49 protein-coding genes and 2 pseudogenes (2 of these 51 only partly in view) are annotated in these 56028 nt (G+C 63.2%); 20 read left to right on the forward strand and 31 right to left on the reverse strand.

Annotation, left to right across the window (positions count from 1 at the left end; genetic code table 11):
- From R6G97_RS00495 to R6G97_RS00505, 3 genes are all read left to right on the forward strand, one after another.
- Positions 1-1270 carry the final stretch of an EAL domain-containing protein gene (locus tag R6G97_RS00495; protein ID WP_043212606.1) on the forward strand. Its footprint begins 1424 nt before the window's first position, so 1270 of the gene's 2694 nt are visible here — the last part of the coding sequence; its start codon lies beyond the left edge, outside the window; it ends in the stop codon at positions 1268-1270.
- 144 nt (positions 1271-1414) lie between these two features.
- Positions 1415-2083 carry a peptide-methionine (S)-S-oxide reductase MsrA gene (msrA, locus tag R6G97_RS00500; protein ID WP_043212604.1) on the forward strand — a complete coding sequence of 223 codons (669 nt, stop codon included), beginning with the start codon at positions 1415-1417 and terminating at the stop codon, positions 2081-2083.
- A 9-nt stretch (positions 2084-2092) separates the two neighbouring features.
- Positions 2093-2716, forward strand: a complete 624-nt coding sequence (locus R6G97_RS00505) for a glutathione S-transferase (protein ID WP_317847691.1) — start codon at positions 2093-2095, stop codon at positions 2714-2716.
- 142 nt (positions 2717-2858) lie between these two features.
- Here R6G97_RS00505 and creD read toward each other — a convergent pair whose 3' ends face one another.
- From creD to rloA2, 4 genes are all read right to left on the reverse strand, one after another.
- Entirely contained in the window at positions 2859-4187 is a 1329-nt protein-coding gene (creD, locus tag R6G97_RS00510) for a cell envelope integrity protein CreD (protein WP_090346309.1), read from the reverse strand.
- 133 nt (positions 4188-4320) lie between these two features.
- A complete protein-coding gene (gene creC, locus R6G97_RS00515; RefSeq protein ID WP_090346312.1) occupies positions 4321-5754 on the reverse strand; it encodes a two-component system sensor histidine kinase CreC in 1434 nt (477 codons plus the stop codon).
- Positions 5754-6434 carry a two-component system response regulator CreB gene (gene creB, locus R6G97_RS00520; protein WP_182816644.1) on the reverse strand — a complete coding sequence of 227 codons (681 nt, stop codon included), beginning with the start codon at positions 6432-6434 and terminating at the stop codon, positions 5754-5756. The genes creC and creB overlap by 1 nt, the downstream gene beginning before the upstream one ends.
- Before the next feature lie 183 nt (positions 6435-6617).
- Positions 6618-7118 (reverse strand): retropepsin-like aspartic peptidase RloA2, encoded by a 501-nt coding sequence (gene rloA2, locus R6G97_RS00525; protein WP_043212593.1) that lies wholly within the window; start codon positions 7116-7118, stop codon positions 6618-6620.
- 182 nt (positions 7119-7300) lie between these two features.
- On the opposite strand from rloA2, the gene R6G97_RS00530 reads away from it, so the two are divergent.
- Together R6G97_RS00530 and R6G97_RS00535 are read left to right on the forward strand one after the other, a co-directional pair.
- Positions 7301-8188 carry an acyltransferase gene (locus R6G97_RS00530; protein WP_043212591.1) on the forward strand — a complete coding sequence of 296 codons (888 nt, stop codon included), beginning with the start codon at positions 7301-7303 and terminating at the stop codon, positions 8186-8188.
- Between the two features lie 184 nt (positions 8189-8372).
- On the forward strand, positions 8373-9734 hold the full coding sequence (locus R6G97_RS00535; RefSeq protein ID WP_317847692.1) for an APC family permease: 1362 nt from the start codon (positions 8373-8375) through the stop codon (positions 9732-9734).
- Between the two features lie 182 nt (positions 9735-9916).
- On the opposite strand, the gene R6G97_RS00540 is transcribed toward R6G97_RS00535, so the two are convergent.
- The 8 genes from R6G97_RS00540 to glyA all read right to left on the reverse strand — a co-directional run bounded on the left by R6G97_RS00540 (position 9917) and on the right by glyA (position 19630).
- Complete coding sequence (locus R6G97_RS00540; protein WP_317847693.1) at positions 9917-10498, reverse strand: DUF2780 domain-containing protein; 582 nt, start codon at positions 10496-10498, stop codon at positions 9917-9919.
- A 153-nt stretch (positions 10499-10651) separates the two neighbouring features.
- The gene (gene fdhA / locus R6G97_RS00545) at positions 10652-11851 is read right to left on the reverse strand and encodes a formaldehyde dehydrogenase, glutathione-independent (protein ID WP_043211122.1); all 1200 of its coding nucleotides are present in this window, start codon (positions 11849-11851) and stop codon (positions 10652-10654) included.
- Between the two features lie 250 nt (positions 11852-12101).
- Entirely contained in the window at positions 12102-12959 is an 858-nt protein-coding gene (gene purU / locus R6G97_RS00550) for a formyltetrahydrofolate deformylase (RefSeq protein WP_043211119.1), read from the reverse strand.
- A 14-nt stretch (positions 12960-12973) separates the two neighbouring features.
- Positions 12974-13606 carry a sarcosine oxidase subunit gamma gene (locus R6G97_RS00555; protein WP_043211110.1) on the reverse strand — a complete coding sequence of 211 codons (633 nt, stop codon included), beginning with the start codon at positions 13604-13606 and terminating at the stop codon, positions 12974-12976.
- 141 nt (positions 13607-13747) lie between these two features.
- Positions 13748-16765 (reverse strand): sarcosine oxidase subunit alpha, encoded by a 3018-nt coding sequence (locus R6G97_RS00560; protein ID WP_090346323.1) that lies wholly within the window; start codon positions 16763-16765, stop codon positions 13748-13750.
- Positions 16762-17094: a sarcosine oxidase subunit delta gene (locus R6G97_RS00565; protein ID WP_043211106.1), complete on the reverse strand. Its 333-nt coding sequence runs from the start codon at positions 17092-17094 to the stop codon at positions 16762-16764. The genes R6G97_RS00560 and R6G97_RS00565 overlap by 4 nt, the downstream gene beginning before the upstream one ends.
- 16 nt (positions 17095-17110) lie before the next feature.
- Positions 17111-18361, reverse strand: a complete 1251-nt coding sequence (locus tag R6G97_RS00570; RefSeq protein WP_043211104.1) for a sarcosine oxidase subunit beta family protein — start codon at positions 18359-18361, stop codon at positions 17111-17113.
- 15 nt (positions 18362-18376) lie between these two features.
- Complete coding sequence (gene glyA, locus R6G97_RS00575; RefSeq protein WP_043211101.1) at positions 18377-19630, reverse strand: serine hydroxymethyltransferase; 1254 nt, start codon at positions 19628-19630, stop codon at positions 18377-18379.
- Between the two features lie 324 nt (positions 19631-19954).
- Between glyA and R6G97_RS00580 the strand changes: the two genes are divergently transcribed.
- The gene (locus R6G97_RS00580; protein WP_317847694.1) at positions 19955-20995 is read left to right on the forward strand and encodes a threonine aldolase family protein; all 1041 of its coding nucleotides are present in this window, start codon (positions 19955-19957) and stop codon (positions 20993-20995) included.
- Positions 20996-21061: 66 nt separating this feature from the next.
- Here R6G97_RS00580 and R6G97_RS24845 read toward each other — a convergent pair whose 3' ends face one another.
- From R6G97_RS24845 to R6G97_RS00595, 4 genes and pseudogenes are all read right to left on the reverse strand, one after another.
- Positions 21062-21799, reverse strand: a complete 738-nt coding sequence (locus R6G97_RS24845; protein ID WP_371906664.1) for a methyl-accepting chemotaxis protein — start codon at positions 21797-21799, stop codon at positions 21062-21064.
- Between the two features lie 126 nt (positions 21800-21925).
- A pseudogene (locus tag R6G97_RS24850) lies at positions 21926-22999 on the reverse strand (HAMP domain-containing protein); the annotation flags it as partial.
- Positions 23000-23272: 273 nt separating this feature from the next.
- The gene (locus R6G97_RS00590) at positions 23273-23575 is read right to left on the reverse strand and encodes a cell division protein ZapA (RefSeq protein ID WP_043211094.1); all 303 of its coding nucleotides are present in this window, start codon (positions 23573-23575) and stop codon (positions 23273-23275) included.
- Entirely contained in the window at positions 23572-23802 is a 231-nt protein-coding gene (locus R6G97_RS00595; RefSeq protein WP_070090739.1) for a hypothetical protein, read from the reverse strand. The genes R6G97_RS00590 and R6G97_RS00595 overlap by 4 nt, the downstream gene beginning before the upstream one ends.
- 284 nt (positions 23803-24086) lie before the next feature.
- On the opposite strand from R6G97_RS00595, the pseudogene R6G97_RS24855 reads away from it, so the two are divergent.
- Positions 24087-24842 (forward strand): annotated as a pseudogene (locus R6G97_RS24855) (MCP four helix bundle domain-containing protein); the annotation flags it as partial.
- Entirely contained in the window at positions 24834-25697 is an 864-nt protein-coding gene (locus R6G97_RS24860) for a methyl-accepting chemotaxis protein (RefSeq protein WP_418789768.1), read from the forward strand. The pseudogene R6G97_RS24855 and the gene R6G97_RS24860, both read left to right, overlap by 9 nt.
- A gap of 104 nt (positions 25698-25801) precedes the next feature.
- Here the strand turns inward: R6G97_RS24860 and gbcB are convergent, their stop codons facing one another.
- Positions 25802-26905 (reverse strand): glycine-betaine demethylase subunit GbcB, encoded by a 1104-nt coding sequence (gene gbcB / locus R6G97_RS00605; RefSeq protein WP_043211132.1) that lies wholly within the window; start codon positions 26903-26905, stop codon positions 25802-25804.
- A 293-nt stretch (positions 26906-27198) separates the two neighbouring features.
- Between gbcB and gbcA the strand changes: the two genes are divergently transcribed.
- The gene (gbcA, locus tag R6G97_RS00610; RefSeq protein ID WP_043211087.1) at positions 27199-28491 is read left to right on the forward strand and encodes a glycine-betaine demethylase subunit GbcA; all 1293 of its coding nucleotides are present in this window, start codon (positions 27199-27201) and stop codon (positions 28489-28491) included.
- A gap of 758 nt (positions 28492-29249) precedes the next feature.
- Here gbcA and etfB read toward each other — a convergent pair.
- The 6 genes from etfB to R6G97_RS00640 all read right to left on the reverse strand — a co-directional run bounded on the left by etfB (position 29250) and on the right by R6G97_RS00640 (position 37055).
- Positions 29250-30020, reverse strand: a complete 771-nt coding sequence (gene etfB, locus R6G97_RS00615; protein WP_043211085.1) for an electron transfer flavoprotein subunit beta — start codon at positions 30018-30020, stop codon at positions 29250-29252.
- Positions 30021-30030: 10 nt separating this feature from the next.
- Complete coding sequence (etfA, locus tag R6G97_RS00620; RefSeq protein WP_043211083.1) at positions 30031-31263, reverse strand: electron transfer flavoprotein subunit alpha; 1233 nt, start codon at positions 31261-31263, stop codon at positions 30031-30033.
- Positions 31263-33215: a dimethylglycine demethylation protein DgcB gene (gene dgcB, locus R6G97_RS00625; RefSeq protein WP_090346333.1), complete on the reverse strand. Its 1953-nt coding sequence runs from the start codon at positions 33213-33215 to the stop codon at positions 31263-31265. Before dgcB ends, etfA begins: the two co-directional genes overlap by 1 nt.
- A 178-nt stretch (positions 33216-33393) precedes the next feature.
- The gene (gene dgcA, locus R6G97_RS00630; protein WP_043211079.1) at positions 33394-35454 is read right to left on the reverse strand and encodes a dimethylglycine demethylation protein DgcA; all 2061 of its coding nucleotides are present in this window, start codon (positions 35452-35454) and stop codon (positions 33394-33396) included.
- A gap of 15 nt (positions 35455-35469) precedes the next feature.
- Positions 35470-36000, reverse strand: a complete 531-nt coding sequence (locus R6G97_RS00635) for a DUF5943 domain-containing protein (protein ID WP_043211077.1) — start codon at positions 35998-36000, stop codon at positions 35470-35472.
- A 77-nt stretch (positions 36001-36077) separates the two neighbouring features.
- Positions 36078-37055, reverse strand: a complete 978-nt coding sequence (locus R6G97_RS00640; protein ID WP_043211075.1) for a dipeptidase — start codon at positions 37053-37055, stop codon at positions 36078-36080.
- 275 nt (positions 37056-37330) lie between these two features.
- Here R6G97_RS00640 and R6G97_RS00645 point away from each other — a divergent pair, with 275 nt between their 5' ends.
- Positions 37331-37732, forward strand: coding sequence for a lysozyme inhibitor LprI family protein (locus R6G97_RS00645; protein ID WP_317847696.1), 402 nt, complete (start codon positions 37331-37333; stop codon positions 37730-37732).
- A gap of 48 nt (positions 37733-37780) precedes the next feature.
- Here the strand turns inward: R6G97_RS00645 and R6G97_RS00650 are convergent, their stop codons facing one another.
- Positions 37781-38725 carry a GlxA family transcriptional regulator gene (locus tag R6G97_RS00650; RefSeq protein ID WP_090346336.1) on the reverse strand — a complete coding sequence of 315 codons (945 nt, stop codon included), beginning with the start codon at positions 38723-38725 and terminating at the stop codon, positions 37781-37783.
- Positions 38726-38871: 146 nt separating this feature from the next.
- Between R6G97_RS00650 and choX the strand changes: the two genes are divergently transcribed.
- The 5 genes from choX to R6G97_RS00675 all read left to right on the forward strand — a co-directional run bounded on the left by choX (position 38872) and on the right by R6G97_RS00675 (position 42952).
- Entirely contained in the window at positions 38872-39816 is a 945-nt protein-coding gene (choX, locus tag R6G97_RS00655; protein WP_043211069.1) for a choline ABC transporter substrate-binding protein, read from the forward strand.
- A gap of 164 nt (positions 39817-39980) precedes the next feature.
- Entirely contained in the window at positions 39981-40865 is an 885-nt protein-coding gene (locus R6G97_RS00660; protein ID WP_043211067.1) for a 3-keto-5-aminohexanoate cleavage protein, read from the forward strand.
- Between the two features lie 18 nt (positions 40866-40883).
- The gene (locus tag R6G97_RS00665; protein ID WP_043211065.1) at positions 40884-41849 is read left to right on the forward strand and encodes an L-carnitine dehydrogenase; all 966 of its coding nucleotides are present in this window, start codon (positions 40884-40886) and stop codon (positions 41847-41849) included.
- Positions 41850-41859: 10 nt separating this feature from the next.
- Positions 41860-42330 carry a thioesterase family protein gene (locus R6G97_RS00670; RefSeq protein WP_090346338.1) on the forward strand — a complete coding sequence of 157 codons (471 nt, stop codon included), beginning with the start codon at positions 41860-41862 and terminating at the stop codon, positions 42328-42330.
- A 364-nt stretch (positions 42331-42694) separates the two neighbouring features.
- Complete coding sequence (locus R6G97_RS00675; RefSeq protein WP_043211060.1) at positions 42695-42952, forward strand: hypothetical protein; 258 nt, start codon at positions 42695-42697, stop codon at positions 42950-42952.
- A gap of 90 nt (positions 42953-43042) precedes the next feature.
- Here the strand turns inward: R6G97_RS00675 and R6G97_RS00680 are convergent, their stop codons facing one another.
- Positions 43043-44149: a GlxA family transcriptional regulator gene (locus R6G97_RS00680; protein ID WP_043211058.1), complete on the reverse strand. Its 1107-nt coding sequence runs from the start codon at positions 44147-44149 to the stop codon at positions 43043-43045.
- A 389-nt stretch (positions 44150-44538) separates the two neighbouring features.
- On the reverse strand, positions 44539-45915 hold the full coding sequence (locus R6G97_RS00685; RefSeq protein WP_102081072.1) for an L-serine ammonia-lyase: 1377 nt from the start codon (positions 45913-45915) through the stop codon (positions 44539-44541).
- A 442-nt stretch (positions 45916-46357) separates the two neighbouring features.
- Between R6G97_RS00685 and R6G97_RS00690 the strand changes: the two genes are divergently transcribed.
- The 3 genes from R6G97_RS00690 (at position 46358) to choV (ending at position 49419) form a co-directional block, all read left to right on the forward strand.
- On the forward strand, positions 46358-47305 hold the full coding sequence (locus R6G97_RS00690; RefSeq protein WP_090346341.1) for a choline ABC transporter substrate-binding protein: 948 nt from the start codon (positions 46358-46360) through the stop codon (positions 47303-47305).
- A 90-nt stretch (positions 47306-47395) separates the two neighbouring features.
- Positions 47396-48244, forward strand: coding sequence for a choline ABC transporter permease subunit (choW, locus tag R6G97_RS00695; RefSeq protein ID WP_177343688.1), 849 nt, complete (start codon positions 47396-47398; stop codon positions 48242-48244).
- Entirely contained in the window at positions 48241-49419 is a 1179-nt protein-coding gene (choV, locus tag R6G97_RS00700; RefSeq protein WP_043211048.1) for a choline ABC transporter ATP-binding protein, read from the forward strand. Before choW ends, choV begins: the two co-directional genes overlap by 4 nt.
- A 123-nt stretch (positions 49420-49542) precedes the next feature.
- On the opposite strand, the gene hisF is transcribed toward choV, so the two are convergent.
- The 5 genes from hisF to hisB are packed head-to-tail and all read right to left on the reverse strand — an operon-like array spanning position 49543 to position 52580.
- Entirely contained in the window at positions 49543-50313 is a 771-nt protein-coding gene (gene hisF, locus R6G97_RS00705) for an imidazole glycerol phosphate synthase subunit HisF (protein WP_090346344.1), read from the reverse strand.
- A gap of 9 nt (positions 50314-50322) precedes the next feature.
- Positions 50323-51060: a 1-(5-phosphoribosyl)-5-[(5-phosphoribosylamino)methylideneamino]imidazole-4-carboxamide isomerase gene (gene hisA, locus R6G97_RS00710; RefSeq protein ID WP_043211043.1), complete on the reverse strand. Its 738-nt coding sequence runs from the start codon at positions 51058-51060 to the stop codon at positions 50323-50325.
- Positions 51061-51087: 27 nt separating this feature from the next.
- Positions 51088-51348, reverse strand: a complete 261-nt coding sequence (locus R6G97_RS00715; RefSeq protein WP_090346347.1) for a DUF2164 domain-containing protein — start codon at positions 51346-51348, stop codon at positions 51088-51090.
- Positions 51349-51987 (reverse strand): imidazole glycerol phosphate synthase subunit HisH, encoded by a 639-nt coding sequence (gene hisH / locus R6G97_RS00720; protein WP_043211039.1) that lies wholly within the window; start codon positions 51985-51987, stop codon positions 51349-51351.
- Positions 51987-52580: an imidazoleglycerol-phosphate dehydratase HisB gene (hisB, locus tag R6G97_RS00725; protein ID WP_043211130.1), complete on the reverse strand. Its 594-nt coding sequence runs from the start codon at positions 52578-52580 to the stop codon at positions 51987-51989. Before hisB ends, hisH begins: the two co-directional genes overlap by 1 nt.
- 264 nt (positions 52581-52844) lie before the next feature.
- Here hisB and R6G97_RS00730 point away from each other — a divergent pair, with 264 nt between their 5' ends.
- Positions 52845-55085 (forward strand): AsmA family protein, encoded by a 2241-nt coding sequence (locus tag R6G97_RS00730; protein WP_102081074.1) that lies wholly within the window; start codon positions 52845-52847, stop codon positions 55083-55085.
- Positions 55082-56028 carry the 5' portion of an A/G-specific adenine glycosylase gene (gene mutY, locus R6G97_RS00735; protein ID WP_090346353.1) on the forward strand. The gene runs 121 nt beyond the window's last position, so 947 of the gene's 1068 nt are visible here — the first part of the coding sequence; the start codon lies at positions 55082-55084; its stop codon lies beyond the right edge, outside the window. The genes R6G97_RS00730 and mutY overlap by 4 nt, the downstream gene beginning before the upstream one ends.

Here is a 56028-nt window from a genome sequence, read left to right on the forward strand (position 1 = left end):
CAACCTGGGCAACCGTCCCTCGTTCATCCGCAACCTCGATGAGCGCTTCGAACACATCGGCGACCGGCCCCTGTGCCTGCTGCTGGTGGACATCGATAACTTCAAGCGGATCAACGACAGCCTCGGCCATCAGACCGGCGACAAGCTTCTGGTCAGCCTGGCCCGGCGCCTGCGCAACAGCCTGGGCAGCAGCGATATCCTGGCGCGTTTTGCCAGTAACGAATTCGCCGTGCTGCTCGACGATGCGAGCCTGGAGACCGGCCAGCAAGTGGCCCAGCAACTGCTGCACACCCTCGACAAACCCATGTTCGTCGACAACCAGCTGATCAACGTCACCGCCTCGGTGGGCCTGGCTTGTGCCCCCCTGCACGGCAGCGACCCGCAAAGCCTGATGAAGAACGCAGGCCTTGCCCTGCACAAGGCCAAAGCCAACGGCAAGCACCAGGTCCAGGTTTTCACCGAAGTGCTCAATGCCGAGGCCAGTTACAAGCTGTTTGTGGAGAACAACCTGCGCCGCGCCCTGACCCAGAACGAGCTGGAGGTGTTCTACCAGCCCAAGCTGTGCCTGCGCAGTGGCCGCCTGCTGGGCCTGGAGGCCCTGCTGCGCTGGAACCATCCCGAAAAAGGCATGATCCGCCCCGATCAGTTCATTAGCGTCGCCGAGGAAACCGGGCTGATCATCCCGATCGGTAAATGGGTCGTGCGCCAGGCTTGCCGCATGAGCCAGCACTTGAGCCAGGTCGGCCTAGGCGACCTGCACGTGGCCATCAATCTGTCGCCCAAGCAGTTCTCCGACCCCGAGCTGGTGGCCTCGATCGACACCATCCTCAAGGAAGAAGCCCTGCCACCGCACCTGCTGGAGCTGGAACTGACCGAGGGCCTGTTGCTGGAAGCGACCGTCGATACCCACCGCCAGCTCGACGAGCTCAAGGCCCTCGGCTTGATCCTGGCCATGGACGACTTCGGCACCGGCTATTCATCGCTGAGCTACCTGAAGAAGTTTCCGATCGACATCATCAAGATCGACCGCAGCTTCATCAACGAGATCCCCGACAACCAGGACGATATGGAAATCACCTCGGCGGTGGTGGCGATGGCTCACAACCTCAAGCTCAAGGTGGTTGCCGAAGGCATCGAGACCGCCGAGCAGTTGGCTTTCCTGCGGCGGCATCGCTGCGATGTCGGCCAAGGCTACCTGTTCGACAAGCCGATTCCGGGGCGCGAGCTGGCCGAGCGGCTCAAGCGATATCCACGTGGCCCGGTGGCCTGACAGCGACGCCAAGCTCGGGCACTATAAGCCCCATTCGAGACATTTCACGGTGCGCCCACTTCCGTAGGCACGACGCTGCTGATGGGAGCGGGTTTACCCGCGAAGCGGTCAACACTCATCCACCTGACATACAGAGGAACGGCCATGGTCCTGCGTTCGGAAATCCTGGTGAACAAAAACGTCATGCCTACCGCGGAACAGGCGCTGCCTGGTCGCGACACCCCGATGCCCCTGCCCGAGTTCCACTACGTGTTCAAGGACACGCCGCTGCTGGGCCCCTTCTTCGAGGGCAGCATCGATTTCGCCATCTTCGGCCTGGGCTGCTTCTGGGGCGCCGAACGGCGTTTCTGGCAGCGCGAAGGCGTGGTCAGCACCGTGGTCGGCTATGCCGGCGGCTTCACCCCCAACCCGACCTACGAAGAAGTCTGCTCGGGCCTGACCGGCCACACCGAAGTGGTGCTGGTGGTGTTCGACAAGGACAAAGTGAGCTATCGCGAGCTGCTGGCGATGTTCTGGGAACTGCACAACCCGACCCAAGGCATGCGCCAGGGCAACGACATCGGCACCCAGTACCGCTCGGCCATCTACTGCACCAGCCCCGAGCAACTGGAACAGGCCAAGGCCAGCCGTGACGCCTTCCAGGCCGAGCTGACCAAGGCAGGTTTCGGCGAGATCACCACCGAGATCGACCAGGCACCGACCGTGTACTTCGCCGAGGCCTACCACCAGCAGTACCTGGCCAAGAACCCCGACGGTTACTGCGGCATCGCCGGCACCGGCGTCTGCCTGCCTCCCAGCTTGCAAGGCAAATGAGGTCTGGCCATGACGACCATGACCCTGTTCCACTCGCTGCTCTCGCCGTTCGTCCGTAAGGTAATGGTCGTGCTGCACGAGACCGGTCAGCTCGACCGCGTGACCTTGCAAGCCGTCAACGTCAGCCCTGTCAATGGCAATGACCAGCTCAACCAAGACAACCCGATCGGCAAAATCCCGGCGCTGCGCCTGGAAGACGGCACGGTATTGCACGACAGCCGGGTGATCTGCGAGTACCTCGACCTGCAGCACGTCGGCAACCCGCTGATCCCCCGCGAAGGCTCTGCCCGCTGGCGGCGCCTGACCCTGGCGTCCCAGGCCGATGCGATCATGGATGCAGCGGTCTCGACCCGTTACGAGACCTTCCTGCGCCCAGAAGACAAACGCTGGGACGGCTGGGTCCAGGCCCAAGGCGAGAAGATCCGCCGCAGCCTGGCCAACCTGGAGCAGGCACACTTGGCGGAGCTCGCCTCGACCTTCGACATCGCCGCCATCGGCGTGGCCTGTGCACTGGGCTACCTGGACCTGCGCCAGCCGCAGTTCGGCTGGCGTGAGCAGCAGCCCGGCCTTGCCACGTGGTATGCCGACGTGACCAAGCGGCCGTCGATGGCTGCAACGGCTCCGGTGATCTGACGGACCTGTCCGCAGATGAACCCACGCCCACTAGGATCCAGCCCTGTGGGCGTGGGTTTTCCCGCGAAAGCCTCATCCCGGTGCCACTGAACAAGCATCCCGATCCGATAGGCCAACCACCGCCCCGCTTCCCGATCCTCTCTCATGCCGCCCTCCCCACCCGCGCCCAGTCCAGGCGACGGGTCAGCACCATGAACACGCCAAGCAGGCCAAAGCACAGCAGCGAGCCCATCAGCAGCGCATAGTCTTCGGCACTGAGCAGGCCGAAGAGCAGTCCATACAGCCCACTCAGCCCCGCCGCAAAGCCGATCCCCCGCCTCATGCTGCCCAGCACATGGCTCAGGTAGAAGCCAATCAGCAGCACGCACGCCGAGGCCGACAACCCATAGGCCAGGCCAAAGCCCAGGTGTTCGGCCAACGACAGCAGCAACAAATAGAACAAGGCCAGCGCCACCCCCACCAGCATGTACTGCATAGGGTGCACGCGAAGGTTCTTCAGTACCTCGAACAAGAAGAAACCCGCGAAGGTCAAGGCGATGAACAACAGCGCGTACTTGATCGCCCGCTCACTCTTGAGGTACTGGTCCACCGGGTCGACGAAACTCACGCCAAAGGCGCGCGCATTGAAATCCGTGCACTGACCCTGGCCGGTACATTGGCGCAGCGCATCCTCGAGGTTGGTGGCGAAGAACGAGGTCTGCCAATGGGCCTTGAAGCCTTGATCGTGTATTTCTCGACGGCTGGGCAGGTAATTGCCGACAAAGCTTGGGTGCGGCCAGTTGGCGCGCATGTCCACCCTGCTGCTGCGCCCCACCGGCACGACATGCAACTGGCCAGTCCCCTGCAAGGCCAGATCGAAGCCATAGGTGAACTCACGGGCCTGGCCATCCTCGAGCATCGGCAAGGCGACATGCACGCCCCCGCCCAGCCAATCCAGGCCAGTGCCGGGCTCGAACGGCAATCGCTGGTCATCCAACGTCAGTGCCAGGGCGTTCTCGATGCCGCGAATGTCACTGATGCCCACCACCAGATAGGGCCTGTCGAAGCGGTAGTCCTCCCAGTCCTTCTCGATACCCCAGCGCGCCGGGACCTTGAAACGTCCGCTCACCCTGCTCTTGGCGTGGAACAACCGGGCCTGGTAGATGCCCCGAGCGCGCAGTTCGGTATCGATATCGGTGTCTACGTGGAAGGTTTCAGGCAGGAAGAACAGTTGGCCATTGAGCATGATCGTCTGCTCGACGCTCTGGCCGTTCTTCTCGATCCAGCGCCGCTCATACTTGCGGTAGGGCACCACCAGCAGCGGGCCGCTGATCTGCTGGCTGAAGCTTGAGCTTTGGGCGATGTCCTGCAGCACGCTATCGCGCAAGGCCTGTCGTTCACCGATCAGGCCACCGATCATCAACAGCGGAATCAACAACAGCAGCATCAGCAGGGCAATCATGCCGAGCTTGAAACTCAAGGTTTTGGTCATGGGCTAGGGCTCCGTTTGCGATGGGCGCAGTGTGGAACCACTGCGTGGAGCCTTTGTGAAGTGCGTGTGGAGATTGGGTGGTGTTTTCAGCAACACCTGTGCTCGCGAAGGGGCTGGGCTGAAGACCGTCGGCTCAATTCACACGTCGCGCCGGCAACCACAACCGCACGCGCACCCCGCCCTCGACGTTCTCCACGGCCAACGCGCCGCCATGCAGCTGCATCACCTCCGCCACGAAGTTAAGCCCCAGCCCCGTGCTCTTGCGCCCGCTGCCTGGCCGTGGCAGTGAATAGAAGCGCTCGCTGACCCGCCCGATGGCGTAATCCGGGATCGGCTCGCCCTGGTTGAACACACTCAGCGCCACCCGCTCGCCGTCGCGTTCCAGCTCGAACAGCAACGCTCCGCCTGCCGGCGAGAAATCCAGCGCATTGTCCAGCAGGTTGGCCAGCGCCTGGCGCATCAGGAAAGGATCACACAGCAACCTCAGCTCCACCGGCACCCGCTGGCGAACCTGCAAGCTCGCGCCTTCAATGCGCGCCGCATGGCTCAACAGCAACTCATCGATCAGCGCCGCCAGGGCGACATACTGTTCGTCTTCCAATGCCTGCATCTGCTCGACCCTCGCCAGGTTGAGCAAGCGCTCGATCATCTGTTGCAAGCGCCCGCTCTCGCGCTCGATGTTGCTGGCAAAACGCATCCGCAGGTCTTGCGGCATATCGCCCTGAAGCAGCTCAGAGGCTCCACGGATCGCCGCCAGCGGGCTCTTGAGTTCATGGGTCAGGGTGTGCACGTAGCGCTCGACATAGGCCTTGCCTTCGAGCTGGGTCCGCATGCGCTCTACCGCTGTGGCCAACTGCCCCAACTCGCCCCCTTTGTAGTGGGGCAAGGCTGCGCGCTGGCCCTCGCTGACGGCCTGGGCATAGCGCGTCAGCCGACGCAGCGAGCGCGCCAGCCACCACGACAGCGCCGCCCCCACCAACAGGCCAAGGCCGATCAGGCCCAGGCCCAGATTCAGCAGCCGCTGCTCGGCGCGGTCGATGTAGGGTTGCAGCGAGCTGTTGGGCTTGGCCACCGTCACCACGCCGATGATCCGGCCCTGGTCGAGGATCGGAGCCGCCACGTGCATCACCGAGGTGGTTTCGTCAGCCGGATCGCTGCGCGTGGAGCGCGCGCCATACTGGCCGCGCAGGGTGAGGTAGACATCGTTCCAGCGAGAGTAGTCCTTGCCCACGTCCTGGCCGCTGGAGTCCAGCAGCACGGTCCCTTGGGCGTCGGTGACATAGATGCGGTGGCTGATCTGGTTCTTCGCCAGCCCCCAGATCTGCGCGCCTGGACGGCGCTCGCCGTAAGAGGCCAATACCTGAGGCAGCCGGCTTTGGCTCAGAGTGCCGGCTTTGACGTCGTCATGGAGAATTTCCGCGAGCAGGTTGGCAGTGTCCACGAGGGTCTCCTCGGAGGACTGGCGCACGACCGGGCGGATCTGTTCGCGCACGGTGCTGAGCAGGAAGTAACCAGACAACCCGACGAACAGGAAATACACCAGGAAGATGCGGATGCCCAGGCGCATCAGGCGTGATCCGGGCTATAGCTGTAACCCAGGCCACGATGGGTCTGGATGGGCTCGGCATCAGCAGCGACCTGGCGCAGCTTGGCACGCAGGCTCTTGATATGACTGTCGATGGTACGTTCGTAGCCGGCATCGGAGGCTACACCCACCGCATCGAGCAGTTGCTCGCGGCTGAACACCCGCCGGGGTTGCTCCAGCAAACATTGCAACAGACGAAATTCATGACGGGTCAGGGCCAGCGGCTGGGCGTGGTAGCTGATCTGCATGCGCAAGGTGTCGAGCTGGAACACCGTGGCCTGGGCCGAAGCTTGGGCCTGGGGCACCATGCGCTTGAGGATCGCCCTGACGCGCGCGGCCACTTCCCGCGGGCTGAACGGCTTGACCACGTAATCGTCGGCGCCGATTTCGAGCCCCACCACCCGGTCGATTTCGGCATCGCGGGCACTGAGGAACATCACCGGTACGTCGCTGAAACGGCGCAACTGCCGACAGGTTTCGAAACCGCTGATGTCAGGCAGGCCGATGTCGAGAATCACCAGGTCCGCAGGATGCAGACGCTGCTGCTCGAGGGCTGCGCTACCGAGCGTTACCCAGTCGGTGCTGTGGCCATCGGCCTGCAAGGCATAGACCAACGTATCGGCAATGGCGGATTCGTCTTCGACGATGAGAATGTGGGGCATGGCGTCCGGCCTTGCGTGGACAAATGCTGGACTTGTAGGTGATCAGCAGGCATCACGCAACCCCTGTGGGGGCATTGGGCCAAGTGCGGACCGCTTCATGGGTCACCCCGCGCCCACAGGGTTCATTGCCAGCCCAGTGGGAGCGGGTTCCCAACACCGGCAATGCCGGTGCATACGTCTGAACTAGCAGTCCGGCTTGCCGGCAGTGAACTTCTTGGCCGGGTTCACCGCCGCCTTGAACTCTTTCAGGGCCTTGGAGCCGATCAGCAGTGGGTAGTTGAAGTGGCTGCGGTCGACCAAGTTGACCTCCACCGTACGTTTGACGTCACCCAGGCACAGCTCCAAATCGATCACTGGACGCTTGGAGACTTCCGGGACGTCCCCTTCTTCGTCCTCGTCTACGCGGTTCTTGATCTTGCTGATGCGCGACAGCTCATGTTCGTAGACCTTGCCGTCGGCGTTCTTGGTCGCCAGACGGAAACGCACCCACTCATTGCCATCGCGGGTGAACAGCTCGATGTCCTTGGCCGACAGCGAGGCGGTGTAGGCACCGGTGTCCATCTTGGCCTTGAGGGTTTCGCCAAGCTCCGGCAGGGCAATGTTCTCGTAGCGGCCATACAGGGTTGGCTCGGCGGCCATGACCGGAAGGGCGAGGATCGACAGCAGGGCAAGCAGTGATTTCACAGGTTAGGCTTCCTTGAGGTGGGACAGCACTTAGACTACCCGGGCACGATAGGTTCGTTGTCAAAGCTTATCCAACACAATGTGAAACATTTGTCCCAGTAATTGGCCAATGCGCATTTGGCGAAGGCCGGTGCCCCACTTATCATTGCCAACCGTTTTTATCCCACAACAAGAGTCTCTTTATGCGTCGCCTGCTCACCGGCATCCTCACCACTGTCCTGCTGCTGCTCAACACCCTGGTGTTGATCTGCCCGCTGATGGTGTTCGCCCTGCTCAAACTGGTGCTGCCGGGGCGTGGCCGCGACTATGCCTCTTGGGCGGTGATGTGGATCGCCGAGACCTGGTCGGAAATCGACAAGGCGATCTTCGCCCTGTGCATCCCGACCCGTTGGGACATCCGCGGCATCGAGAAGCTGCGCCAGGACACCTCCTACCTGTGCGTGAGCAACCACCAGAGCTGGGTGGACATCCCGGCCCTGATCGAGAGCCTCAACCGCCGGGTGCCGTTCTTCAAGTTCTTCCTCAAGAAAGAGCTGATCTGGGTTCCGCTGCTGGGCCTGGCCTGGTGGGCGCTGGACTACCCCTTCATGAAGCGCTACAGCAAGGCTTTCCTGGACAAGCACCCGGAGCTCAAGGGCAAGGACCTGGAGATCACCAAGGCAGCCTGCGAGCTGTTCAAGCGCCAACCGGTGACCGTGGTCAACTACCTCGAAGGCACGCGCTTCAGCGAGGCCAAACGTCAGGCCCAGCAATCGCCCTACCAGCATCTGCTCAAGCCCAAGGCAGGTGGCGTGGCGTTCGTACTGGCCGCGCTGGGCGAGCAGCTCGACGCCCTGCTGGACGTCACCATCGTCTATCCCGGCAACAGGGCGCCGGGGTTCTGGGACCTGCTCAGCGGCAACATCAGCCGGGTGATCATCGACATCCGCGTGCGTGAACTGGACCCGGCGCTGTGCGCGGGTGATTACGAGAACGATCCGGCATTCCGCCAGACCGTGCAGGCTTGGGTGAACCAGCTGTGGGTCGAAAAGGACCAGCGCATCGAGCAGTTGCGCGCCGAAATGCGCTAAGAGGTGCGTGGCCTGGGCGGCTCTTGCAGAAGAGCAAGCCCGCGCCTACCGTGGGCTGTACACAATAAGATGCCGATTAAAATCCAGATTTATAATCGACATTAGCAACTCTTTGTTTGTCTTCACCTACCCAGGTGGATAAAAATCGATCAACGCACAACTACAAAAATGCTTGGATCGATCGATGGCCAAACAACCTCGCCCCGCTGCCGAGGCAGCTCCCGCCCAACTTCGCCGCGTCCTCGGGCTGCCCGCCCTGGTGTTCTTCGGCCTGGTGTACATGGTCCCGTTGACCATCTTCACCACCTACGGAATCGTCACCGAGATCACCGGGGGCCGCACCGCTGGCGCCTATCTGGTGACCCTGCTGGCAATGCTGTTCACCGCCACGTCCTACAGTTTCATGGTCAAGCGCTTCCCGGTGGCAGGCTCGGCCTACTCCTACACCAACTTGGCGTTCGGCCCCAACGTGGGCTTCCTGGCCGGCTGGTCGCTGCTGCTCGACTACCTGTTCATCCCGATGATCAATTACCTGCTCATCGGCCTGTTCTTGAACATCGCCTTCCCGGCCATTCCGGCCTGGACCATCGTCCTGGCCTCGATCGCCCTGGTGACCGTGCTCAACGTGGTCGGCATCCATTCGGTGGCCAAGGCCAGCAACTTGATCGTCGGCGCGCAGATCGTCTTCATCGGGGTGTTCGTGGCCTTGTCCTACCAGTCGCTGGCAGGCCAGCCGGTTGACCTGCTCTCGCCGCTGCTGGGCGATGGCAGCCAGCCAGGCTTCGGTCACCTGATGGCCGGTGCAGCAGTGCTGTGCCTATCGTTCCTGGGCTTCGATGCGGTCTCGACGCTGGCCGAGGAAACCCGTGACGCCCGCCGCGACGTACCCCGCGCAATCATCCTCACCACCCTTGGCGCCGGCCTGCTGTTCACCCTGCTGGCCTATATCAGCCAACTGGTGCTGCCAGGCAGCACGTTCGCCAATGCCGATGCCGCGGCCAACGAAGTGATGTTCAAGGCTGGCGGCCAGTTCCTGGCCAACTTCTTCACCGCAGCCTTCGTCGCCGGCAGCCTGGGTTCGGCCCTAGCGTCCCAGGCGGCGGTGTCGCGCATTCTCTACACCATGGGCCGCGACAAGGTGCTGCCACAGCGCACCTTCGGCCAGCTGTCGCCGCGCTTCGGCACCCCGGTGTTCGCCATCGTGCTGGTGTCGGCGTTCTCGCTGCTGGCCCTGGTGATCGACCTGACCACGTTGGCATCGCTGATCAGCTTCGGCGCCCTGGTGGCGTTCTCGGCCGTCAACCTGGCAGTGGTGCGCACCCACCTGATCAACGAGCGCACCCACCGCAACCTCAAGGGCCTGGCGTGCTATGGCGTGGTGCCGCTGGTCGGTCTGGGCCTGACCCTGTGGCTGTGGACCAGCCTGTCGGCGCTGACCTTGGTGATCGGCCTGTGCTGGTTCGCCCTGGGCCTGGCTTATCTGGCAGTGCTCACCTCCGGCTTCCGCCGCCCGATGCGCCTGGTGGATTTCTCCGAAGCGGCCTGATGCGCCACTGCCCTTTGGGGGAGCGGATCTTACCGGCGACAAGGTGGTGAATCGGCCGTCGTATTCGCGGGTAAACCCGCTCCCATAGGGCCGACGGTGACCTTATGGGAGCGGGTTCATCCACGAAGCAAACGCCTCGGTAGAGGGCACGGGCTCAGCCCGTGTACACCCATGAAGAAAGCTCAAACAGACGGAGCGGCCGCTGGCGCCGCAGGGGTCATCCACAGGCTTCCCAGATTCTGCAACAGCGACCCGGCAAGGCCCTGCTGGCCCAGGTACTGAAGGATCAGCGGGGCAAACTGGCCGATCATGTTCGTATCCATGCCCAGCAACCTGAAGGCGTTATCCAGGTCGCTGCGGTTCTCGACGTTGCCCAACGCATTGCTCAAAGGCGATGGGCTCTCGCTGCTCTTGCCGAGCAACTCACCCAGACCGCTCAGCCCACCCAGGGCGTTGGCACCGGAAAGCAGGTCCAGGCCGGGCACAGCCTGGGTCAGCTGGCCATAGTCGGCCTCGCTCAGGTTGTTGCGCGCCAGCCCCAGCATCGCACCGGCGCCGCCAATGGCCTGTTCAGGGGTGATCTTCAGCTCGCTACCCAAGGTATTGAGCAGGTTGGCCTGGCCCGCTGGAGCCTGTACCTGACCCTGTTGAGTTGAATTCTGGTTCTGCATCGCCGACACGGCATTGGCCGCATCGCTCAAATTGAAGGCGAACACCGGGCTTGCGGCCAGGGTCATCAGGGTTGCCAGGGTGAATGCTTTCATCGGGAGGGACCTCGTCGGCCGGGATGGCCGGGGAAACGAGGCATTGGACTGGAGCTGCAGGGGTTTGTTCCAGGCCGGTTATCGGCCTGCCAAGGCCTTGTGACTGAAGCCGCTTAAAGCACAACGCCCCCGCAGGGGCGTTGAGTCTGAAGGTTAAGCCGCGCCCCACATCTTGTGAGGGTCGATCACGAACTTCTTCGGTACGCCTGCATCGAACTCGCCGTAGCCTTGCGGCGCCTGGTCCAGGTTGATCACCTGCACGCCAACCACTTCGGCAATGTTGATACGGTCCCACATGATCGCCTGCATCAGCTGGCGGTTGTACTTCATGGTCGGGGTCTGGCCAGTGTGGAAGCTGTGCGATTTCGCCCAGCCCAGGCCGAAGCGGATGCTCAGTGCACCGATCTTGGCGGCGGCATCGACCGCGCCCGGGTCTTCGGTCACGTACAGGCCTGGAATACCGATGTTGCCGGCAACGCGGGTCACCTGCATCAGGGAGTTCAAGACGGTAGCCGGCGCCTCATGCTTGGCACCTTCATGGCCATGGCCACGGGCTTCGAAGCCGACGGCGTCGATGGCGCAGTCCACTTCCGGTTCACCGAGGATATCGACGATCTGCTCGTGCAACGGGGTGTCCTTGGACAGGTCGACCACTTCGAAGCCCTGGGCCTTGGCATGGGCCAGGCGAGCCGGGTTCAGGTCACCGACGATGACGCAGGCCGCGCCCAGCAGGCGCGCCGAGGCAGCGGCGGCCAAACCGACCGGGCCGGCACCAGCCACGTAGACGGTGCTGCCTGGGCCGACGCCGGCAGTCACGGCGCCGTGGTAACCGGTTGGCAGGATATCGGACAAGCAAGTCAGGTCACGGATCTTCGCCATGGCCTTGTCGCGATCGGGCAGTTTCAGCAAGTTGAAGTCAGCGTACGGCACCAGCACGTATTCGGCCTGGCCGCCGGTCCAGTCGCCCATGTCGACATAACCGTAGGCACCACCGGCGCGGGCCGGGTTGACGGTGAGGCAGACACCGGTGTGCATCTCTTTGCAGGAACGGCAACGACCGCAGGCGACGTTGAACGGAACGGATACCAGGTCGCCGATCTGCAGGCGTTCGACATCGCGGCCCTTCTCGACGATTTCACCCGTGATTTCGTGGCCGAGGACCAGGCCGACCTGGGCGGTGGTACGGCCACGGACCATGTGCTGGTCGGAGCCGCAGATGTTGGTGGAGACCACCTTCAGGATCACGCCGTGCTCGATTTTCTTGCCGCGTGGGTCCTGCATTTTGGGGTAGTCAATCTTCTGCACCTCGACCTTACCGGCACCGAGATACACCACTCCACGATTACCAGACATGCTCTTACCTCGCTTGATTTGTATTTATGCAGCGGTGGAAAGCGCCGCCTTCCGTGGGCGGCATGTGTTACTGGAATGCAGGGAATTGTGGGCCTGATACAACTTGTCGCAGTGACTGGAAGCGACAGAGGATTGCCTGTTAACGGCAGGTTAAAAAGGGTGAATCCATTCGCGGGTAAGCCCGCCCCCACACAAGGCTACGCAGAACCTGTGGGAGCGGGCTTACCCGCGAACAAGACAATGAGGACTGTCAGAGCACCACGGTGCGATTGGCGTTGAGGAACACCCGGCGCTCGATGTGGTACCCCACCGCCCGCGCCAGGGTCAGGCACTCGATGTCGCGCCCCTTGGCGATCAGGTCTTCAGGGTAGTGACTGTGGTCCACCACCTCCACGCCCTGGGCGATGATCGGGCCTTCGTCCAGGTCGTTGTTGATGTAGTGGGCCGTGGCGCCGACCATCTTCACGCCCTTGTTGTAGGCCTGGTGGTACGGTTTGGCGCCCTTGAAGCCGGGCAGCAAGGAGTGGTGGATGTTGATCGCCCAGCCGTCCAGGCGGCGGCACAGCTCAGGCGACAGCACCTGCATGTAGCGGGCGAGAATCACCAGCTCCGCGCCGGTCTCCTCGATCACCTGCAGCACCTTGCGCTCCTGGGCAGGTTTGTCCTTGGGGTCCAGGGCAAAGTGGTAGTAAGGGATTTTGTGCCACTGCGCCAGGGGCTCGAGGTCGGGGTGGTTGGACACCACCGCCACCACGTCCATGGCCAATTGGCCGATGCGCTGGCGATACAGCAGGTCGTTGAGGCAGTGGTCGGCCTTGGACACCATGATCACCACCTTGGGGCGGTGATTGGGCGCGGTCAGCTCGAAGGTCATGCCGAAGGCGTCACTGCGCTCGGCAAGGCCGGCCCGGAAGCCCGCCTCGTCGAAGTCGTCCGGCTGGCGGAACTCCACGCGAATGAAGAACCGCCCCGAGAGCCGGTCGTCGAAGGAGTGGTGCTCCGTGACGTAGCAGCGCTGCTCGTAGAGGTAACGCGTCACTACGTCGACGGTGCCGAGCATGCTCGGGCAGTCGGCAGTGAGAATCCAAGTGTCCGGTGCCCGACTCATGCGTGTTCTCCTTTTTAAGCCTCGATGGCCAGGCCGTACTCGGCCGAAGCGTCCTGCAGCCACAGCCACCAGTAATCGGAGAAGCTGCGGCGGATCACCAGTTCCCAAGTGTCTTCGGCAGTGCGGCGAATCACCAGTTGCGACTTGGCGAACACGGTGCCGACGGCCTTGCCGACCGGGAAGTTGTTCGGGTGTACATCATAGCTGGTGGATTTCATCAGCACGTCGCGTACGTTGGGGCCGCGCAGCTCGAGCAGCGTTTGCCCGCCGCTGACGTTGACCACCTGAATGTGCTGGCCTTCGAGGGCCTCGCGCAGCTTCTGCTCGATGGCGAACTCCTGACCGCCCGGGACGATCAGCAGCCACTCATCCGGTCCGACCCACTGCAGCGACATCTCGTCGTTGGCGACCACGGTCAGGGCGACCGGCAGTTCCAGGCCCAGAGCCTTCTTCACGCCTGCGGCGAAGGCGGCGTCGTGGCCGTCGCCACGGATCGTCAGGTGGCCGAGGAATTTGTGCTCGCGCAGGGTCACGCCTGCGTTCTTGCGGCCTTTGCCGACCAGGCTGGCCAGGTCAGCGTGGTGCAGTGGCGACTCGGCCCGGGCGTTGGAGCCCGGATTTTGCTGGAAGACGTTGATTACGCTCATTTCTTACCTGCCTTGAATTCTGTTGTGCCGAACGACGCTGGATCTGGGAGAGCGGGCTTGCCCGCGAATGGGCCGGTGAGGCCAACATCGCATTCGCGGGTACCCCGCCTCCACAAGCTCCAGCACTGCCTTGCGGGGGCCTTAGACGTTCTGCCGCTCACCCTTCGGATCGAAGAACACCGAAGACACAATCTCTGCCTCGATCACGCTGCCGTCAGCCTGCGGCGAGTAGACACGCTCGCCCATACGCTTGAGGCCGCCTTTGACCACACCCATGGCGAACGAATAGCCCAGGGAGTTGGAGGCATAGCTGGAGGTCACGTGACCGACCATGTCCATCGGAATCGGCTGGTTCGGGTCGAACACCAGCTGGGCGCCTTCGGGCAGCCACTTGGTCGGGTCGACAGGCTTGAGGCCCACCAGTTGCTTGCGGTCTTCGCGCAGGCAGTCCGAACGGGTCATGCCGCGTGCGCCGATCCAGGAGAACGGCTTGTTGCGACCGACACACCAGCCCATGTTCAGGTCGTCCGGGTTCATCGAGCCGTCGGTGTCCTGACCGACGATGATGAAGCCCTTCTCGGCGCGCAGCACGTGCATGGTCTCGGTGCCGTACGGGGTCAGGTTGTACTTCTTGCCCGCCTCGACGATCTGCTCCAGCACGCCCATGGCGTAGTTGGCCTGGACGTTGATCTCGTACGACAGCTCACCGGTGAACGAGATACGGAACACCCGGGCCGGCACACCGCCGACCAGACCTTCCTTCCAGCTCATGAACGGGAAGGCTTCTTTGTCCAGGTCGATGTCGGTCAGCTCGGCCAGCAGCTTGCGGCTGTTGGGGCCCGACAGGGTCATGGTGGCCCAGTGGTCGGTCACGGAGGTGAAGTACACCTTTAGGTCCGGCCATTCGGTCTGGTGGTACAGCTCCAGCCACTGCAATACGCGGGCAGCGCCGCCGGTGGTGGTGGTCATGATGAAGTGGTTGTCGCCGACGCAGGCGGTCACGCCGTCGTCGAAGACCATGCCGTCTTCTTTGCACATCAGGCCGTAACGGGCCTTGCCCACATCGAGCTTGGTCCAGGCATTGGTGTAAACGCGGTTGAGGAACTCACGCGCATCCGGGCCCTGGATGTCGATCTTGCCCAGGGTCGAGGCGTCGAGCAGGCCCACGCTGTCACGCACGGCCTTGCACTCACGCTCCACGGCGGCATGGATGTCTTCGCCGGCTTTAGGGAAGTACCACGGACGCTTCCACTGGCCAACGTCTTCGAACTCGGCGCCGTTCTTCAAGTGCCAGGCGTGCAACGCGGTGAAGCGTACCGGTTCGAACAGGTGGCCACAGTGACGGCCCGCTACCGCGCCGAAGGTCACCGGCGTGTAGTTGGGGCGGAACATGGTGGTACCCATCTGCGGGATGGTGATACCCATCGAGCGCGCAGCGATGGCCAGACCGTTGATGTTGCCCAGTTTGCCCTGGTCAGTACCGAAGCCCAGCGCGGTGTAGCGTTTCACGTGCTCGACCGACTCGAAGCCTTCGCGGGTGGCCAGTTCGATGGCGGCCGCGGTGACGTCGTTCTGCTGGTCGACGAACTGCTTCGGCGCACGGGCAGTGCCTTTGTCGTGCGGCACCTGGAACAGCGCCACGGTGGCCTCTTCCTTGCGGGCAACGACTTTCGGCAGGGTGCCGGCGGTCGCCTTGAAGCCTGCTTCGGTGGCTGCCTGAACGCCGCCTTCGAAACCATCGGCAATCGCGTCGCCGAGCGGATAGACGCCATTCACGCCACCCACGCAGACACGTTTTTGAGGCGCATCGCCCGGCACGAAGCCGAGGATGTCGTCACGCCAGATCGGACGACCGCCCAGGTGCGAGGCCAGGTGAACCACCGGGCTGTAGCCACCGGAGCTGCCGATCAGGTCGCACTCGAGCCATTCGCCTGGGCTGGTGACCTTATGCGCCACGGCATCGATCGCAGCGACGCGGGCGCCGGTTACGTGCTTGGTGCCCTTGGCCTCGATCACGGCGCTGGAGGTCAGGATGCGGATGCCCTTGGCGCGCGCTTCCTCGACCAGCGAGCCGCGCGGGTTGTGGCGCGCATCAGCGATGGCGACCACTTGCAGGCCTGCGTCGTGCCAGTCCAGAGCGGTGCGATAGGCGTGATCGTTGTTGGTCGACAGCACCAGCTTGCGGCCCGGTGCCACGCCGTAACGGCGCACGTACACCGAGATGGCGCCGGCGAGCATGTTGCCCGGCACGTCGTTGTTGCCGTACACCAGCGGACGCTCGTGGGTACCGGTGGCCAGTACCACACGCTTGGCACGCACGCGGTGGACGCGATGACGGACCTGGCCGATCGGGGCGCGGTCACCGAGGTGGTCGGTCATGCGCTCATGGATGGTCAGGAAGTTGTGGTCGTGGTAGCCGTTGACCGTGGCGCGAGGCAGCAGGGTCACTTCCGGCAGCGATTGCAGCTCGGCGACGACGGCAGCAACCCAGTCCGCGGCAGGCTTGCCGTCGAGGGTTTCGCGGGTGTCGAGCAGGCTGCCGCCGAACTCTTCCTGTTCATCGGCGACGATCACGCGGGCGCCGCTGCGACCGGCGGCCAGGGCCGCGGCCAGGCCAGCAGGGCCGGCACCGACGATCAGCACGTCGCAGTGCTGGTTCATGTAGTCGTAGCTGTCCGGGTCGTTCTGCAACGGAGCACGGCCAAGGCCTGCCGCTTTACGGATGTACTTCTCGTAAGTCATCCAGAACGACTTGGGATACATGAAAGTCTTGTAGTAGAACCCGGGCGGCATCATGCTGCCGCCGACCTTGCCAAGGATGCCCATGACGTCGTTGTTGACGTTCGGCCAGCCGTTGGTGCTGGTGGCAACCAGGCCCGAGTACAGGGCTTGCTGGGTGGCGCGCACGTTCGGTACCTGGGTGGCCTCGCTCGAGCCCAACTGCAGGATGGCGTTCGGCTCTTCCGGGCCTGCGGCGACGATGCCGCGAGGACGCGAGTACTTGAAGCTGCGACCGACGATGTCGACGCCGTTGGCCAGCAGCGCAGCGGCCAGGCTGTCACCGGCATAACCCTGGTAGGTCTTGCCGTTGAAGGTGAAGTTCAGGACCTTGCTGCGATCGATGCGACCGCCGCTGGCGAGGCGATAGACCTGGCTCATACTTTTTCTCCCTGGCCTTTGACGGCCGACTGCGCGGGGTTCAGCTTGTTCGCGGTGACCTGCGGCTTCTCGCCGATCTTGTAGGTTTCCAGGATCTCGTAGGTCTCGGTGTTACGCGTGACGTTGAAGTACTGGCGGCAGCCGGCAACGTGGTCCCACAGTTCATGGTGAATACCGCGCAGGTTGTCGCGGAAGAACATGTAGGTACCCCATTCCTCGTCGGTGCAGGCGCTAGGGTCCAGCGGACGGGCGATGTGCGCCTGGCCGGAGGAGTGGAACTCTTCTTCGGAGCGCAGCTCGCCGCAGTGGGGACAGAAAATATGCAACATGACGAATTGTCTCCGATTAGTGGGCGACGGCCGCGGCGCCGTGTTCGTCGATCAGCGCGCCGGTGTAGAAGCGATCGATCGAGAACGGCTTGGCCAATGGGTGCATCTCGCCTTTGGCAAGGCTCGCGGCGAAGACGTTGCCCGAACCCGGGGTCGCCTTGAAGCCGCCGGTACCCCAGCCGCAGTTGAAGAACAGGTTTTTCACAGGGGTCTTGGAGATGATCGGGCACGCGTCCGGGCAGGTGTCGACGATGCCGCCCCACTGACGGTTCATGCGCACGCGCGAGAGGATCGGGAACATCTCGACGATCGCCTGCATGGTGTGCTCGATGATCGGGTACGAACCGCGCTGGCCGTAACCGACCCAGCCGTCGATACCGGCGCCGATGACCAGGTCGCCTTTGTCGGACTGGCTGATGTAGCCGTGCACGGCGTTGGACATGATCACGCTGTCGATGATCGGCTTGATCGGCTCCGATACCAGCGCCTGCAACGGGTGCGATTCCAGCGGCAGACGGAAGCCGGCCAACTTGGCCATGTGACCGGAGTTACCGGCGGTGACCACACCGACGCGCTTGGCGCCAATGAAGCCCTTGTTGGTTTCCACGCCGATGACCGCGCCGTTTTCCTTGCGGAAGCCGATCACTTCGGTCTGCTGGATGAGATCGACGCCCAGGGCGTCGGCGGCACGGGCGTAGCCCCAGGCCACGGCATCGTGACGGGCCACGCCGCCACGGCGCTGGACGGTCGCACCGAGGATCGGGTAGCGGGTGTTCTTCGAGCAGTCCAGGTACGGGATTTCGGCGGCGACCTGCTCGGTATTGAGCAGCTCGCCGTCCACGCCATTGAGGCGGTTGGCGTTGACCCGACGCTCGGAATCGCGGATGTCCTGCAGGGTGTGGCACAGGTTGTACACACCACGCTGGGAGAACATCACGTTGTAGTTGATGTCCTGGGACAGGCCTTCCCACAGCTTCATGGCGTGTTCGTACAGCTTGGCCGACTCGTCCCACAGGTAGTTGGAACGCACGATGGTGGTGTTACGGGCGGTGTTGCCGCCGCCCAGGTATCCCTTCTCGATCACCGCGACGTTGGTGATGCCGTGCTCCTTGGCCAGGTAGTAGGCCGTGGCCAGGCCATGGCCGCCACCGCCGACGATGACCACGTCGTACACCTTCTTCGGCGTCGGCGTGCGCCACATGCGCTGCCAGTTCTCGTGGTGGCTGAGGGAGTGTTTGAAAAGGCCGAAGCCCGAATAGCGTTGCATGGTTGGTTACTCCACTCAGCGGTAGACCGGGAAATCCGCGCACAGGGCGGCGACGTTCTTGGCAACGTCGGCTTCGACGTCGGCATCACCCAGGTTGTCCAGCACATCGCAGATCCAGCCAGCCAGGGCAACGCACTGGGCTTCCTTGAAGCCACGGGTGGTGACGGCCGGGGTACCGATGCGCAGGCCCGAGGTGACGAACGGCGACTGCGGGTCGTTAGGTACGGCGTTCTTGTTGACGGTGATATGGGCGCGACCCAGGGCGGCGTCGGCGTCTTTGCCGGTCAGGCCCTGACGGATCAGGCTGACCAGGAACAGGTGGTTGTCGGTGCCGCCGGAAACCACGTCGTAGCCGCGGTCGATGAACACCTTGGCCATGGCTTGGGCGTTGGCGATGACCTGCTTCTGATAGGTCTTGAATTCAGGCTCCAGCGCCTCCTTGAAGCACACGGCCTTGGCAGCGATCACGTGCATCAGCGGGCCACCCTGGGCGCCCGGGAAAACGGCAGCGTTGAGCTTCTTCTCGATCTCTTCGTTGGACTTGGCCAGGATCAGGCCGCCACGCGGACCACGCAGGGTCTTGTGGGTGGTGGTGGTGACCACGTCGGCGAACGGAATCGGGTTCGGATACAGGCCAGCGGCAACCAGGCCGGCAACGTGGGCCATGTCGACGAACAGCAGTGCGCCCACTTTGTCGGCGATGGCGCGGAACCGTGGGAAATCCAGGGTCTTGGAGTAGGCGGAGAAGCCGGCGACGATCATCTTCGGCTTGTGCTCGACCGCCAGGCGCTCGACTTCGTCGTAGTCGATCAGGCCGGTGGTGTTGTCGATGCCGTACTGGACCGCGTTGTACAGCTTGCCCGAGGACGACACCTTGGCGCCGTGGGTCAGGTGACCGCCATGGGCCAGGCTCATGCCCAGGATGGTGTCGCCGGGCTGCAGCAGGGCCAGGTAGACGGCGCTGTTGGCGGAGGAGCCGGAGTGCGGCTGGACGTTGGCGTAGTCGGCGCCGAACAGCTGCTTGGCGCGCTCGATCGCCAGCGCCTCGACCTTGTCGACGTACTCGCAGCCACCGTAATAGCGCTTGCCTGGGTAGCCTTCGGCGTACTTGTTGGTCAGGCCGCTGCCCTGGGCCTGCATGACGCGCTTGCTGGTGTAGTTCTCCGAGGCGATCAGCTCGATGTGATCTTCCTGGCGCTGTTCTTCGGCATTCATCGCCGCCAGCAGTGCGTCGTCGTAACCCTGGATCTGGTCTTGCTTGCTGAACATCTTGTTTCTCCCGGCAGCGATCGTTTCTTGTCTTGAGGCACTGTGGCCCTTTGAGGCGATGGTATGACCGGCGAGGGCGACTCAGATGCCTGCGCACGCCTTGCAATGGCGCGTTTACGACATTCGCATCTGCCTGGTGCCTGTGCGGGCCCCTTCGCGGGTAAACCCGCTCCTACAGGGGCTGTGCAATCCCTGTGGTAGCGGGTTTACCCGCGAAGAAGCGCGCAAGATCAATACAGCCAGTTGCTCGAACAGGCCTTGTATAGGCAACCGCTGAATCGATGGTTTAGAGTGCGGATCTGCGTCGTAAAAAGGACAGATGTCATGACTGATAACAGCCAACAATTCGCCAGCGACAACTATTCCGGCATCTGCCCCGAAGCCTGGGCCGCGATGGAAAAAGCCAACCTGGGCCACGAGCGCGCCTATGGCGACGATCAATGGACCGAACGCGCCGCCGAGTATTTCCGCGAGCTGTTCGAAACCGACTGCGAGGTGTTCTTCGCCTTCAACGGCACCGCCGCCAACTCCCTGGCCCTGGCCTCCCTGTGCCAGAGCTACCACAGCGTCATCTGCTCCGAGACCGCCCACGTCGAGACCGACGAGTGCGGTGCGCCGGAGTTCTTCTCCAACGGCTCCAAGCTGCTCACCGCACGCAGTGTAGACGGCAAGCTGACGCCCGAATCGATCCGCGAAGTCGCGCTCAAGCGCCAGGACATCCACTACCCCAAGCCACGCGTGGTGACCATCACCCAGGCCACCGAAGTGGGCACGGTGTACAACCCCGACGAGCTGCGGGCGATCAGCGCCACCTGCAAGGAGCTGGGGCTGAACCTGCACATGGACGGCGCCCGCTTTTCCAACGCCTGCGCTTCCCTGGGCTGCACACCGGCGGATCTGACCTGGAAGGCCGGGGTGGATGTGCTGTGCTTCGGCGGTACCAAGAACGGCATGGCCGTGGGCGAGGCGATCCTGTTCTTCAACCGCGCCCTGGCCGATGACTTCGATTACCGCTGCAAACAGGCGGGCCAGCTGGCGTCGAAGATGCGTTTTCTCTCCGCGCCCTGGGTCGGCCTGCTCGAAGACGGCGCCTGGCTGCGCTATGGCCGCCACGCCAACCATTGCGCACAACTGCTGGCCTCGCTGGTGAGCGACCTGCCGGGCGTGGAGCTGATGTTCCCGGTGCAGGCCAACGGCGTGTTCCTGCAAATGCCGGAAGCCGCGTTGGAGGCGCTGCGCGCCAAGGGTTGGCGCTTCTACACCTTCATCGGCAGCGGTGGCGCGCGGTTCATGTGCTCGTGGGATACGCAAGAAGCGCGAGTGCGTGAACTGGCGCAGGACATCCGCGCCGTCGTCGGCGCCTGATGTCCGCGGGTAAATCGGAGCGGCGGTTGGGCGCCCCGATTTACCCGCGAAGCGTCCAACACCGACCTAGAGCTTGAACCCGCCCATCTGCCGCGCCAGGTCATCGGCCAGGCCACGCAACGCCTGGCACTCGTCCCGACAGGCCTGCACTTCGGCCGCCGTCTCCCGGGCCAGGTCGGAAATCCCCTGCACAGTCCGGTTGATCTCCTCGGTCACCGCCGACTGCTCTTCGGTCGCCGTGGCTACTTGGTGGTTCATGTCGCTGATGTGCTCCACCTGATCGGTGATCGCCCCCAGCGAGGCACCGGTGCGCTGGCTGGACTCTACCCCGCCCCCGGTCGCCTGCTGCCCGGCATTCATTGACGCCACAGCGGTGCCAGCGCCTTGCTTGAGGCGCTGGATCATCTGTTGCACCTCGTCGGTGGACACCTGAGTACGCCGCGCCAGCGTGCGCACTTCATCGGCGACCACGGCAAAGCCGCGCCCCATTTCACCCGCTCGCGCCGCCTCGATGGCCGCATTGAGGGCCAACAGGTTGGTCTGTTCGGAAATACTGCGGATCACGGCCAAGACCTCGTCGATCGAGGCGACTTCGTCGGCCAGCTGGCTCACCGCCTCCGCCGCCCGGCTGATTTCCCCGGACATGCCTTCGATGCTGTGGATCGACCGGCGCACCACCTCGCGCGCCTGCAGGGCCTCGTCGCGCGCCGACTGCGAGGCATGGGCGGCATTGCCGGCGTTTTGCGCGATGTCCTGCACGGTCAGTCCCATTTCGTGCACGGCGGTGGCGACCATTTCGGTCATCTCCTGCTGGCGGCTGGAACGGTCGGCGGTGTTGTCCACCACGCGGGTCACCTGCTCCACCGACCGGTGCAGGCGCTCGGTGGTGCGCAGCACCTCGCCGATGAGCACCCGCTGGCTGTCGAGGAACCGATTGAACCCGCGGGCCAGGTCGCCCAGCTCGTCCTCACGCGTATCGTCCAGCCGCTGACTGAGGTCGCCAGCCCCGCTGCCTATCTGGGTCAGCGCCATGGTGACCTGGCGGATCGGACGTACCAGCCCACGCGCCAGCAACACCACCAACAGCAACGACACTAACGCCACCGCGCCACCGATCAGGCTGGTCAGCCACACCGCTTCGTGCATCTGTGCGTAGATTTCGTCTTCCGGCACCTCGGCCACCAACGTCCAGTTCAGATCGCGAAGCGGTAGGCCCAGCGCAAGAAACGCTTCGCCGTCGCGGCTGAAACGCACCTTGCGCAGGCCTTCACCCTTACCCAACACGGCTTGGGTCGCCTGCTCGCCGACCTGCTCGGCCAACTGGCGCTTGCCGCTGAATTCGTGATCCGGGTGGACCTGGATCAGGCCGTCGTTGCGCACCAGGAACACCCGCCCGCGCTCACCGAAACTAAAGTCATGGATCAGTTTCGACAACGCCGTCATGCGCAGACCCATACCCGCCACGCCCACCAGCTGTCCGTCTTTTTCGACCCGGTAATCGATGAACAGCGCCAGCTCCCCGGTGGAGCCATCGATGTCGATATTGATCAGGCGTTCGGCGCCGCTGTCGATGTAGCCGTAGAACCATTTGTCCTTCGGATTATCACGGCTGAGGGTGCGATCCAGGCCTTTCTCGTTGTAGTAGTGGCCGGTCGCCGTGGAGGCGAACAATGTAGTGAAGGCCTGGTTGCGCTGTTTGGCAGCCTCCAGGTACTCGAGAAAACGGGGAGCTTGGGCGGGGTCTTCGCCGGCTGCGAGCCAATCACGCAGCAGCGTGTTGCCGGCAATGTCGGCCGCCGCCACCAGCGGCTTGCCGAGCATGCGCTCGATGTCGTTGCGGATCGCTTCGACGCTGGCCGGCAGTGCCGTATCCACCAGGTAACGTTCGGTCAGGCGGTTGACCGCCTCGGTATACACCCCTACCACCACCAGGATGCTCGCCAGCAGGGCTGCGCCCATGCTCGCAATCAACTGCCACTGGATACTCCGCCGCCAGATCCGCATGCCCCAACTCCCCAGTCATTATTATTTTGGGTGATTGTATACACTTACGTATCCGGTTATTCCAGTGATCTAAAACAATGTCCACGACCCGTGGCGCGTCGTTTTTGCCGCAAGATCCGATGCTAAAGCGACTGGCGCGGTGGCGGGCGAACACGCTCGCACGCGCCCGGCTCACTTCGAATCCTGGGATGACGCCAGACGGTGGCGCGGGTTTACCCGCGAATGCGATGCGAAACTCACCGATGCATTCGCGGCAAACCCGAGGTCAGGCAATTACTGTTCAGCGATGGTCCGAACGATAGCGTCCACCGTGGCGTCGATCTGCGCCTGGGTCCGCTCGAGGGTCTGCTGATGTTCCTTTTGCAACTCGACCTGCTTGGAACACAGATTCAGGGCTGCCAGCACCAGCAGCTTGTCACCGATCAGGGTGGGGTATTGACGCTTGGTTTCGGCCAAGGCGGTGTTGAGCATCCGCACGGCTTGCGCCAGGGTCTCTTCCTGGCCTTGGGGCGCCTTGATCGAATAGTCGTTGCCCAGAATGGACACGACATTGATCGGCTGCGCTTGCAGTCTCATGCGTTGACGACACCTGCGCTGGCGCGCTCTACCAGCGCCTGGATACGGGCCGCGGTGGCGCCGTGCTTCTCTTCCTGCTCCATCAGCGACAGCTGCAGGGTTTCATTCTCTTCCTTGGCCTGGGCCAGTTCCTGGCCGAGGGCGGTGTTCTGCTCGGTGAGTTGAGCGTTTTTCTGCATCAGGTCGTTGACCAGTTGCTCGAGTTGATTCAGGGAAGCTTCCAACATGGGGGTCTATCTCGGGTTGTTGCAAAGGGCGCACACGATAAAGAAAAGCGCACGTCCTCGCCATTAAATATCGGGACACAAAGGCTTTAGCCTGGGCAGATTGACAGGCCTGGGCCGGGCTTGTTCCGACCTGGGTCAACCACCTGTCCGGAAACTCGATAGCAGGCTCACAATTTCATTCAAGCGCGGCCCGTTTCTACCGATAACCCGAGCAGGTCACATTCTGTCGCAGGGAACGCGCATTTTATTCCTTGCCCGGATTACAACCCATGTCCCTACGCAATATGAACATTGCCCCGCGTGCGCTGTTGGGCTTTGCCCTGATCGGCGCGCTGATGCTTGGCCTTGGCACCTTCTCCCTCATCCAGATGGGCAACATCCGCCAGGCTGGCCTGGCCATCGAAGCGGTGAGCGTGCCCAGCATCAAGACGCTCGATGAACTGGCCCTGCTCAACCTGCGCATGCGCACCCTCGCCTACCGCCTGGTGCTCAACCGCGACCCACAGTTCCAGCAAGACACCCAACGCCAGATGGACGAGCGCAACGCGCAGATCGACAAGATACGCGCTACCTACCGCACGCTGGTCGAAGGCCCTCAGGAACAAGCCGCCTTCGATCGCTACAACCAACTGCTGGGCCAGTACCGCCAGCTAGAAGCGCGCATGCGCAGCTTCAGCCAGGCCGATCGCGTGGAAGAGCTGCAAAATCTGATCAACCGCGAGCTGTTCGAAAATGCCGAGCAGATCAACCAAGCCATGGCGGACCTGGTGCGCATCAACACCGACCAGACCCGAGCCACCAATGCCAGAGCCGCCAGCCAATATGACACCGCCTTCACCCTGGTCATCGGCCTGCTGGTGGCCGCTACCGTGCTGACCCTGCTGTGCGCCTTCCTGTTGACCCGCAGCATCGTCAAGCCGATCGATGAAGCGCTCAAGGCCGCCGAACAGGTCGCCGACGGTGACTTGACCCAAGTGATCCGCGCCGAGGGCAACGACGAAGCCGCCCGCCTGCTGCGCGCCATGGCGCGGATGCAGGACAAGCTGCGCGACACCCTGCAATTGATCGCAGGCTCGGCTACCCAGCTGGCCTCGGCCGCCGAGGAGCTCAACTGCGTCACCGACGAAAGCGCTCGAGGCCTGCAGCAGCAGAACAACGAGATCGAACAAGCCGCCACCGCAGTCACCGAAATGACCAGCGCGGTGGAAGAAGTGGCGCGCAATGCCGTGAGCACCTCCGAAGCCTCCAGCGAGGCCAGCCGTTCGGCGGGCGATGGACGCGATCTGGTGCTGGAGACGGTGGGCGCCATCGAGCGCATGAGCAGCGATGTGCAAGCCACCGCGACACTGGTCACCCGTCTGGCATCCCAGTCCCGGGATATCGGCAAGGTCCTGGATGTGATTCGTGGCCTGGCCGATCAGACCAACCTGCTGGCACTCAATGCCGCGATCGAAGCCGCCCGTGCCGGCGAGGCTGGCCGGGGCTTTGCCGTGGTGGCTGACGAGGTACGGGCCCTGGCCCACCGCACCCAGCAGTCGACCAGCGAGATCGAACGGATGATCGCCAGCATCCAGGGCGGAACCGAAGAAGCGGTCACGTCGATGCGCACCAGCACCGAACGTGCCGAATCGACCCTTAACATCGCCCGTGGTGCCGGCCTGGCACTGGACAGCATCGCCAGCGCGGTGGCGCAGATCAACGAGCGCAACCTGGTGATCGCCAGCGCCGCCGAAGAGCAGGCCCAGGTGGCTCGGGAGGTGGACCGCAACCTGGTGAACATCAATGATCTGTCGGTGCAGAGCGCGACCGGGGCACATCAGACCAGCGTGGCCAGCGCCGACCTTTCCCGTCTGGCGGTGGACCTCAACGGCCTGGTGGCGCGGTTTCGCACTTGATGAATACATTCGCGGCGGTTCGACGCCTCGATAAACCCGCTCCCACAGGTTCTGCATCGACCTGCTGGAGCGGGTTCACCCGCAAAATGTGGGAATGGGCTGGATCAGTAGTCGATCCGCACATCCCCTTGCGGGACACTGCAGCACGACAAGATGTAGCCTTCGGCTTCGTCTTCCTCGGTGATGCCGCCGTTGTGGTCCATGACCACTTCGCCGCCGAGCTTGAGTACCTTGCAGGTACCGCAGATGCCCATGCCGCAGGCCTTGGGGATCATCAGCCCGACCTTCGCCGCAGCCGCATGCACCGTCTCGCCCGGGGCGATACGGATGCTCTTGTCGCTGCCGACGAACTCCACCAGGTTGAGGTCGGCCGCGTCGAGTTCCTCGGCCGCCTCGGCCGCCTGCTCGGCATGTTCCACAGCATCGGCCTTGGCCTCTGCCGGGGTCGCGCCAAACGACTCTTCGTGGTAGTTGCGCATGTCGAAGCCCACCGCCTCGAGCATGCGCTTGACCGCGTTCATGTAAGGCGTCGGGCCGCAGCAGAAGACCACCCGCTCCATGTAGTCAGGCGCGATCAGCTCCATCAGGCGCTGATTCAGGTAGCCACGGTAGCCCGACCAGGGCTCGCCCAGACCGTGCTTCTCGCAAATGATGTGCAGACTGAAATTGGGGATCCGCGAGGCCATCTGGTCCAGTTCGCGGTGATAGATGATGTCCTTCGGCGAACGGGCGCTGTGGACGAAGACCATGTCGACATTGCCATTGGTGTCGTAGAACCAACGGGCCATGGACATCACCGGGGTGATACCCACGCCGCCGGAGAGGTACAGCACCTTCGGCGCCGGGAAGTCGATGGCGTTGAACAGCCCCACCGGTCCGTGCACCGCCAGCTCGAAGCCCTCGTGCATGTTGTCGTGCAGCCAGTTGGACACCTGCCCGCCGGGTACCCGCTTGACGGTGATCGAGAAGCTGTAGGGCACCGATGGCGAGCTGGAAATGGTGTACGAGCGCATCACCTGTTTGCCATCGATCTCAAGTTCCAGGGTGACGAACTGCCCAGGCTTGAAGAAGAACATGATCGGCTGGTCGGCCATGAAACAGAAGGTGCGCACGTCCCAGGTCTCCTGGATGACCTTGACGCAGCGCACCACATGGCGGCCGTTGGCCCAGGTCTGGGTCGTGACCGGATTGAGGAAGGTATCGGACATGTTCTTCTCCAGCGGCCGACTACCGGCCTTCATGGCTCCGATAATGCGCAAGCCGGCGACGAAGTACATTCCTATCAGCGACATCGGCGTGCTTATCGCGACCAGCCCCGCGCTACAAGGGCTGGCGCGTCGGAATCGGATTCGGCCATGTCGCCCGTGGATATGGTTCCTGTCGGCGGCGAACGCACACTCCACGGCAAATGAAACAGCTGTTTTTAGCAAGCAGCCTTGCGGCAAACCACAACAACGATTAGCCACTTTCGCCGGCCGCATACGGCCCTGAGGACCAAACGATGGACGTCACCGCAACCCTGAGCCTGGGCGATCCACTGGAAGCTGCACGCAAGGCCACCGCCGAGATGCTGCAGACCCGCGAGCGCACCTACTCGCTGCCCCAGCCTTTCTACACCGACGAGCGTCTGTTCCAGATCGACATGCAGGAGATCTTCCACAAGGAATGGTTGATCGCCGGCATGACGTGCGAGATTCCGACCAAGGGCAACTTCCTGACCCTGCAGATCGGCAAGAACCCGATCATCGTTATCCGTGGCGCCGAAGGCCAAGTGCATGCGTTCCACAACGTCTGCCGTCACCGCGGTTCGCGCCTGTGCACCAGCGACAAGGGCAAGGTGGCCAAGCTGGTCTGCCCATACCACCAGTGGACCTATGAAATCGACGGTCGCCTGCTGTTCGCCGGCACCGAGATGGGCGCCGACTTCGACATGAAGCAGTACGGCCTCAAGCCAGTGCACGTGAAGACCGCCGGTGGCTATATCTTCATCAGCCTGGCCGAGAACCCGCCAGCGATCGACGAGTTCCTGGCAACGCTCGATCACTACATGGAACCGTACGACATGGAGAACACCAAGGTGGCGGTGCAGACCACCTTGATGGAAAAAGCCAACTGGAAGCTGGTGTTGGAGAACAACCGTGAGTGCTATCACTGCAACGGTTCGCACCCTGAGCTGCTCAAGACACTGCTGGAGTGGGACGATACCAACGACCCACGCGCCGACCAGGCGTTCAAGGATCACGTCGCCGCCTCCGCTGCAGCCTGGGAAGCCGAGAAGATCCCGTACCTGCACAAGAGCCATGGCCTGCGTAACCGCATCGTGCGCATGCCGCTGCTCAAGGGCACCGTGTCCATGACCATGGACGGCAAGCAGGCGTGCAAGAAACTGATGGGCCGCATCAAGAACCCGGACCTGGGCTCGATGCGTATCCTGCACCTGCCGCACTCCTGGAACCACTGCATGGGCGACCACATGATCGTGTTCACCGTGTGGCCCATCAGCGCCCAGGAAACCATGGTCACCACCAAGTGGCTGGTGCACAAGGACGCCGTCGAAGGTGTCGACTACGACCCGGAAAACATGCGCAAGGTCTGGGACGCCACCAACGACCAGGACCGCCGTTTGGCTGAAGAGAACCAGCGCGGCATCAATTCCACCGCCTACCAGCCCGGCCCGTACTCCAAGACCTACGAGTTCGGCGTGGTCAACTTCATCGACTGGTACTCCCAGCGCGTGCTGAACAACCTGGGGGCGGAGCCAGCGCCGTACCTGAAGGAAGTCAAAGCGCAGTAAGGCATCGACGCGAAACGAAAAGAGCAGCCAGGTGGCTGCTCTTTTTTTTGCTCGAATCGGGCCAACAGCACAGTCCGGTCATGAAGAGCGATGATCAATTCTTGATCAACCTTGCCACAGCCAAGGCCTCCCAAGGCCTGCAGCCACCGACCAACATTTTATCCACAGCCTGGCGCACAGTATTTGTGGAAACGTGGGCCGAGCAGTAGCCGGACGCTTTGATCATTATTTGACCATTCCTCTACAAGCCTTTGATTACAAGGGCTCTAGCGTTCGCCGAACACGTTGTCCACAGAGCGGCCAACAGACTTTGTGGGCAATACGCAGGCGTGCGGCCAAGCCTGTGGATAGACCTCCAGAGCGCCCGACAAAAGCGTGCTGCACAGCCGTTCCGCAGCAATTGATCAATTATTGACCAAACCTCTGCACCCCAGGCAGATCAAGGGATTGCGCCGCTACCAAACAGATTATCCACAGAGACGCCAACAGCGATTGTGGGCAACCTGGGCCGCTTGGAATGAAAAGACCGTGTGGCGTTGATCGGCTGGGGTGGTCAAATAACAACCAGCTCTCTGCAGGCTTGATATGACGGGGCCTGTAGAGAGGCGCGAACACTTTATCAACAGGTTGGCAAACAGATTCGGTGTGTAAAAACCTAAGGGTCGATGACCAAGTCTGCGAAGGGCTGCGAAACACCATGAAAAAAGCCCACGCTGCAGGCCATGCAACGTGGGCTTTGGCTCTTGAACGGGCAACCGCTAGCGCAGCACCCCTTCTTCCACCAGCAGCTTCAGGATCGCCTCGGCGCCTTCTTGTGGAGAAACATCCTTGAGCACCTTGCCGCCCCCACCGCTGGCCTTGGCCGTAGCGGCTTTCATGCGGTCGGCGCCACTCTTGGCCTTGATCACCTTCAGCCGCTTGGGCCGTGGACGGGCCGGCTGCAGCTCGGCATCGGCCAGCAGTTCATCCTCGACCACCGCCACGTTGCGCGCCGCCAACACGCCCCGGCGCGCGGGGCCAAAGGCGCTCTGGCGTGGCTTGGGCGCCGCGTTATCCACAGTCGCCAAGAGCGGCAGGCGCACCTTCAGCCGACGCCGCTGCCCACGTGGCAAGGCCTGCAGGACTTGCGCGGTGCCGTTGTCGATGGACTCGACCTCAGCCAGGCCCACCACCAGTGGCCAGCCCAGGCGCTCGGCCAGCAAGAACGGCAACATGCCCGAGCCTTCGCCGGTTTCCGCCTGGCTGCCGGTCAGCACCAGTTGTGCCCCGGCGTCGCGCAGGTAATCGCCCAGCACGCCGAGCACATCGGCACCTGCCGGCTGCTCCAGCACATCCAGATGATCCAGGCCCATGCCCAGGTATGCGCGCAGCGCTTCCTCGCGAGGATCGCCGGCATGCACCACCTGCAAGTTATCCCCAGCCAGCTGCAAACCCAGCTCGACGGCACGTGAGTCCTGCTCGGCACGACGGGTGCGGCCGGAGCTGGGGTGAGCGCCGATGGAGACCAGGCTGATGACTTTCGTACTCATGCTCGTGCCCTTATGCCGCGTCGCGCTGACCGGCGCTGCGGTAGTTGTCCACAGCCTCGATCAACGCCTGGAGAATCGCCGAACTGTCGCCAATCACCGACAGGTCCGCCCGTTTGATCATGTCGCAGCCTGGGTCCATGTTCACCGCCACCACCTTGTCGCAGGCGCCGATGCCCTGCAGGTGCTGGATCGCCCCGGAGATACCCACAGCCACATAGACACGTGCCGTGACCCAGGTACCGGTGGCACCCACCTGGCGGTTGCGGGGCATGAAACCATCGTCCACCGCCACCCGCGAAGCGCCTTCGGTAGCACCGAGGGCGGCGGTCGCCTTGTGGAACAGATCCCAATCCTTGACGCCGTTGCCGCCGGAGACGATGAACTCCGATTCGGCCATGGCGATGGCCGCAGGATCCACCGCCACCGGGCCCAGGTCTTCGATACGCGACAGGCTGCGCGCCACGCTTGTGGACAATTCCACCGGCAGCGCTTCGTGACGGGTTTCGCTGACCGGGTCGGAGCATTCGGCCGCCGCCAGGATCAGGCGCGGCAGACCGCGCTGCAGGTCCTGCTGGCCCGCCCCGGCTCGGCCGATGCACTGGCCGTCCTTGACTTGCCATACCCGCGTCGCCGGGCGTTCGCCCAACGCGGCGGCCAGGCGCCGGCCGAGCTCGCCACCACCGGTGCGGCTGTCTGGCAGCAGCCAGTGGCGCGGGGTGAACTGGTTATCCACAGCGCGCAGACCCTGCACCAACTGCTCCGGTGCATAACCTTCGAACGCTTCGCCTTCGATGACCAGCAACCGGTCGACGCCGGCTGTGGAAAAGTTGCTTTCCTTGTGTTCGCCGAACACGATCGCCAGGACGGCGCCGTCGCTGCCGGCCAGACTGTGGGCCAGGCCCAGCAGGTCGCGGTCGTGGCTGCCCAGGCGACCACCGACCATGTCCGGAACCACGGCGATATAGAACGCCGGCTGCGCGACCTGATGCAGCGGCAGCTGCACCTCGGCCGCTGCAGTGCGGCGACCGCCGCCAGCGGTGCCCTGTTGGGCGCCGCTTCGGTCGATGCGCTTGAGGCCGTTGGGGCCGATGAAGCCGGCGGCGATCGCATGGGGGTTCTTGCGGATGAGGCCGTTGGGCCCCATCCAGCGGGTCTGTTGCGTCTGCATCGCCGCGTGCAGCGGATGCAGACGGTTACGGGCGATCCACTCGGCACGAGGGTCGCGGCGGATGATGTCGCTCATCAGTGCACCTCCGCAGGTTCACGTTTGGCCGCTTGGGATTTGGCGCTGGCAGGAGCGTCGTCCTCGATCAGCACGTCGGCGACGAGCTCGGCGATGTCCTTGATCTGCGGACGGGGTTCGACCACGCCTTCGAGCATCGCGGTGCACTGTGGGCAACCCACGGCCACCAGCTCTGCCTCGGTCGTGCGGATGTCGTCCATGCGCATGTCAGGGATACGCTGCTTGCCCGGGATGTCGGTGATCGGCGCACCGCCGCCACCGCCACAGCAACGGGAGCGGAAGCCGGAGCGTTCCATCTCGCGAACCTCGATGCCGAGGGCCTTGAGCACATCGCGAGGCGCCTCGTACTCGCCGTTGTAACGGCCCAGGTAGCACGGATCGTGATAGGTGACGCTGCCACCCTTGTGCTGGCCCAGGTTGAGCTTGTTGGCCGCAATGAGTTCGGCGATGTAGGTGCTGTGGTGCTGTACCTGGTACTCACCGCCCAAGGCGCCGTACTCGTTCTTCAGCACATGGAAGCTATGCGGGTCGCAGGTGACGATGCGCTGGAAGCGGTACTTGTTCAGTGTCTGGATGTTGCGCTTGGCCAGTTGCTGGAAAGTCGCCTCATCGCCCAGCCGGCGCGCCACGTCGCCGCTGTCACGCTCTTCCAGGCCGAGCACGGCGAAGTCCACACCGGAGGCCTTGAGGACTTTGACGAAGGCCCGCAGGGTGCGCTGGTTGCGCATGTCGAAGGCACCATCACCGACCCAGAACAGCACCTCGGTGCTCTTGACCTCGGACATCAGCTTGAGATTGAGGTCGGCCGCCCAGTTCATCCGACCGCCTGGGTTGAAGCCGCCAGGGTTGTCGGTGGCGATCAGGTTGTCCAGCACCTCGGCGCCCTTGTTCGGGGTCGCGCCTTTTTCCAGGGTCAGGTGACGGCGCATGTCGACGATGGCATCGACGTGCTCGATCATCATCGGGCATTCCTCGACGCAGGCGCGGCAGGTGGTGCACGACCACAGGGTCTCGGCGTCGACCAGGCCATTGACGATCGGCTGATGCGGGTGACCGCCATGCTCGCCGATCGGCTTGCCCGGATAAGGGCTGCCGGCGAACTGTGCGTCGGTGCCACCGGCAAGACCAATGACCATGTCCTGGATGAGTTTTTTCGGGTTCAGCGGCTGGCCGGCGGCGAATGCAGGGCACATCGCCTCGCACTTGCCGCACTGCACGCAGGCATCGAAGCCGAGCAGTTGGTTCCAGGTGAAGTCCACGGGTTTTTCCACGCCCAGCGGCGCGTTCGGGTCTTCCAGGTCCAGCGGCTTGAGGCCGGTGGAGCGACCACCACCGAAACGCTCGGCGCGGCGGTGCCAGGCCAGGTGCAGGGCACCGGCGAAGGCGTGCTTCATCGGGCCGCCCCAGGTCATGCCGAAGAACAGCTCCGACACGCCCCACAGCACGCCCACGCCCAGCACGGCGACCAGCAGCCAACCACCGGTACCTTCAGGCAGGATGCCGGCAACAGGCAGCGTGGCGATGAAGAAGCTCGCGGCGAACACCAGCAAGCTCTTGGGCAGGCGCATCCACGGGCCCTTGGACAGGCGCGAAGGCGGGTTCAGGCGACGCTTGAAGACGAACAGGGCGCCACAGAACATCAGCACCGTGGCCGCCAGCAAGGCGTAGCCGAGGATCTTGCTCTGCAGGCCAAAGCCATGGACCAGGATCGCCAGCACGGCCGACAGCACGAAGCCGCCGGCGGTGGCCACGTGGGTCTTGGACATGTACTTGTCGCGCTCGACCACATGGTGCAGATCCACCAGATAGCGCCGCGGCATGGCCAGCAGGCCGCCGATCAGGTTGACCTTCGAAGGTCGACCACGCCGCCACATGCGCACCCGGCGCAGGGCGCCGAGCACCGCCAGGCCAAGGGCAGCGAACAGCAGGATGGGTAGAAGGGTGTTCAACATGGGAGGCTCCCACAACAGCTGGATTCTTGCACCGCCCTGGCGGCTGGATCGGCCCCTTGTGGGAAGCGGGTTTACCCGCGAATGCGTCAGATCAGACAACCATGTTGCTCGTGCTGACGCTTTCGCGGGTAAACCCGCTCCCACAGGGGCCGCGCTCAGTGGCGACGACTGTTAACGATCAGAAGTCCTTGCACAGGCGCAAGGCGTCGTAGATCGCCGCGTGGACGTTACGCTGGGCCACGCAGTCGCCGATGCGATACAGCAGGTAGCCCTCGCCCGGCTGGCTGAGGATCGGCTGCGGCTTGATGGCGAACAGCGCTTCGATATCGATCTGGCCCTTGTTGCGCGAACCTTCCTTCAGTGCGTAGTACAGCTGCTCGTCGGGACGCACGCCGTTTTCCACCACCACTTGGTCGACCACGCGCTCTTCCTTGGCGCCGGTGTATTCGTTCTCCAGCACCGCCACCAGCTTGTCGCCTTCGCGGTAGACCTTTTCCAGCATCATGTCGCCGGTCATGATCACTTCTTTGGGGTAGATGCTGCGGTAGTAGGTCGGGAAGGTGGTACCGCCCATCGCGACGCCCGGCTTGATGTCATCGGTGACGATCTCCACCTGGCTGCCCTTGTCGGCGATGAAGTCGGCGACGGACATACCGGTGAATTCGCAGATGGTGTCGTACACCAACACGTTCTTGCCCGGCGCAACCTTGCCGTCGAGCACATCCCAGCTGCTGACCACCAGCCCTTCGGCAGCGCCCCAGTGTTCGTTCTGCTCCAGGAACGAGTGCCCACCCACAGCCAGCACGACCACATCCGGACGCAGGTCCATGATGGTTTCGGCATCAGCGGCGGTGCCCAGGCGCAAGTCGACCTTCAGACGCGCCAGCTCCAGCTGGTACCAGCGGGTGATACCGGCGATCTGGTCGCGCTGCGGTGCCTTGGCGGCGATGGTGATCTGCCCGCCGATCTGGTCCTTCTTCTCGAACAGGGTCACATCGTGGCCACGCTCGGCGGCCACGCGTGCGGCCTCCATACCGGCAGGACCGGCGCCGACCACCACCACCTTGCGCTTGGGCCCGGTGGTCTTTTCGATGATGTGCGGCACGCCCATGTATTCACGGGAGGTCGCGGCGTTCTGGATGCACAGTACGTCCAGGCCTTGGTACTGGCGGTCGATGCAGTAGTTGGCACCGACGCACTGCTTGATCTGGTCGATCTGACCCATCTTGATCTTGGCGATCAGGTGCGGGTCGGCCATGTGGGCGCGGGTCATACCGACCATGTCCACGTAGCCGCCTTCCAGGATGCGGGTCGCCTGGTTCGGGTCCTTGATGTTCTGCGCATGCAGCACCGGGACCTTGACCACTTCCTTGATGCCGGCCGCCAGGTGCAGGAACGGCTCCGGCGGGTAGCTCATGTTCGGGATGACGTTGGCCAGGGTGTTGTGGGTGTCGCAACCCGAGCCGACCACGCCGATGAAATCGATCATGCCGGTGGCGTCGTAGTAGGCGGCGATCTGCTTCATGTCCTCGTGGCTCAGGCCATCGGGGTGGAATTCGTCACCACAGATACGCATACCCACGCAGAAGTCAGGGCCTACCTCGGCACGCACGGCCTTGAGCACTTCCAGGCCGAACTTCATGCGGCCTTCGAAGGTACCGCCCCATTCGTCGGTACGCTTGTTGACCCGCGGGCTCCAGAACTGGTCGATCATGTGCTGGTGCACAGCCGACAGCTCGACGCCGTCCAGTCCACCTTCCTTCGCCCGGCGTGCGGCCTGGGCGTAGTTGCCGATCACACGCCAGATCTCTTCGACCTCGATGGTCTTGCAGGTAGCGCGGTGCACGGGTTCACGAATGCCAGACGGCGACATCAGGGTCGGCCAGTTGAAGCCGTCCCAACGCGAACGACGACCCATGTGGGTAATCTGGATCATGATCTTGGCGCCATGCTTGTGCATGGCGTCGGCCAGGTTCTGGAAGTGCGGGATGATCCGGTCGGTGGACAGGTTCACCGAAGACCACCATTCCTGCGGGCTGTCGATCGCCACCACGGACGAGCCACCGCAGATGGCCAGGCCGATGCCGCCCTTGGCCTTCTCTTCGTAATACTTGACGTAACGCTCGGTGGTCATGCCGCCGTCGGTGGCGTAGACCTCGGCGTGCGCGGTGCTGAGCACGCGGTTGCGGATGGTCAGTTTGCCGATCTGGATCGGCTGGAACATTGCTTCGAATGCCATGACGCTCTCTCCGACTTACAACGGCTTGACGATGAACAGGCCGTCGTCGTGGCCTTCTTCCGAACCACCGTAGACCTGCTCGGCCACGGTCCGAATGGAGCTGCCGCGCGCGGCGAGAATCTGATCCATGGCGCCAGCGAACCAGCCGGTGAACATGTAGTCGACCTTGCGGCCGCACTTGCCATAGACGTAGACGAAAGCCGAGTGCTTGAGCTTGACGCTGCAGGTGCCTTTATCCAGGTCGATGTCCTGGATCTCGAAAAGGCCCCAACCACGCTGGGACAGGCGTTTCATGTAGTGCTCAAACACCGCGACGCCTTCCAGGCCATGGCACTCGGCCTCTTTTTCGCACCAGTGCCAGGCGGACTTGTAACCGGCCTTGTAGAGGATCTCGGCGTAGGCGTCAGCGCCCAGCACTTCCTCGATGCCGATGTGGTTGTTGACGAAGAAATGACGCGGCACATACAGCATCGGCAGGGCGTCGGTGGTCCAGACACCAGTCTCGGTATCGACTTCGATTGGCAATTGCGGGGCGATCTTGGCCATGGAAACTCAACTCCATCAAAATTTTTATTGGGTTGCCCCGACGTTGCTGGCCGGGGCTTTCAGGCTTGGAGAGCGGCTTACTCGCCCCAGACGTCTTTCAATACGTTTACCCAGTTCTCACCCATGATCTTGCGTACCACACGCTCGGAGTGGCCGCGCTTGAGCAAGGTCTCGGTGAGGTTCGGGAATTCGCCGACAGTGCGGATCCCCAGCGGGTTGATGATCTTGCCGAAGTTGGTCAGGCGACGGGCGTACCCCTTGTCGTGGGTCAGGTACTCGAAGAACTCCTGGCCGTGGCCCTGGGTGAAGTCGGTACCGATACCGATGGCGTCTTCACCGACGATGTTCATGGTGTACTCGATCGCCTCGGCGTAGTCGTCGATGGTCGAGTCGATGCCTTTGGCCAGGAACGGCGCGAACATGGTCACACCCACGAAACCACCGTGGTCGGCGATGAACTTCAGCTCTTCGTCGGACTTGTTGCGCGGGTGCTCTTTGAGGCCCGAAGGCAGGCAGTGGGAGTAGCAGACCGGCTTCTTCGACTCGAGGATGACTTCCTCGCTGGTCTTGGAGCCGACGTGGGAGAGGTCGCACATGATGCCGACGCGGTTCATCTCGGCGACGATCTCGCGACCGAAGCCCGACAGGCCACCATCACGCTCGTAGCAGCCGGTGCCTACCAGGTTCTGGGTGTTGTAGCACATCTGCACGATGCCAACGCCCAGCTGCTTGAACACATCGACGTAGGCGATCTGGTCTTCGAACGCATGGGCGTTCTGGAAGCCGAACAGGATGCCGGTCTTGCCCAGCTCCTTGGCCTTGCGGATATCGGCGGTGGTGCGCACCGGCATGACCAGGTCGCTGTTCTCGCGGATCAGCTTCTGACTGGCGGCGATGTTGTCGACAGTCGCCTTGAAGCCTTCCCAGACCGATACCGTGCAGTTGGCCGCGGTGAGGCCGCCTTTGCGCATGTCCTCGAACAGTTCGCGGTTCCACTTGGCAATGATCAGACCGTCGATGACGATGCTGTCGGCGTGCAGTTCGGCTGGGCTCATCAGGCTGTCCCCTTTTATAGAGTTCGCTTGCGCCAAACCTTGTGCCGGCGCTTTGGGGCCAGCATATGCCTGCGGCCCGAGGCGCCCCGATGCAAAAACGACAGGGGGTTTGCCGAAAGCGTCAAGACGTTCAAAGGCCTACGCTGCCGCGGGATTTGGCAATGAGAGCGAGTCTCGATAAGCGCCTTCCATGAACTTTTCTTCAGGGATCTACCGCCGCGCTTCGCGCTGAGCGAGAATCCCTGCGATTCGTCAGCCTGTTGAGGAGAAAACGGATGAAATCAATGGCATGGCTGGCCCTGGTGGCCGTCGCCCTGGGCGCCCAGGCGAGCGAGGAAGGCAGCACGCCCTGCGACAACGTCGAGACCGACGCGCAGAACTACGCCTGCGCTGCCTACAACAAGCAGACCGCCGAGCGGGAGCTCAAATCGGCCTTTGACGATCTCATCCAGCGCATTACCGACCAGTACCCGGACGAAAACGACAAGGTCCAGCAATTGACCGCCCGCCTGCAGGCAGCCGAGACCCTGTGGACCCAATTGCGCGACGCCGACTGCAAAGTCGAGACCTTTGCCGAGAAGCCCGGCAGCAAGGCCTTCGAGGCAGCCTGGAACACCTGCGTGGCCCAGCGCAGCGATGACCGTTCCGAGTACTTGCAGTCCATCGGACAGCAGTGATCCTGGGGCCGCTGCGCGGCCCTGGGTTGAGCGGTCACAATCCCGAGATCAGGTAACCTTGACCAACCGATCCTCCCGCGGACATCGCTCGAACCGCGCCCGATAGCAACGGGTGAAATACGACGCCGACTCGAATCCACAGGCGATGCTCACCTCCAGCACGCTCATGTCGGTCTGGCGTAACAGCTGCCTGGCCTTGTCCAGGCGCAGTCGCAAATAGAAACCACTGGGCGTGTCGTCCAGGTGCAGGCGGAACAGTCGCTCCAGCTGACGCCGGGTGATCTGCACGGCATCGGCCAGGATCTCGGTATTGAGCGGCTGCTCGGTGTTGCGCTCCATCTCGCCGATCACCCGCACCAGCTTCTTGTTGTTGATGCCGTAGCGCGACGCGATCTGCATGCGCTGGTGATCCTGTCGCGGACGGATACGTCCGAGCACGAACTGCTCCGACACCTGCACCGCCAATTCACTGCCATGGGTCTGGGCGATCAGGTCGAGCATCAGGTCGATGGACGCGGTGCCGCCGGCGCAGGTGATGCGTCGTCGATCGATTTCGAACAGCTCCTGGGTGGCCTGCAACCTGGGGTAGCGCTCCTTGAAGGCTTCCAACGCCTCCCAATGCACGGTCGCCCGGTGCCCATCGAGCAGCCCGGCTTCGGCCAGCACCATCGCCCCGGTATCGATGCCACCCAGCAACACGCCTTCATGGTCCAGACGGCGCAGCACTTGGTGCAATTGCGCGCCATAGCAGGCCAGTGGTTCGAAGCCGGCCACGATCAGCAGCATGCGCGCCGCCTCCCCCTCCCCCAGCACGCCATCGGCGTTCACCGACATGCCGTTGCTGGCCTGCACTGCACCGCCATCGAGGCTCAACACGCGCCAGCGGTACAGCGGGCCACGGAAGCGGTTGGCCACGCGCAGAGGCTCCAGGGCACTGATGAAGCCCATTGCCGAAAAGCCGGGCAACAGCAGAAAGTGAATGATTTCAGACATTGCATGCTCCACGGGAAAAGTGGTCGCTTCCGTGCAACTCTTGGTCGTCAGAGTGCGAATTTCCACCCCGCCACCAGCGTAGCGTGTTCACACGGCCCGCAGAGGCCGGCCCCAATAACAATATGCACTGCCGTTGGAGAGCCACCATGCACAGCTTCATCCGCCGCAGCTTGTTGTCCCTCGCGTTGAGCAGCACCCTCGCCACTCCCCTCCTGGCCGCCGAGCCCGCCGCCTGCAAAGACGTGCGCCTTGGCGTGGTCAACTGGACCGATGTCATCGCCACCAGCGCCATGGCCCAGGTCCTGCTCGATGGGTTGGGTTACCAGACCAAACAGACCAGCGCGTCGCAGCAGATCATCTTCGCCGGTATCCGCGACAAGCGCCTGGACATGTTCCTGGGCTACTGGAACCCGATCATGACCCAGACCATCACACCGTTCGTCCAGGCCGGGCAGGTCAAGGTCCTCGACAAGCCCAGCCTGGAAGATGCGCGAGCCACCCTGGCGGTACCGAAATACCTGGCCGACAAGGGCCTGAAGACGTTCGCCGACATCCACAAGTTCGAGAAGGAGCTGGGCGGCAAGATCTACGGCATCGAGCCCGGCTCCGGCGCCAACACCCAGATCAAAGCGATGATCGCCAAGAACCAGTTCGGCCTGGGCAAGTTCCAGCTGGTCGAGTCCAGCGAGGCCGGCATGCTCGCCGCCGTCGACCGCGCCGTGCGGCGCAAGCAGGCGGTGGTGTTCTTCGGCTGGGCGCCGCACCCAATGAACGTGAACCTCGACATGGTCTACCTGGGCGGCAGCCAGGACGCCCTGGGCCCTGACGAAGGCCGCGCCACGGTCTGGACCGTCACCGCGCCCGACTACGCCGAGCGCTGCCCCAACGCCCACCGGCTGCTGGCCAACCTGAGTTTCAGTGCCGAGGACGAGAGCCGCATGATGCAGCCGCTGCTCGATCACAAGGATCCGCTGGAATCCGCCCGCCAGTGGCTCAAGGACCACCCCGAGGACAAGGCACGCTGGCTCGAAGGCGTGACCACCTTCGACGGCAAGCCGGCGGCTGAGAACCTGAGTCTCAGCGCCAACTGACTCTACCGGTTCGCGGGTAACCCGCTCCCCACAACACACGATGCTGCGCCTGTGGAAGCGAGGTTGCCCCGCGCCCCCAGGGCTCACCTAGGCCCAATGGGAGCGGGTCCACCCGCGAAAGCCACACCACCGACCTCACAGACATACCCTGAAGGATCCGCGCCATGAACCATGACGTCATCATCACCTGTGCACTGACCGGCGCCGGCGACACCGTCGCCAAGAGCCACCTCGTCCCGGTCACACCCAAACAGATCGCAGAGTCCGCCATCGAAGCCGCCAAGGCCGGCGCCACCGTGGTCCACTGCCACGTCCGCGATCCACAGACTGGCCGCTTCAGCCGCGACGTGGCGTTGTACCGCGAAGTGATGGAGCGCATTCGTGAAGCCGACGTGGACGTGATCGTCAACCTCACCGCCGGCATGGGTGGCGATCTGGAGATCGGCCCTGGCGAAAAGCCCATGGAATTCGGCCCAGGCACCGACCTGATCGGCCCGCTGGAGCGCTTGGCACACGTCGAGGCCCTGCTCCCGGAAATCTGCACCCTGGACTGCGGCACGCTCAACTTCGGCGATGGCAACGCCATCTACGTCTCGACCCCGAGCCAACTGCGTGCCGGCGCCAAGCGCATCACCGAACTGGGCGTGAAAGCCGAACTTGAAATCTTCGACACCGGCCACCTGTGGTTCGCCAAGCAGATGATGAAAGAAGGCCTGCTGGACGATCCGCTGTTCCAGCTGTGCCTGGGCATCCCATGGGGCGCGCCAGCCGACACCACCACCATGAAGGCCATGGTCGACAACCTGCCCGCCGGCGTGACCTGGGCCGGTTTCGGTATCGGCCGCATGCAGATGCCGATGGCGGCCCAGGCTGTGCTGCTCGGCGGCAACGTGCGGGTCGGCCTGGAAGACAACCTCTATCTGGACCGTGGCGTGCTGGCCAGCAACGGCCAGTTGGTCGAACGCGCGGTGGAGATCATCACCCGCATGGGCGCTCGCGTCCTGACCCCGGCCGAAGGCCGCGAAAAAATGAACCTCAAACGCCGCTGAGCCTCCCGGAGAATCGCCATGACTTTCATCACCGAGATCAAGACCTTCGCCGCCCTCGGTAGCGGCGTGATCGGCAGCGGCTGGGTTGCCCGCGCCCTGGCCCACGGCCTGGACGTGATCGCCTGGGACCCAGCCCCAGGCGCCGAGCAGGCCTTGCGCAAACGTATCGCCAATGCCTGGCCAGCCTTGGAAAAACAAGGCCTGGCGCCAGGCGCCTCACAAGATCGCCTGCGGTTCGTGGCCACCATCGAGGAATGCGTACGTGACGCCGATTTCATCCAGGAAAGCGCCCCGGAGCGTCTGGACCTGAAGCTCGACCTGCACGCCAAGATCAGCGCCGCGGCCAAGCCCAACGCGATCATCGGCTCCAGCACCTCGGGCCTGCTGCCCAGCGAGTTCTATGAGTCCGCCACACACCCCGAGCGCTGCGTGGTGGGCCACCCGTTCAATCCGGTGTATCTGCTGCCCTTGGTGGAAATCGTCGGTGGCCAGCACACCGCCCCCGAAGCCATCGAGGCGGCCAAGGCCATCTACACCGCCTTGGGCATGCGCCCGCTGCATGTGCGCAAGGAAGTGCCGGGCTTCATTGCCGACCGACTGCTTGAAGCGCTGTGGCGAGAGGCCCTGCACCTGGTCAACGACGGGGTGGCCAGCACCGGCGAGATCGACGATGCGATCCGCTTCGGCGCAGGCCTTCGCTGGTCGTTCATGGGCACCTTCCTCACCTATACCTTGGCCGGGGGCGACGCAGGCATGCGGCACTTCATGGCGCAGTTCGGCCCAGCGCTCAAGCTGCCCTGGACCTACCTGCCGGCGCCGGAGCTGACCGACAAGCTGATCGACGATGTGGTCGAGGGCACCTCGGAGCAACTGGGTGATCGCAGCATCGCCGCGCTGGAACGCTACCGGGATGACACCCTGCTCGCTGTGCTCGACGCAGTGAAGAACAGCAAGGCCCGCCACGGCATGGCCTTCGGCGATTGAGGAAACGGCAATGCCTGCACTGATCACCTACCGCACCCCCGTCCAGGAAGACTGGGTCGACTACAACGGGCATCTGCGCGATGCCTATTACCTGCTGATCTTCAGCTACGCCACCGATGCGCTGATGGAGCGCATCGGCCTGGATGCCGACAGCCGCGGGCAAAGCGGCAATTCACTGTTCACCCTGGAGGCGCACATCAACTACCTGCACGAAGTGAAGCTGGGCACCGAAGTGTGGGTGCAGACACAGATCATCGGCTTCGATCGCAAGCGCCTGCACCTGTATCACAGCCTGCACCGGGCGGGGTTCGACGAGGCCCTGGCGGCCAGCGAACAGATGCTCCTGCACGTGGACCTGGCGGGGCCGAAATCGGCACCGTTCAGTGAACGCAGCGCAGGCCTGCTTCAAGGGTTGGTGGATGAGCAACGGGACCTGCCAGCGGCAGCGTTTGTCGGGCGGGTGATGCAACTGCCTGGCTGAAACACGGCCCTTGGGGCTACTGCCCCCCCCTATCGCGGGACAAGCCGCTCCTTCCGATCCAGGAGGAGCGGCTTGTCCCGCGAGGGTTTCCCGCAGGCAAAAAAATAACCCCGGAAAGCCGTGAGCATCCGGGGCCAAGAGAGCGAGCAACATCCACTTTGCACGAGTGAGGGTGACCAAACCCTCGTTTGCCGTGAATGCGTCCAGTGTGGGGCAGCCCGGGTTGCTGGATTTAGCCGGGAACGACCTGTTCTTAGCCAAAGAAGCCATTGCGACATTCTGTCCTTGCCGCACTGTCGGCTTGGTCAGAGAATCGGTTGCAGATCACAGCAGCACTCTCTTAGCGATAAAAGGGACAACAGCCATGATGCATGCGGATTTGATTGATCAGGAAGACCTGCTGGGCCAACTGCGCTCCAGGGGCTTCGAAATTCCGGCGGGCGCCAGTGCCGAGCAGGCGTGCGAGGCCGTGGTGCGGGGGCTGACCGAGCCCAACGCACGGGCGCTCAAAGGCATGGTCGAGCAGATGTACACCGGCAGCGCCACCATCCTCCCGGCCGTGCGCCAGGCCATCGAGAAGCAGCTGCTGCCAGCATTGGCAGAGTTCAAGAACCGCGCCTGACTGCAGAATCGCTTCGCGGATCGACCCGCTCCCGCAGGGCTCGACATGATCCCTGTGGGAACGGGTTTATCCGCGAAGCGGCAATGCTTGTCAGAGCCTTACGCTGGCAAACGTCGACTCGTTGCGCGCCTGGCTCAGCGAAGCCATCGGACCGCTGTGCGGGGTCAGTGCCATGGCCTGCGGGATCGGCATCATCGCCACCTGCTGGGCGGTATTGGAGCCCACGCGCTCGTCACGCGGCGGAATACCGAAGTACTCGCGATAGCACTTGGAGAAGTGCGGCGTGGAAACGAACCCGCACACCGAAGCCACTTCGATGATCGACATAGGCGTCTGCTTGAGCAGCTGCCGCGCGCGGATCAGGCGCAGCTTGAGGTAGTACCGCGACGGCGAGCAGTGCAGGTACTTCTGGAACAGCCGCTCGAGCTGGCGCCGCGACACCGATACATACACCGCCAGTTCATCCAGATCGATTGGCTCTTCCAGGTTCGCCTCCATCAGCGCGACGATCTCCTGCAGCTTCGGCTGGTTGGTGCCGAGCATGTGCTTGAGCGGCACGCGCTGGTGGTCCTGTTCGTTGCGGATGCGCTCGTAGACGAACATCTCGGAGATCGCCGCCGACAGCTCACGGCCATGGTCACGGCTGATCAGGTGCAACATCATGTCCAGCGGCGCGGTGCCGCCGGAGCTGGTGAAACGGTTACGGTCCAGGGTGAACAGGCGGGTGCTCATGTTCACCCGCGGGAAGGCTTCCTGCATCGCAGCAAGACACTCCCAATGCACGCTGCAATCGAAGCCATCGAGCAGCCCGGCACACGCCAGCGCCCAGCTACCGGTACATACCGCGCCAAGGCGACGCGACTGACGCGCCTGGGCTTGCAGCCAGGTGACGTGCTCGCGGGTGACGGTGCGCTGGATGCCGACACCACCGCAGACGATCACGGTGTCCATCGGCGGCGCGCTGTGCATGGCCGCGTCCGGCGTGATCTGCAGACCGTCGCTGGCCCAGACCTGACCACCATCGACGGTCAGGGTGTGCCAACGGTACAGCTCACGGCCGGAGAGTTGATTGGCCATGCGCAGCGGCTCGACGGCGGATGCGAGGGAAATCAGGGTGAAATTATCCAGCAGGAGAAACCCGATGGACTGGGGAGCTGTGCGGTTCTGGGTTGGGGTCCCGGAGGTGTACGACGTCATCGCGATTTCTCCTCACACAATGCAGGGTGTGCCTCAGGCTGGCACTGTTTTATTGTCATGGCCCCAGTTCGTATGCAGGGGCTTTGCCAACTACAACGCAAAGGTCGTGCCTGAAATTGAACGACCATTCAAAAAAAACCAAAAACGACGTCGTATCAGGGCTGTCAGAGCTTTTCCATCAGATTTGTAGGAAAACGCGAACAGGCGCGCTAGCGCCTTTGCGTGTAACCCCTGAGCAGTTAAGTAGCACTTTTGGGAAGGATGCCCAGAAGCGACATCCATAAGTGTCACCGACAACGACACCTCTGGTAGCGACAACTGACAGCCGGTAGGGAACGATCGGTGCGCCAATTTGGGGCGCACCGACCGTAGAAGGGGCAAGAATGGCATCAGCACTCGATGGCGCTGACAGCCAGACCGCCGCGCGAGGTTTCCTTGTACTTGTCGTGCATGTCGGCCCCGGTATCACGCATGGTGCGAATCACCTGGTCGAGAGAGATGAAGTGCTCGCCGTCACCGCGCAGGGCCATCTGCACGGCGTTGATCGCCTTGACCGCAGCGATGGCATTGCGCTCGATGCACGGCACCTGGACCAGACCACCGACCGGGTCGCAGGTCAGGCCCAGGTTGTGTTCCAGAGCGATTTCGGCAGCATTTTCCAACTGCGGCGGGGTGGCGCCCAACACCTCCGCCAAGCCGGCTGCGGCCATGGCGCAGGCCGAACCGACTTCGCCCTGGCAACCGACCTCGGCACCGGAGATCGAAGCGTTCTTCTTGCACAGGATGCCCACCGCGGCAGCGCCGAGGAAGAAATCCACCACGTTGGATTCATCGACTGCATCCGAGAAACGCATGTAGTAGTGCAACACCGCCGGAATGATGCCCGCCGCGCCATTGGTAGGCGCAGTCACCATGCGCCCGCCCGCGGCGTTCTCTTCATTGACGGCCAGGGCGAACAGGTTGACCCACTCCATGGCGCTCATGGTCGAGCCAATCACATTGGGCTTGCCGAGCTCCTGCAGGCTGCGGTGCAGCTTGGCGGCACGGCGTCGTACGTTGAGCCCCCCAGGCAGGGTGCCCTCGTATTTGAGGCCGTTGTTCACGCATTCCTGCATGGCGTGCCAGAGCTTGAGCAGGCCAGCGCGGATTTCTTCCTCACTGCGCCAGGCCTTTTCGTTCTCCATCATCAATTGCGACACGCGCAGGTCGTTTTGCTTGCACAGGCTCAGCAGTTCGGCCGCGCTGTTGAAATCGTAGGGCAACACCGTCTCGTCAGCGTCCAGCACACCGCTGGCGGCCTGGGCGGCGTCGACCACGAAGCCCCCGCCGACCGAGTAGTAGGTGTCACGGTGCAGCTCACCTTGCGCGCCTTCGGCGATCAGGGTCATGGCGTTGGGGTGGTACGGCAGGTTCTCGTCCAGCAGCAGCATGTCGCGGCTCCAGACGAACTCGACCGGCAGGTGGCCATCGAGCTGCAAGGTGCTGGTTTCGCGCAGTTCGGCGATGCGCGGGGCAATCACCGTAGGGTCGATGGAGTCGGGCCACTCACCCATCAGGCCCATGATGGTGGCGTTGTCGGTGCCGTGGCCGACGCCGGTCGCCGACAACGAGCCATACAACCGGACTTCCACTCGCCTGACCTGTTCCAGCTCGCCGCGCTGGCGCAGCCCTTGGACGAACAGAGCAGCGGCACGCATGGGGCCGACGGTGTGGGAGCTGGAAGGCCCGACACCGATCTTGAACAGGTCGAACACGCTGATGGCCATTGTCGAATCACCTCTTGATGGGCTTGTCTCCCCGCGGCGTATGGCGGGTTGCGCAACTGCTAGGCTGATACCGCGAGTTGCCGCGAATGCACGCATCATCGGGCTTTTGCCCCACTACCCGCCGTCTGCAACCGACGTACTTTTGTCCAGCAACGCCGCCCGCTCCAGGCGCCTTGCGCGCCGCTTTCGAGGGGGCTGGTGACGTAAAAACGCAGGGTAGAGGGTGGAAAAATCCATATGCGACATTGCCCTTACTGGATGCGACCCGTCCTGTACTGGTTACGACCCCACCAGTAGGCGATTGCCGAACGCTGGGGGATTATCGAAAGCGACTCGTATTGCACGGCCTCGCATCCTGCCCTCTGCAGGCCTGGTCGACCGGAGCCTAGAGAAAGCCCGGCGCCCCGCGGGAAACCCGAAGAAAAATCACAGGAGTCCATCCATGAAAGGTTCACCCTCGCTCTTGCTGGTCGCGATGCTCGCAACACCTCTGTTGGCTCAGGCCGTGGAGCCCGAGCAGTGTCAGACGGTACGGTTCTCTGACGTCGGCTGGACCGACATCACCGTGACCACCGCCGTCACCAGCGTTGTACTCGAAGCCCTGGGCTACAAGACTCACACCAACATGATCTCGGTACCGGTGACCTACAAGTCGCTGGCCGCCGGCAAGGACCTGGATGTGTTCCTCGGCAACTGGATGCCGACCATGGAGAACGACATCAAGCAGTACCGTGACGCCGGCACGGTCGAAACCGTGCGCGCCAACCTGGAGAACGCCAAGTACACCCTGGCCGTACCCCAAGCACTGTATGACAAGGGCCTCAAGGACTTCGCCGACATTCCCAAGTTCAAGAACGAACTGGGCGGCAAGATCTACGGCATCGAGCCGGGCAACGACGGCAACCGCACCATCCAGAGCATGATCGACAAGAACGCCTTTGGCCTGAAGGACGCCGGCTTCAAGCTGGTGCAGTCCAGCGAGGCAGGCATGCTGTCGCAGGTGGATCGCTCGCAGAAACGTGGCGAGGCGGTGGTGTTCCTGGGCTGGGAACCGCACCCGATGAACAAGCGCTTCAAGATGCAGTACCTGTCCGGCGGTGACGAGTTCTTCGGCCCCGAGTTCGGCAAGGCGACCGTGCTGACCAATACCCGCAAGGGCTATACGCAGGAATGCAGCAACGTCGGCCAACTGCTGAAGAACCTGTCGTTCACCCTGGACATGGAAAGCACCCTGATGGGCAATGTCCTGGACGACAAGATGAAACCCGATGCAGCCGCCAAGGCGTGGCTGAAGAACAACCCGCAAGTGCTCGATACCTGGTTGGCCGGAGTGACGACCGTGGATGGCAAACCCGGGCTGGAGGCGGCCAAGGCCAAACTGACGCAATAACAACAAGGATGCAGTAGCAATTGGCACTACCTCGGGGCAGGCCAACGCCCGCCCCGGACTGATTTCAATCTTTGCAGGTGGAAGCTCGCTATCATGCTTATCGATCAGAAAATACCTCTGGGGCAGTACATCGCCTCATTCGTCGAATGGTTGACCCAGAACGGCGCCAACTATTTCGACGCCATCGCCCAGGGCCTGGAATTCATGATCCATGGGGTCACCAGCGCCCTGACCTGGTTCAACCCCTACATCCTCATCGCCTTGTTCGCCGCCCTGGCGCACCTGATCCAGCGCAAATGGGCGCTGACGGCATTTGTCGCGCTGTCCTTCCTGCTGATCTTCAACCTCGGCTACTGGCAGGAAACCATGGAGACCCTGGCGCAGGTCACCTTCGCCACCGTGGTATGCGTGGCCATCGGCGTGCCGCTGGGCATCGTCGCTGCGCACAAGCCGATGTTCTACACCGCCATGCGTCCCGTCCTGGACCTGATGCAGACGGTGCCTACCTTCGTTTACCTGATCCCCACCCTGACCCTGTTCGGCCTGGGCGTGGTGCCAGGGTTGATCTCCACGGTGGTGTTCGCCATCGCCGCGCCGATCCGCCTCACCTACCTGGGTATCTGCGATGTGCCCCAGGAACTGCTCGACGCCGGTAAGGCCTTTGGCTGCTCGCGCCGCCAGCTGCTGACCCGCATCGAACTGCCCCATGCGATGCCCAGCATTGCCGCGGGCGTTACCCAATGCATCATGCTGTCGTTGTCGATGGTCGTGATCGCCGCCCTGGTGGGCGCTGACGGCCTCGGCAAACCTGTGGTCAACGCACTGAACACCGCCGATATCGCCCTGGGCTTCGAGGCGGGCCTGGCGATCGTGCTGCTGGCGATCATGCTGGACCGTATCTGCAAGCAACCGGAGCTGCCGGCACGAGGTGAGTCATGAGCATCATTCGTTTCGAAGACGTCGACGTCATCTTCTCCAACAAGCCACGCGAAGCGCTGGCGCTGCTGGACCAAGGCCAGACCCGCGAGCAGATCCTCAAGAAGACCGGCCTTGTGGTCGGCGTCGAGAAAGCCAACCTGGACATCAACAAAGGCGAGATCTGCGTGCTCATGGGCCTGTCCGGCTCGGGCAAGTCGAGCCTGCTGCGCTGCATCAACGGCCTGAATACCGTCAGCCGCGGCAAGCTGTTCGTCGAGCATGAAGGCAAGCACATCGACATCGCCCACTGCACCCCGGCGGAACTGAAGATGATGCGCACCAAGCGCATCGCCATGGTGTTCCAGAAGTTCGCCCTGATGCCCTGGCTGACCGTGCGCGAGAACATCAGCTTCGGCCTGGAAATGCAGGGCCGTCCCGAGAAAGAGCGGCGCAAGCTGGTCGATGAGAAGCTCGAGCTGGTGGGCCTCACTCAATGGCGCAACAAGAAGCCCGACGAGCTCTCCGGCGGCATGCAGCAGCGCGTGGGCCTGGCCCGGGCGCTGGCCATGGACGCAGACATCCTGCTGATGGACGAACCCTTCTCGGCCCTCGACCCGCTGATCCGCCAAGGCCTGCAGGACGAGTTGCTGGAGCTGCAGAACAAGCTGAGCAAGACCATCGTGTTCGTCAGCCACGACCTAGACGAGGCGCTCAAGCTGGGCAGCCGTATCGCCATCATGAAAGATGGCCGGATCATCCAGTACAGCAAGCCTGAAGAAATCGTCCTGAACCCGGCCGACGACTATGTACGCACCTTCGTGGCCCACACCAATCCGCTCAACGTGCTGTGCGGTCGCAGCCTGATGCGCAGCCTGGACAACTGCAAGCGGGTCAACGGCTCGGTATGCCTGGACCCAGGCGGTGATTCCTGGCTGGACCTGGGCGAAGGCAACTCGATCAAACGCGCCCGCCAAGGCCAGAACGGCCTGGACCTGCAGAACTGGGTACCGGGCCAGGATGTGGAAACCCTGGGCCGCAAACCGACCTTGGTCAATGCCAATATCGGCATGCGCGAGGCCTTGCAGATCCGCTACCACACCGGCAACAAGCTGGTGCTGCAGGAGAACGACAAGGTGGTGGGGATTCTCGGCGACAGCGAGCTGTATCACGCGCTGCTGGGCAAGAACCACGGGTAATGACAGGGGCCGCTGTGCGGCCCTGTCACGGCACAAGGCCGCTGCCACAGGGGAGGTATTGCACCCTCTCTGTGACAGCGGCCTTGTGTTTTTTCAGGAGGGCAAAGCCTTCCCGGCAGTGGTTCAGCGAACGACGATCCCGCGCGCAGCCATGTAGGCCTTGGCTTCCGGCACGGTGTACTCACCGAAGTGGAAGATGCTCGCCGCCAGCACCGCACTGGCATGGCCTTCCAGGATGCCGTCAGCCAGGTGTTGCAGGTTGCCGACACCGCCCGAGGCGATCACCGGAATACCCACTGCATCGCTGATGGCCCGGGTCACGCCCAGATCGAAACCGCTCTTCATGCCGTCCTGGTCCATGCTGGTGAGCAGGATCTCACCGGCCCCCAGCCCTTCCATCTTCTTGGCCCAGGCCACTGCATCCAGACCGGTCGGCTTGCGCCCGCCATGGGTGAAGATCTCCCAACGCGGCGCCTCGCCGGGGCCGGAGACCTTCTTGGCGTCGATGGCGACGACAATGCACTGGGAACCGAAACGCTCGGCAGCCTCACCCACGAACTCGGGGTGGAACACTGCTGCGGTGTTGATCGACACCTTGTCGGCGCCGGCGTTGAGCAGGTTGCGGATGTCCTGCACGGTACGCACGCCACCGCCCACGGTCAGCGGGATGAACACCTGGCTGGCCATGCGCTCGACGGTGTGCAGGGTGGTGTCACGGCCATCGACACTGGCGGTGATGTCCAGGAAAGTGATCTCGTCAGCACCCTGCTCGTCGTAGCGACGCGCGATTTCCACCGGGTCGCCGGCATCGCGGATGTTCTCGAACTTGACGCCCTTGACCACCCGGCCGTTGTCCACGTCCAGGCAAGGGATGATGCGCTTGGCCAGTGCCATGTTCTGTCCTCAGCCTTGGTAGTTGTCGCAGAAGGCCTGGGCCTCAGCGACATCGAGGGTGCCTTCATAGATGGCGCGGCCGGTAATGGCACCGATGATGCCCGGGGTCTTGGCATCCAGCAGGGCCTTGATGTCGCCCAGGTTGTGGATGCCGCCGGACGCGATCACCGGAATCGACGTGGCTTCGGCCAGGGCCTTGGTGAAGGGCACGTTGCAGCCCTGCATCATGCCGTCCTTGGCGATGTCGGTGTAGACGATCGCCGAGACGCCATCGGCCTCGAAGCGCTTGGCCAGGTCGATGACCTGCACCGAGCTGACTTCGGCCCAACCGTCGGTGGCGACGAAGCCGTCCTTGGCATCCAGGCCAACGATGACCTTGCCTGGGAACGCCTTGCACGCCTCGGCGACGAATTCAGGCTGCTTGACCGCCTTGGTGCCGATGATGACGTAGCTCACGCCAGCCTTGACGTAGTGCTCGATGGTCTCCAGCGAGCGGATGCCGCCGCCGATCTGGATCGGCAAGTTCGGGTAGCGCTTGGCGATGGCAGTGACCACTTCGCCGTTGACCGGCTGGCCTTCGAAGGCGCCATTGAGGTCGACCAGATGCAGGCGACGGCAGCCACCCTCGACCCATTTGGCGGCCATGCTCACCGGGTCGTCGGAAAATACCGTGGAGTCTTCCATGCGGCCCTGGCGCAGACGCACGCAGGCACCGTCCTTCAGATCGATAGCGGGGATAATCAGCATCTTGGGAACCTGTCTAATCAGTGAAATTCAGGGCTTCTCGAGTGCCCACAGGTCGCTCTCGATGCTCTCGAACCGCTCCTTGAGGTGCAGCTGAACATCGGCAATCGCCCTGTTGTAGTAGTGAGGTGCAATTTCTTTGCTGAACAAATCGAGGACCTCGGCCACCTCGAACGACCCAAGCGTCAGCTCGAAGCGGTCTTCGAGAAAGCGCTTCAAGGTGTCGAGCGCCTGGCGCTCCTGCTCGGGCGCCAGGGTGATGATCGGGGCCTTGGTCCGCGGTTTGCTCATTTACCAGCGTCCATCCCAGCTGACGAAGTTCTGCAGCAGTTGCAGGCCATGGGTATGGCTCTTCTCGGGATGGAACTGCACGGCGAAGCGCGAGCCCTCGGCCAGGGCCGCGGCGAAATCGACGCCGTAGTGGCCGCGGCCTGCAACCTGCCCAGGCTTGCCGGCATTGATGTAGTAGCTGTGCACGAAATAGAAGCGCGCGCGGTCGGGAATGTCATGCCACAGGGGATGGTCGATGGTCTGGCTGACTTCGTTCCAGCCCATGTGGGGCACCTTCAGGTGCTCGCCGTCTTCCTGCAGGTCTTTGCCGAAGAAACGCACCTGACCGGGGAACAGGCCGATGCAGTCGACGCCGTCGTTCTCCTCGCTGTGGTCCAGCAGGGCCTGCATGCCCACGCAGATACCGAGGAACGGACGGTCCTGGCTGACTTCACGCACCAGGCTGTCGAAGCCCAGGCGACGGATCTCGGCCATGCAGTCGCGGATCGCGCCAACGCCTGGGAACACCACACGGTCGGCCTCGCGGATCACGGCCGCGTCGCTGGTGACCAGCACCTTGCCAGCCCCCACATGCTCCAGGGCCTTGGCCACCGAGTGCAAGTTGCCCATGCCATAGTCGATTACGGCGACGGTCTGCATCACAGGCATCCCTTGGTGGAAGGCATCTGCCCGGCCATGCGCTCGTCCTGCTCGACGGCCATGCGCAGCGCGCGGCCAAAGGCTTTGAACACGGTTTCGATCTGGTGGTGGGTATTGTGACCACGCAGGTTGTCGATGTGCAGGGTCACCAGGGCATGGTTGACGAAGCCCTGGAAGAACTCCTGGAACAGGTCGACATCGAAGCCGCCCACGCTGGCGCGGGTGTACGGCACGTGCATCTGCAGGCCCGGACGGCCGGAGAAGTCGATGACCACACGCGAAAGCGCTTCGTCCAGCGGTACGTACGAATGACCGTAGCGACGGATGCCCTTCTTGTCACCGATGGCCTGGGCGAACGCCTGGCCGAGGGTGATGCCGACGTCTTCGACGGTATGGTGGTCGTCGATATGCAGGTCACCCTTGCACTCGATGTCCAGATCGATCAGCCCATGCCGGGCGATCTGGTCGAGCATGTGTTCGAGGAAAGGCACACCGATATCGAATCGGGCCTTGCCACTGCCATCGAGGTTGATCGAGGCTTTTACCTGGGTTTCCAGGGTATTGCGCTCGACGGAAGCCTTACGTTCGACCATCACCAGCTCCGCAAAATCATTGGGCGAAAAGGCTGCCATTATAGGCCCAGATCGCGCCCGCTTGGAACGCGGATGACATATGGCAATGTCGCATATGTGTAATTTCTGCTGTTTGAAGCGACAGGGCGCTCGCTCGCGGGACAAGCCCTGCCGACACGGACTGCCCTGGCCCTGCCGTCCGCCACTATTGATTACGCCGAGGTCCTACCCACGGCGCTATACTCCCAGGCTTGAATTTCAAAAACGGACTACAAGGACTCGCCCATGAAAGCGTTCGGCAAAATCCTGGGGCTGGGGCTTCTCGGGTTGCTGCTGATCATCGTGGCGCTGGGCTTCGCCCTGACCCACCTCTTCGATCCCAACGACTACAAAGACGAGATTCGCCAGTTGGCCCGCGACAAGGCCCACATCGAGCTGACGCTCAATGGCGATATCGGCTGGAGCCTGTTCCCCTGGCTGGGCCTGGAGCTGCACGAGGCCAGCATCGCCACGCTGAACAAGCCCAAGGAGCCATTCGCCGACCTGCAGATGCTGGGTTTGTCGGTCCGTGTACTGCCGCTGCTGCGCCGCGAGGTGCAGATGAGCGATGTGCGCGTCGAGGGCCTGAACCTGATCCTGAACCGTGACGAACACGGCCACGGCAACTGGGAAGACATCGGCAAACCACTGCCGCAGCCTGCCGGCACGCCGTCGACCAGCACGACCGAGGCCCCCGCCACGGCCGATACGCCGGCCAACAAGGAAGACTCCCGCGAGCGCATGGTCAAGCTGGACATCGACAGCCTGACGGTCAACAACGCCCAGGTGCAGTACACCGATGCCAAGACCGGCCAGACCTTCAGCGCCCAAAGCATCCAGCTGAGCACCGGTGCAGTCCATGAGGGCGTGAACATCCCGCTCAAGGCCAGTGCCTTCCTCACCGTTGGCCAGCCGAGCCTCAAGGCACGCACCGAATTGACGGGTGAGCTGCGTTTCGACCGTAAGCTCAAGCGCTACAACATCGAGGACATGCGCCTGTCGGGCGAGACCTCTGGCGAACCGCTGGCCGGCAAGACCATGACCTTCGCCGCCCAAGGCCAGCTACTGGTCGACCTTGCCGCCAACGTGGCCTCCTGGAATGGCTTGAAGCTCTCCGCCAACCAGCTGCGCGCCCTGGGCGAGCTGAACCTGCGCGACCTGGACAAGACCCCGCAACTGAGCGGCGGCCTGTCCATCGCTCAGTTCGACCTGCGCACCTTCCTCGACAGCATCGGCCATCCGCTGCCTGCCACTGCCGACCCAGCCGCGTTCGGCAAGCTGGAACTGGTCACCCGCCTGCAGGCCAATCCAACCAGCCTGGCCCTGGAAGACTTGGCCGTGAAGCTCGACGAGAGCACCTTCAGCGGCCGCATCGCCATCGACGACTTCGCCAAGCAGGCCCTTCGCCTGCGCCTTAAAGGCGACACGTTCAACGCCGACCGTTACCTGCAGGCCAAGAGCGAACAAGCCAAGGGCGCCAGCGCCGCGCGCCAGGCCGAGGTCCAGCAGCAGGAAGCCAGCGCCGTCAGCGGCCCGAGTACGACTCCGCTGCCCAACGCGCCGACCCAGGTGGCCTGGAGCAGTGACAAGCTGCTGCCGGTGGATCGCCTGCGCCAGCTCGATCTGCAGGCAGACGTGTCGTTCGGCACCCTGACCCTGGACAAGCTGCCGATCACCGATGCCCAGCTCAAGGCCAACGGCCAGGGAGGCCTGTTGACCCTCGAGACCCTCCGAGGTGGCCTGTACGACGGCAGCTTCGAGACCAACGGAACACTCGACGTGCGCCCGGCCGTGCCACAGATCGGCATGAAGACCCGGATCAACCGCGTGCCGGTGGAACACTTCATCAAGTCCGACACCCCGGACAAGGCGCCCCCGGTCAAGGGCCTGCTGACGCTGTCCAGCGACCTGACCGCCACCGGCAACAGTCAGAAAGCACTGGTCGACACCCTCAACGGCAATGCCAGCTTCACCCTCAACGATGGCGTGCTGGTCAACGCCAACCTCGAACAGCAGCTGTGTCATGCCATCGCGACCCTCAACCGCAAGACCTTGAGCGGCGAGCCGCGCGGCAAGGACACCCCCTTCCAGGAACTGCGCGGCAGCCTGGTGGTGCGCAATGGCGTCGCCAGCAACCCGAACCTGAAGGCAAGCATTCCAGGCCTGACCGTCAACGGCCATGGCGATGTGGACCTGCGCGTACTGGGCATGGACTACAACCTGGGCGTGATCGTCGAAGGTGACCAGCGCGCCATGCCGGACCCGGCCTGCCAGGTCAACGAGCGCTATGTCGGTATCGAGGTGCCGGTGCGCTGCCGTGGCCCGCTGGAACTTGGCGCCAAGGCTTGCCGCCTGGACCAGGAAGGCCTGGGTAAGGTCGCAGCCAAGCTGGCCGGCAACCGCCTGCAAGAAAAACTCGACGAGAAGCTTGGCGACAAGGTCAGCCCGGAGCTTAAGGATGCACTCAAGGGGCTGTTCAAACGATGAGTCCCGAGCAGTTCTCCCATGCCGTTTTGCAGTGGTACGACCAGCACGGCCGTCATGACCTGCCCTGGCAACAGGGCATCACGCCCTATCGGGTGTGGGTGTCGGAAATCATGTTGCAGCAGACCCAGGTGAGCACGGTGCTCAACTACTTCGATCGCTTCATGCAGGCCCTGCCGACCGTGCAGGCCCTGGCCGAGGCGCCGGAGGACGAGGTGCTGCACCTGTGGACGGGCCTGGGTTACTACACTCGGGCGCGCAATCTGCAAAAGGCCGCGAAAATCGTGGTCGAGCAGCATGGCGGCGAGTTTCCACGCAGCGTCGAGCAACTAACGGCGTTGCCGGGCATCGGCCGCTCCACTGCCGGTGCCATCGCCAGCATCAGCATGGGCATTCGCGCACCGATCCTCGATGGCAACGTCAAGCGCGTGCTGGCCCGCTACACCGCCCAGGCCGGCTATCCTGGCGAGCCCAAGGTGGCCAACGCGCTGTGGGCCAACGCCGAGCGCTTCACGCCGTACGCCAGGGCCAACCACTACACCCAGGCGATGATGGACTTGGGCGCGACCCTCTGCACCCGCAGCAAGCCCAGCTGCCTGATCTGCCCGCTCAAGACCGGCTGCCAAGCCCACCTGCTCGGGGAGGAAACCCGATACCCCGAGCCCAAGCCACGCAAGACGCTGCCGCAGCGCCGCACATTGATGCCGATGCTGGCCAATCATGAGGGCGCCATCCTGCTCTATCGCCGCCCCTCGAGCGGCCTATGGGGCGGGCTGTGGAGCTTGCCGGAGCTGGACAACCTGGAACAGCTCGACGACCTGGCCTACCAGCACGGCCTGCGCGCGACCGGCAGCCAAGCCCTGGATGGCCTGACCCATACCTTCAGCCATTTCCAGCTGGCCATCGAGCCGTGGCTGGTGCGAGTCGACTCGCTGGGCACGACCGT

Source organism: Pseudomonas sp. HTZ2 (genome assembly GCF_033173945.1).
Lineage (GTDB): Bacteria > Pseudomonadota > Gammaproteobacteria > Pseudomonadales > Pseudomonadaceae > Aquipseudomonas > Aquipseudomonas guariconensis.

What these genes read in the sequence shown, in the direction of transcription:
- msrA (WP_043212604.1), top strand. Translation starts at nt 1,415, where the DNA reads ATGGTCCTGCGTTCGGAAATCCTGGTGAACAAAAACGTCATGCCTACC.
- R6G97_RS00505 (WP_317847691.1), top strand. Translation starts at nt 2,093, where the DNA reads ATGACGACCATGACCCTGTTCCACTCGCTGCTCTCGCCGTTCGTCCGT.
- creD (WP_090346309.1), bottom strand. Translation starts at nt 4,187, where the DNA reads ATGACCAAAACCTTGAGTTTCAAGCTCGGCATGATTGCCCTGCTGATG.
- creC (WP_090346312.1), bottom strand. Translation starts at nt 5,754, where the DNA reads ATGCGCCTGGGCATCCGCATCTTCCTGGTGTATTTCCTGTTCGTCGGG.
- creB (WP_182816644.1), bottom strand. Translation starts at nt 6,434, where the DNA reads ATGCCCCACATTCTCATCGTCGAAGACGAATCCGCCATTGCCGATACG.
- R6G97_RS00530 (WP_043212591.1), top strand. Translation starts at nt 7,301, where the DNA reads ATGCGTCGCCTGCTCACCGGCATCCTCACCACTGTCCTGCTGCTGCTC.
- R6G97_RS00535 (WP_317847692.1), top strand. Translation starts at nt 8,373, where the DNA reads ATGGCCAAACAACCTCGCCCCGCTGCCGAGGCAGCTCCCGCCCAACTT.
- R6G97_RS00540 (WP_317847693.1), bottom strand. Translation starts at nt 10,498, where the DNA reads ATGAAAGCATTCACCCTGGCAACCCTGATGACCCTGGCCGCAAGCCCG.
- fdhA (WP_043211122.1), bottom strand. Translation starts at nt 11,851, where the DNA reads ATGTCTGGTAATCGTGGAGTGGTGTATCTCGGTGCCGGTAAGGTCGAG.
- purU (WP_043211119.1), bottom strand. Translation starts at nt 12,959, where the DNA reads ATGAGTCGGGCACCGGACACTTGGATTCTCACTGCCGACTGCCCGAGC.
- R6G97_RS00555 (WP_043211110.1), bottom strand. Translation starts at nt 13,606, where the DNA reads ATGAGCGTAATCAACGTCTTCCAGCAAAATCCGGGCTCCAACGCCCGG.
- R6G97_RS00560 (WP_090346323.1), bottom strand. Translation starts at nt 16,765, where the DNA reads ATGAGCCAGGTCTATCGCCTCGCCAGCGGCGGTCGCATCGATCGCAGC.
- R6G97_RS00565 (WP_043211106.1), bottom strand. Translation starts at nt 17,094, where the DNA reads ATGTTGCATATTTTCTGTCCCCACTGCGGCGAGCTGCGCTCCGAAGAA.
- R6G97_RS00570 (WP_043211104.1), bottom strand. Translation starts at nt 18,361, where the DNA reads ATGCAACGCTATTCGGGCTTCGGCCTTTTCAAACACTCCCTCAGCCAC.
- glyA (WP_043211101.1), bottom strand. Translation starts at nt 19,630, where the DNA reads ATGTTCAGCAAGCAAGACCAGATCCAGGGTTACGACGACGCACTGCTG.
- R6G97_RS00580 (WP_317847694.1), top strand. Translation starts at nt 19,955, where the DNA reads ATGACTGATAACAGCCAACAATTCGCCAGCGACAACTATTCCGGCATC.
- R6G97_RS24845 (WP_371906664.1), bottom strand. Translation starts at nt 21,799, where the DNA reads ATGACCGAAATGGTCGCCACCGCCGTGCACGAAATGGGACTGACCGTG.
- R6G97_RS00590 (WP_043211094.1), bottom strand. Translation starts at nt 23,575, where the DNA reads ATGAGACTGCAAGCGCAGCCGATCAATGTCGTGTCCATTCTGGGCAAC.
- R6G97_RS00595 (WP_070090739.1), bottom strand. Translation starts at nt 23,802, where the DNA reads ATGTTGGAAGCTTCCCTGAATCAACTCGAGCAACTGGTCAACGACCTG.
- R6G97_RS24860 (WP_418789768.1), top strand. Translation starts at nt 24,834, where the DNA reads ATGCAGGACAAGCTGCGCGACACCCTGCAATTGATCGCAGGCTCGGCT.
- gbcB (WP_043211132.1), bottom strand. Translation starts at nt 26,905, where the DNA reads ATGTCCGATACCTTCCTCAATCCGGTCACGACCCAGACCTGGGCCAAC.
- gbcA (WP_043211087.1), top strand. Translation starts at nt 27,199, where the DNA reads ATGGACGTCACCGCAACCCTGAGCCTGGGCGATCCACTGGAAGCTGCA.
- etfB (WP_043211085.1), bottom strand. Translation starts at nt 30,020, where the DNA reads ATGAGTACGAAAGTCATCAGCCTGGTCTCCATCGGCGCTCACCCCAGC.
- etfA (WP_043211083.1), bottom strand. Translation starts at nt 31,263, where the DNA reads ATGAGCGACATCATCCGCCGCGACCCTCGTGCCGAGTGGATCGCCCGT.
- dgcB (WP_090346333.1), bottom strand. Translation starts at nt 33,215, where the DNA reads ATGTTGAACACCCTTCTACCCATCCTGCTGTTCGCTGCCCTTGGCCTG.
- dgcA (WP_043211079.1), bottom strand. Translation starts at nt 35,454, where the DNA reads ATGGCATTCGAAGCAATGTTCCAGCCGATCCAGATCGGCAAACTGACC.
- R6G97_RS00635 (WP_043211077.1), bottom strand. Translation starts at nt 36,000, where the DNA reads ATGGCCAAGATCGCCCCGCAATTGCCAATCGAAGTCGATACCGAGACT.
- R6G97_RS00640 (WP_043211075.1), bottom strand. Translation starts at nt 37,055, where the DNA reads ATGAGCCCAGCCGAACTGCACGCCGACAGCATCGTCATCGACGGTCTG.
- R6G97_RS00645 (WP_317847696.1), top strand. Translation starts at nt 37,331, where the DNA reads ATGAAATCAATGGCATGGCTGGCCCTGGTGGCCGTCGCCCTGGGCGCC.
- R6G97_RS00650 (WP_090346336.1), bottom strand. Translation starts at nt 38,725, where the DNA reads ATGTCTGAAATCATTCACTTTCTGCTGTTGCCCGGCTTTTCGGCAATG.
- choX (WP_043211069.1), top strand. Translation starts at nt 38,872, where the DNA reads ATGCACAGCTTCATCCGCCGCAGCTTGTTGTCCCTCGCGTTGAGCAGC.
- R6G97_RS00660 (WP_043211067.1), top strand. Translation starts at nt 39,981, where the DNA reads ATGAACCATGACGTCATCATCACCTGTGCACTGACCGGCGCCGGCGAC.
- R6G97_RS00665 (WP_043211065.1), top strand. Translation starts at nt 40,884, where the DNA reads ATGACTTTCATCACCGAGATCAAGACCTTCGCCGCCCTCGGTAGCGGC.
- R6G97_RS00670 (WP_090346338.1), top strand. Translation starts at nt 41,860, where the DNA reads ATGCCTGCACTGATCACCTACCGCACCCCCGTCCAGGAAGACTGGGTC.
- R6G97_RS00675 (WP_043211060.1), top strand. Translation starts at nt 42,695, where the DNA reads ATGATGCATGCGGATTTGATTGATCAGGAAGACCTGCTGGGCCAACTG.
- R6G97_RS00680 (WP_043211058.1), bottom strand. Translation starts at nt 44,149, where the DNA reads ATGACGTCGTACACCTCCGGGACCCCAACCCAGAACCGCACAGCTCCC.
- R6G97_RS00685 (WP_102081072.1), bottom strand. Translation starts at nt 45,915, where the DNA reads ATGGCCATCAGCGTGTTCGACCTGTTCAAGATCGGTGTCGGGCCTTCC.
- R6G97_RS00690 (WP_090346341.1), top strand. Translation starts at nt 46,358, where the DNA reads ATGAAAGGTTCACCCTCGCTCTTGCTGGTCGCGATGCTCGCAACACCT.
- choV (WP_043211048.1), top strand. Translation starts at nt 48,241, where the DNA reads ATGAGCATCATTCGTTTCGAAGACGTCGACGTCATCTTCTCCAACAAG.
- hisF (WP_090346344.1), bottom strand. Translation starts at nt 50,313, where the DNA reads ATGGCACTGGCCAAGCGCATCATCCCTTGCCTGGACGTGGACAACGGC.
- hisA (WP_043211043.1), bottom strand. Translation starts at nt 51,060, where the DNA reads ATGCTGATTATCCCCGCTATCGATCTGAAGGACGGTGCCTGCGTGCGT.
- R6G97_RS00715 (WP_090346347.1), bottom strand. Translation starts at nt 51,348, where the DNA reads ATGAGCAAACCGCGGACCAAGGCCCCGATCATCACCCTGGCGCCCGAG.
- hisH (WP_043211039.1), bottom strand. Translation starts at nt 51,987, where the DNA reads ATGCAGACCGTCGCCGTAATCGACTATGGCATGGGCAACTTGCACTCG.
- hisB (WP_043211130.1), bottom strand. Translation starts at nt 52,580, where the DNA reads ATGGTCGAACGTAAGGCTTCCGTCGAGCGCAATACCCTGGAAACCCAG.
- R6G97_RS00730 (WP_102081074.1), top strand. Translation starts at nt 52,845, where the DNA reads ATGAAAGCGTTCGGCAAAATCCTGGGGCTGGGGCTTCTCGGGTTGCTG.